At 73.1% G+C, this 56,592-nt stretch carries 50 protein-coding genes, 1 rRNA gene and 2 riboswitches (1 of these 53 only partly in view); of the genes, 21 read left to right on the top strand and 30 right to left on the bottom strand.

Annotation, left to right across the window (positions count from 1 at the left end; translation table 11 throughout):
- Positions 1-324 carry the start of a sensor histidine kinase gene (locus ACIO5D_RS33050; protein ID WP_400651239.1) on the bottom strand. Its footprint begins 417 nt before the window's first position, so the window shows 324 of its 741 coding nt (coding positions 1-324); the start codon lies at positions 322-324; the stop codon falls past the left edge of the window.
- Between the two features lie 334 nt (positions 325-658).
- On the opposite strand from ACIO5D_RS33050, the gene polX reads away from it, so the two are divergent.
- A complete protein-coding gene (polX, locus tag ACIO5D_RS33045) occupies positions 659-2,386 on the top strand; it encodes a DNA polymerase/3'-5' exonuclease PolX (protein ID WP_400651236.1) in 1,728 nt (575 codons plus the stop codon).
- 328 nt (positions 2,387-2,714) lie between these two features.
- Here polX and ACIO5D_RS33040 read toward each other — a convergent pair whose 3' ends face one another.
- From ACIO5D_RS33040 to ACIO5D_RS33030, 3 genes are all read right to left on the bottom strand, one after another.
- A complete protein-coding gene (locus ACIO5D_RS33040) occupies positions 2,715-3,410 on the bottom strand; it encodes a response regulator transcription factor (protein ID WP_363609088.1) in 696 nt (231 codons plus the stop codon).
- Positions 3,411-3,520: 110 nt separating this feature from the next.
- On the bottom strand, positions 3,521-3,967 hold the full coding sequence (locus tag ACIO5D_RS33035) for a hypothetical protein (RefSeq protein ID WP_363609090.1): 447 nt from the start codon (positions 3,965-3,967) through the stop codon (positions 3,521-3,523).
- Between the two features lie 130 nt (positions 3,968-4,097).
- The gene (locus ACIO5D_RS33030; RefSeq protein WP_400651231.1) at positions 4,098-5,318 is read right to left on the bottom strand and encodes a sensor histidine kinase; all 1,221 of its coding nucleotides are present in this window, start codon (positions 5,316-5,318) and stop codon (positions 4,098-4,100) included.
- 212 nt (positions 5,319-5,530) lie between these two features.
- Here ACIO5D_RS33030 and ACIO5D_RS33025 point away from each other — a divergent pair, with 212 nt between their 5' ends.
- Genes ACIO5D_RS33025 through ACIO5D_RS33015 form a run of 3 tightly spaced genes read left to right on the top strand, consistent with a single transcriptional unit; the run spans position 5,531 to position 6,582 of the window.
- Entirely contained in the window at positions 5,531-5,683 is a 153-nt protein-coding gene (locus ACIO5D_RS33025; RefSeq protein WP_400651229.1) for a hypothetical protein, read from the top strand.
- A gap of 30 nt (positions 5,684-5,713) precedes the next feature.
- Complete coding sequence (locus ACIO5D_RS33020) at positions 5,714-5,854, top strand: hypothetical protein (protein WP_363609095.1); 141 nt, start codon at positions 5,714-5,716, stop codon at positions 5,852-5,854.
- Positions 5,851-6,582, top strand: a complete 732-nt coding sequence (locus ACIO5D_RS33015) for a (2Fe-2S)-binding protein (RefSeq protein WP_400651227.1) — start codon at positions 5,851-5,853, stop codon at positions 6,580-6,582. Before ACIO5D_RS33020 ends, ACIO5D_RS33015 begins: the two co-directional genes overlap by 4 nt.
- Positions 6,583-6,704: 122 nt before the next feature.
- Here ACIO5D_RS33015 and ACIO5D_RS33010 read toward each other — a convergent pair whose 3' ends face one another.
- The 4 genes from ACIO5D_RS33010 to ACIO5D_RS32995 all read right to left on the bottom strand — a co-directional run bounded on the left by ACIO5D_RS33010 (position 6,705) and on the right by ACIO5D_RS32995 (position 11,979).
- Positions 6,705-8,285: an alpha-amylase family glycosyl hydrolase gene (locus ACIO5D_RS33010; RefSeq protein ID WP_400651225.1), complete on the bottom strand. Its 1,581-nt coding sequence runs from the start codon at positions 8,283-8,285 to the stop codon at positions 6,705-6,707.
- 78 nt (positions 8,286-8,363) lie between these two features.
- Positions 8,364-9,059, bottom strand: coding sequence for a bifunctional 4-hydroxy-2-oxoglutarate aldolase/2-dehydro-3-deoxy-phosphogluconate aldolase (locus tag ACIO5D_RS33005; RefSeq protein ID WP_400651223.1), 696 nt, complete (start codon positions 9,057-9,059; stop codon positions 8,364-8,366).
- A complete protein-coding gene (locus ACIO5D_RS33000) occupies positions 9,056-10,678 on the bottom strand; it encodes an amidohydrolase family protein (RefSeq protein ID WP_400651221.1) in 1,623 nt (540 codons plus the stop codon). Before ACIO5D_RS33000 ends, ACIO5D_RS33005 begins: the two co-directional genes overlap by 4 nt.
- A complete protein-coding gene (locus tag ACIO5D_RS32995; protein ID WP_400651219.1) occupies positions 10,678-11,979 on the bottom strand; it encodes an alanine racemase in 1,302 nt (433 codons plus the stop codon). Before ACIO5D_RS32995 ends, ACIO5D_RS33000 begins: the two co-directional genes overlap by 1 nt.
- A gap of 129 nt (positions 11,980-12,108) precedes the next feature.
- Here ACIO5D_RS32995 and ACIO5D_RS32990 point away from each other — a divergent pair, with 129 nt between their 5' ends.
- From ACIO5D_RS32990 to ACIO5D_RS32980, 3 genes are read left to right on the top strand one after another with little or no spacing between them, the layout of a single operon-like run.
- A complete protein-coding gene (locus tag ACIO5D_RS32990) occupies positions 12,109-13,245 on the top strand; it encodes a sugar kinase (protein ID WP_363609106.1) in 1,137 nt (378 codons plus the stop codon).
- Positions 13,242-14,012: an IclR family transcriptional regulator gene (locus tag ACIO5D_RS32985; protein ID WP_363609108.1), complete on the top strand. Its 771-nt coding sequence runs from the start codon at positions 13,242-13,244 to the stop codon at positions 14,010-14,012. The genes ACIO5D_RS32990 and ACIO5D_RS32985 overlap by 4 nt, the downstream gene beginning before the upstream one ends.
- A 29-nt stretch (positions 14,013-14,041) precedes the next feature.
- On the top strand, positions 14,042-14,467 hold the full coding sequence (locus ACIO5D_RS32980; protein WP_363609110.1) for a RidA family protein: 426 nt from the start codon (positions 14,042-14,044) through the stop codon (positions 14,465-14,467).
- Positions 14,468-14,540: 73 nt separating this feature from the next.
- On the opposite strand, the gene ACIO5D_RS32975 is transcribed toward ACIO5D_RS32980, so the two are convergent.
- Positions 14,541-15,752 (bottom strand): MFS transporter, encoded by a 1,212-nt coding sequence (locus ACIO5D_RS32975; protein WP_363609112.1) that lies wholly within the window; start codon positions 15,750-15,752, stop codon positions 14,541-14,543.
- 169 nt (positions 15,753-15,921) lie between these two features.
- Here ACIO5D_RS32975 and ACIO5D_RS32970 point away from each other — a divergent pair, with 169 nt between their 5' ends.
- The gene (locus tag ACIO5D_RS32970) at positions 15,922-16,653 is read left to right on the top strand and encodes a DUF2470 domain-containing protein (RefSeq protein ID WP_363609114.1); all 732 of its coding nucleotides are present in this window, start codon (positions 15,922-15,924) and stop codon (positions 16,651-16,653) included.
- 236 nt (positions 16,654-16,889) lie between these two features.
- On the opposite strand, the gene ACIO5D_RS32965 is transcribed toward ACIO5D_RS32970, so the two are convergent.
- Complete coding sequence (locus ACIO5D_RS32965) at positions 16,890-17,858, bottom strand: peptidoglycan DD-metalloendopeptidase family protein (protein ID WP_400756884.1); 969 nt, start codon at positions 17,856-17,858, stop codon at positions 16,890-16,892.
- A 3-nt stretch (positions 17,859-17,861) separates the two neighbouring features.
- Positions 17,862-18,020, bottom strand: a riboswitch (cyclic di-AMP (ydaO/yuaA leader).
- A 395-nt stretch (positions 18,021-18,415) separates the two neighbouring features.
- On the opposite strand from ACIO5D_RS32965, the gene ACIO5D_RS32960 reads away from it, so the two are divergent.
- Positions 18,416-19,876, top strand: coding sequence for an MFS transporter (locus tag ACIO5D_RS32960; RefSeq protein WP_400651860.1), 1,461 nt, complete (start codon positions 18,416-18,418; stop codon positions 19,874-19,876).
- Positions 19,877-19,917: 41 nt separating this feature from the next.
- Here the strand turns inward: ACIO5D_RS32960 and purB are convergent, their stop codons facing one another.
- Complete coding sequence (purB, locus tag ACIO5D_RS32955; RefSeq protein WP_363609119.1) at positions 19,918-21,348, bottom strand: adenylosuccinate lyase; 1,431 nt, start codon at positions 21,346-21,348, stop codon at positions 19,918-19,920.
- Between the two features lie 118 nt (positions 21,349-21,466).
- On the opposite strand from purB, the gene ACIO5D_RS32950 reads away from it, so the two are divergent.
- Entirely contained in the window at positions 21,467-23,707 is a 2,241-nt protein-coding gene (locus ACIO5D_RS32950) for a HelD family protein (protein WP_400799665.1), read from the top strand.
- Between the two features lie 246 nt (positions 23,708-23,953).
- Here the strand turns inward: ACIO5D_RS32950 and ACIO5D_RS32945 are convergent, their stop codons facing one another.
- The 3 genes from ACIO5D_RS32945 to ACIO5D_RS32935 all read right to left on the bottom strand — a co-directional run bounded on the left by ACIO5D_RS32945 (position 23,954) and on the right by ACIO5D_RS32935 (position 25,716).
- Entirely contained in the window at positions 23,954-24,409 is a 456-nt protein-coding gene (locus ACIO5D_RS32945) for a MarR family transcriptional regulator (protein WP_363609123.1), read from the bottom strand.
- Between the two features lie 138 nt (positions 24,410-24,547).
- On the bottom strand, positions 24,548-24,964 hold the full coding sequence (locus tag ACIO5D_RS32940) for a DUF3037 domain-containing protein (RefSeq protein WP_363609125.1): 417 nt from the start codon (positions 24,962-24,964) through the stop codon (positions 24,548-24,550).
- Positions 24,961-25,716, bottom strand: coding sequence for a HipA family kinase (locus ACIO5D_RS32935; protein ID WP_400799704.1), 756 nt, complete (start codon positions 25,714-25,716; stop codon positions 24,961-24,963). Before ACIO5D_RS32935 ends, ACIO5D_RS32940 begins: the two co-directional genes overlap by 4 nt.
- Positions 25,717-25,886: 170 nt before the next feature.
- On the opposite strand from ACIO5D_RS32935, the gene ACIO5D_RS32930 reads away from it, so the two are divergent.
- Complete coding sequence (locus ACIO5D_RS32930) at positions 25,887-27,245, top strand: NAD(P)/FAD-dependent oxidoreductase (protein ID WP_400651199.1); 1,359 nt, start codon at positions 25,887-25,889, stop codon at positions 27,243-27,245.
- A gap of 81 nt (positions 27,246-27,326) precedes the next feature.
- Here the strand turns inward: ACIO5D_RS32930 and ACIO5D_RS32925 are convergent, their stop codons facing one another.
- Positions 27,327-28,664 (bottom strand): aminotransferase class I/II-fold pyridoxal phosphate-dependent enzyme, encoded by a 1,338-nt coding sequence (locus tag ACIO5D_RS32925; RefSeq protein WP_363609128.1) that lies wholly within the window; start codon positions 28,662-28,664, stop codon positions 27,327-27,329.
- 34 nt (positions 28,665-28,698) lie between these two features.
- On the opposite strand from ACIO5D_RS32925, the gene ACIO5D_RS32920 reads away from it, so the two are divergent.
- The 6 genes from ACIO5D_RS32920 (at position 28,699) to ACIO5D_RS32895 (ending at position 34,302) form a co-directional block, all read left to right on the top strand.
- Positions 28,699-29,361, top strand: a complete 663-nt coding sequence (locus ACIO5D_RS32920; RefSeq protein WP_363609130.1) for a pyridoxamine 5'-phosphate oxidase family protein — start codon at positions 28,699-28,701, stop codon at positions 29,359-29,361.
- Between the two features lie 13 nt (positions 29,362-29,374).
- Positions 29,375-29,998, top strand: a complete 624-nt coding sequence (locus ACIO5D_RS32915) for an FMN-binding negative transcriptional regulator (RefSeq protein WP_363609132.1) — start codon at positions 29,375-29,377, stop codon at positions 29,996-29,998.
- Between the two features lie 123 nt (positions 29,999-30,121).
- Positions 30,122-31,534 (top strand): sugar porter family MFS transporter, encoded by a 1,413-nt coding sequence (locus ACIO5D_RS32910; protein ID WP_363609134.1) that lies wholly within the window; start codon positions 30,122-30,124, stop codon positions 31,532-31,534.
- Between the two features lie 58 nt (positions 31,535-31,592).
- A complete protein-coding gene (locus ACIO5D_RS32905; RefSeq protein ID WP_363609136.1) occupies positions 31,593-32,294 on the top strand; it encodes an alpha/beta fold hydrolase in 702 nt (233 codons plus the stop codon).
- 97 nt (positions 32,295-32,391) lie between these two features.
- Positions 32,392-33,672, top strand: coding sequence for an MFS transporter (locus ACIO5D_RS32900; RefSeq protein WP_400799661.1), 1,281 nt, complete (start codon positions 32,392-32,394; stop codon positions 33,670-33,672).
- 96 nt (positions 33,673-33,768) lie between these two features.
- A complete protein-coding gene (locus ACIO5D_RS32895; RefSeq protein WP_363609140.1) occupies positions 33,769-34,302 on the top strand; it encodes an HAD domain-containing protein in 534 nt (177 codons plus the stop codon).
- On the opposite strand, the gene ACIO5D_RS32890 is transcribed toward ACIO5D_RS32895, so the two are convergent.
- Positions 34,280-35,068, bottom strand: a complete 789-nt coding sequence (locus ACIO5D_RS32890) for a CPBP family intramembrane glutamic endopeptidase (RefSeq protein WP_400651191.1) — start codon at positions 35,066-35,068, stop codon at positions 34,280-34,282. The genes ACIO5D_RS32895 and ACIO5D_RS32890 overlap by 23 nt on opposite strands.
- 76 nt (positions 35,069-35,144) lie before the next feature.
- Positions 35,145-36,650, bottom strand: coding sequence for a glutamate--cysteine ligase (locus ACIO5D_RS32885; RefSeq protein ID WP_363609143.1), 1,506 nt, complete (start codon positions 36,648-36,650; stop codon positions 35,145-35,147).
- Between the two features lie 374 nt (positions 36,651-37,024).
- Here ACIO5D_RS32885 and ACIO5D_RS32880 point away from each other — a divergent pair, with 374 nt between their 5' ends.
- Positions 37,025-37,597, top strand: coding sequence for a hypothetical protein (locus ACIO5D_RS32880; RefSeq protein ID WP_363609145.1), 573 nt, complete (start codon positions 37,025-37,027; stop codon positions 37,595-37,597).
- Between the two features lie 349 nt (positions 37,598-37,946).
- Entirely contained in the window at positions 37,947-38,138 is a 192-nt protein-coding gene (locus ACIO5D_RS32875) for a DUF5999 family protein (protein ID WP_363609147.1), read from the top strand.
- A 79-nt stretch (positions 38,139-38,217) separates the two neighbouring features.
- Here ACIO5D_RS32875 and gcvP read toward each other — a convergent pair whose 3' ends face one another.
- Positions 38,218-41,118, bottom strand: coding sequence for an aminomethyl-transferring glycine dehydrogenase (gene gcvP, locus ACIO5D_RS32870; protein ID WP_363609149.1), 2,901 nt, complete (start codon positions 41,116-41,118; stop codon positions 38,218-38,220).
- Positions 41,119-41,356: 238 nt separating this feature from the next.
- Positions 41,357-41,460, bottom strand: a riboswitch (glycine riboswitch).
- A gap of 223 nt (positions 41,461-41,683) precedes the next feature.
- Here gcvP and ACIO5D_RS32865 point away from each other — a divergent pair.
- Positions 41,684-42,913 carry a PRC and DUF2382 domain-containing protein gene (locus ACIO5D_RS32865; RefSeq protein ID WP_400651186.1) on the top strand — a complete coding sequence of 410 codons (1,230 nt, stop codon included), beginning with the start codon at positions 41,684-41,686 and terminating at the stop codon, positions 42,911-42,913.
- Positions 42,914-43,055: 142 nt separating this feature from the next.
- Positions 43,056-44,537: an MFS transporter gene (locus tag ACIO5D_RS32860; RefSeq protein WP_400651184.1), complete on the top strand. Its 1,482-nt coding sequence runs from the start codon at positions 43,056-43,058 to the stop codon at positions 44,535-44,537.
- 142 nt (positions 44,538-44,679) lie between these two features.
- On the opposite strand, the gene ACIO5D_RS32855 is transcribed toward ACIO5D_RS32860, so the two are convergent.
- From ACIO5D_RS32855 to rrf, 12 genes are all read right to left on the bottom strand, one after another.
- The gene (locus ACIO5D_RS32855; RefSeq protein ID WP_400651181.1) at positions 44,680-46,101 is read right to left on the bottom strand and encodes a DNA polymerase IV; all 1,422 of its coding nucleotides are present in this window, start codon (positions 46,099-46,101) and stop codon (positions 44,680-44,682) included.
- 132 nt (positions 46,102-46,233) lie between these two features.
- A complete protein-coding gene (locus tag ACIO5D_RS32850) occupies positions 46,234-46,968 on the bottom strand; it encodes a vancomycin high temperature exclusion protein (protein WP_400799658.1) in 735 nt (244 codons plus the stop codon).
- A 90-nt stretch (positions 46,969-47,058) separates the two neighbouring features.
- Complete coding sequence (locus ACIO5D_RS32845) at positions 47,059-47,718, bottom strand: MerR family transcriptional regulator (protein ID WP_363609157.1); 660 nt, start codon at positions 47,716-47,718, stop codon at positions 47,059-47,061.
- Positions 47,719-47,941: 223 nt separating this feature from the next.
- Complete coding sequence (locus ACIO5D_RS32840) at positions 47,942-48,418, bottom strand: bifunctional nuclease family protein (protein WP_030303568.1); 477 nt, start codon at positions 48,416-48,418, stop codon at positions 47,942-47,944.
- Between the two features lie 75 nt (positions 48,419-48,493).
- Positions 48,494-49,186 (bottom strand): MerR family transcriptional regulator, encoded by a 693-nt coding sequence (locus ACIO5D_RS32835; RefSeq protein WP_363609171.1) that lies wholly within the window; start codon positions 49,184-49,186, stop codon positions 48,494-48,496.
- 182 nt (positions 49,187-49,368) lie between these two features.
- A complete protein-coding gene (locus ACIO5D_RS32830) occupies positions 49,369-50,250 on the bottom strand; it encodes an FHA domain-containing protein (RefSeq protein WP_363609173.1) in 882 nt (293 codons plus the stop codon).
- 214 nt (positions 50,251-50,464) lie between these two features.
- A complete protein-coding gene (locus ACIO5D_RS32825) occupies positions 50,465-51,508 on the bottom strand; it encodes a DUF881 domain-containing protein (RefSeq protein ID WP_363609159.1) in 1,044 nt (347 codons plus the stop codon).
- Between the two features lie 52 nt (positions 51,509-51,560).
- A complete protein-coding gene (locus tag ACIO5D_RS32820; protein ID WP_030062488.1) occupies positions 51,561-51,893 on the bottom strand; it encodes a small basic family protein in 333 nt (110 codons plus the stop codon).
- Positions 51,890-53,008, bottom strand: coding sequence for a DUF881 domain-containing protein (locus ACIO5D_RS32815; RefSeq protein WP_400651170.1), 1,119 nt, complete (start codon positions 53,006-53,008; stop codon positions 51,890-51,892). The genes ACIO5D_RS32820 and ACIO5D_RS32815 overlap by 4 nt, the downstream gene beginning before the upstream one ends.
- Positions 53,009-53,174: 166 nt before the next feature.
- Positions 53,175-55,670 carry a sugar phosphate nucleotidyltransferase gene (locus ACIO5D_RS32810; RefSeq protein ID WP_363609163.1) on the bottom strand — a complete coding sequence of 832 codons (2,496 nt, stop codon included), beginning with the start codon at positions 55,668-55,670 and terminating at the stop codon, positions 53,175-53,177.
- Between the two features lie 124 nt (positions 55,671-55,794).
- Positions 55,795-56,406, bottom strand: coding sequence for a CDP-alcohol phosphatidyltransferase family protein (locus ACIO5D_RS32805; protein ID WP_363609165.1), 612 nt, complete (start codon positions 56,404-56,406; stop codon positions 55,795-55,797).
- A gap of 99 nt (positions 56,407-56,505) precedes the next feature.
- Positions 56,506-56,592, bottom strand: a 5S ribosomal RNA gene (gene rrf, locus ACIO5D_RS32800); the annotation flags it as partial.

Genomic DNA, 56,592 nt, shown 5'->3' with positions numbered 1-56,592 from the left:
ACCGACCGGCACCCGGTTGGCGACCTGGGCCGCCCGACCGCCGCCGCGCAGCACCCGCTGCACCAGCTCGGCCACCTGGACGTGGTGCGCCTGCGCGGGGCAGCCCTCCGGGCGGTCCGTCCAGTGCACCCGGTCCAGTTCGGGCCGGGACAGCACCCGCGGCCCGGCCATCGAGCCCGGGTGGGACCGGCCCGGGCCTTCGTCGGGTTCGCCGACGCCGTCCCCGCCCACGCCGAACCCGCCACCGAAGCCCCCGAACGCGCCGAACCCGCCGAGCGCCCGGGCACCCGACGCGACATAGGCCCAGAGCTTCCCGCGTGCCATCGCTGTACCTCTCGCGCCTCACCGGCGGCCACCGTCAGGTGCGCGGCGGGCCGGAACAGGCCGCCTCACCGGCCCTTCCGCCAAGCCTGCGCCCGCACCGGACGGGTGACAATCCGGCTCCAGGGCGCGAACCAACCACCGCACCCCGCCGAACGGCTGGACCCGTACCCCCCGAGCGGCGGGGCGCGCCCACCCTCCGGCGGAGCGCACCCGACAACACCAGAGCCCCGGCGCACCGGAACACCCCCGCGCCCCCGACCTCCCCGACCTCCCCGACCTCCCCGACCGATCGGCCCACCCGGCCCGATCACCCCGCCCGCCCTAAACTGGCCCTGTGCCCCGGCTCAACGACCAGGTCCAGGAGCTGCTCCAGGAGTACGCCGACCTGATCTCGATCACCGGCGGGGACGCCTTCCGGGCCCGCGCCTACGAGAAGGCCGCCCGCGCGGTCGGCGGATTCCCGGAGGACGTCGCCGGGCTGGACACCAAGGGGCTCCAGCAGATCCCCGGCGTCGGCAAGTCCACCGCCGAAAAGATCGCCGAGTACCTCGCGACCGGCCGGATGGAGTCCCTGGAGAAGCTGCGGGCCATGATCCCGGCCGGCGTCCGCGAGGTGATGGCCGTCCCCAGCGTCGGTCCCAAACGCGCGCTCGCCCTCTACCGCGACCTCGACATCGCCTCCGTCGACCAGCTCGCCGAGGCGATCCGCGCCGAACGGCTGCGCGAGGTGCCCGGGTTCGGCGCGCGCAGCGGCGAGAAGATCCTGCACGGCATCGAACTGCTGCGGCAGTCCGGCGGGCGGACGCTGCTCGACGCGGCCACCGAGCAGGCCGAGCAGATCGTCGCGGCGATCGCGGCCGTGCCGGGCTGCACCCGCTGCGCCTACGCGGGTTCGCTGCGCCGGATGCGCGAGACCGTCGGCGACATCGACGTGCTCGCCACCGCCGAGGACTCCGCACCGCTGATGGCCGCGCTCGCCGGACTCCCGTACGTGACCGAGGTGATCGCGCAGGGCCCGACCAAGACCTCGGTGCGCACCGCCAAGGGCCTCCAGGTCGACCTCCGGGTGGTGCCGGAGGAGGACTGGGGCGCGGCGCTGGTGTACTTCACCGGCTCCAAGGCGCACAACATCAAGCTGCGCACCATGGCCGTCCGGGCCGGGCTGAAGCTCTCGGAGTACGGGCTGTTCGGCGCCGAGAGCGGGAAGAAGGTGGTCTCGGCGACCGAGGAGGAGGTGTACGCGGCGCTCGGTCTGCCCTGGATCGCACCGCCGCTGCGCGAGGACCGCGGCGAGATCGAGGCGGCCCTGCGCGGCGAACTGCCGGACCTGGTCACCCAACGCGACCTCCGCGGCGACCTGCACACCCACACCGACCTCACCGACGGCCTGGCCACCCTGGAGGAGATGATCGACACGGCGGCCGCCCGCGGCTACGCCTACTACGCGGTCACCGACCATGCGCCGGACCTGGTCATGCAGCGGATGACGGACGAGAAGATGCTCGCCCAGCGCGAGCGGCTGCGCGAACTGGCCGGCCGGCACCGGCGAATGCGCCTGCTGCACGGCACGGAGCTGAACATCGGCCCCGACGGGGGTGTGGACTGGCCCGCCGAGTTCCTGGCCGGGTTCGATGTGTGCGTGGCCTCGGTGCACTCGCACTTCGGCGCCGACCGGGCCGCCCAGACCCGCCGCCTGATCCGCGCCTGCGAGAACCCCTACGTGCACGTCATCGGCCATCTCACCACGCGGCGGATCGGCCGGCGCGGGCCGATCGACGTCGATCTGGACGCCGTCTTCGAGGCGGCCGCCCGGACCGGCACCGCGATCGAGATCAACAGTTCGCCGCAGCGGCTCGACCTGCGGGACGAGGACGTGCTGCGGGCGAAACGGCACGGGGTGCGGTTCTCGATCGACAGCGACGCCCACTCCACCCCGCAACTGGCCTACCCGGTGTACGGGATCGGCACCGCCCAACGGGCCTGGCTGACCGCCGAGGACGTGATCAACACCTGGCCCTGGCAGCGGCTGAAGCGGTTCCTGCGCAAGGACGCGCTGCGGTGATGACCGCCCCGGGGCCACGCCTCGCGCCACCGGTCCGGAATATTCCCGAATTGCCCGATTCCGGACCGGAAACCCCTGGTGCCTGGGCCGTAAGAGGCGCATGATGGTAGTGAACCTGCGAGGTAACAGTGGGAGTTTGACCGCAGGAGGCAGTGGCGACAGATCGAGACGGATCAAGGTCTGCCGCTGGTACCTCGGTCGACGATCGAACTAACAGGCCGGAGGACGTAGTCCGGAGGCCACCCCGGCCTCGCAGGTTCACCGGTGCCCGGAACACCGCAGGCCGACGCCGGACACCCCCGGGGCGTCCCGGGGCCTCCGGGACGGTTCAGGGTGCGCGGCCCCCGGCGGCCGGCACCGGGTACCCCATCTCCCAGGCGTGCACGGCGATGCCGACCCGGTTCGGCACGTCGAGCTTGCGCTGGATGCTGGCGACATGCGTCTTGACCGTGCCCGGTGAGATGAACAGCTCGGCGGCGATGTCCGCGTTGGTCCGGCCCGCCGCCACCTGTCCGGCGATCTCCACCTCCCGCTCGGTGAGCGGCACCACCGGTCCGGGCCGCCGCTCGGCACGCCGGGGCGCGGTGACGTGTTCCAGCAGGCGGACGGTGACGGACGGGCTGATCAGACTCTCGCCGCCCGCCGCCGCCCGGACCGCCTCGGCCAGCAACGCCGGGCCGGAACGCTTCAGCAGAAAACCCGACGCGCCGTACCGCAGGGCCGGATAGACGTACTCGTCGAGGTCGAAGGTGGTCAGCACGACCACCCTGACCGGGGTGACGGCACCCGGTCCGGCCAGCCTGCGGGTCAGTTCCAGGCCGTCCATCCGGGGCATCCGGATGTCGACCAGAGCGACGTCGGGGCGCAGCTGCCCGGCGAGTTCGAGCGCGGCGGCGCCGTCGGCGGCCTCACCGACCACCTCGATGTCGGGCTGGGCGTCCAGAATCCGCCGCACGCTCCGGCGGACCGCCTCCTGGTCGTCCGCGATCAACGTGCGGATGGGCTGCGGGTTCGGGCTCGTCACGCCGAGCAGTCTCGCACGCCGACGGCCCCGGCCACACCGGGCCGCGTCGGCACCACGCCCCCGGGCGCACCACCACCCCACCCGGACACCGGAGGCAAGGACGGCCGGTGTCAGGAGGCGTTGCCCCCGAGGTCGGTCGCCCGGCCGTCACGCAGGACGGTCAGACCGCGCGGCACCTCCACCCGGAACCTCACATCGCAGTTGGCGATGCCGTTGCAGCCGGCCCTGAGGTCGAGGGCATCACCGTCCAGGCTCCAACTGGCTTCCTTGGAACCGATGACCCGCGCTTCGAACCAGCGGATCACCCTGACATCCTGACGGTCCGTCGCGACCAGATCGGTGGGGAGGCCGTGGGCACGCACGTCGAGGGTGGTTCCGCCGTAGCTGAAGACCTTCTCCTCAGGGGTGGCGTCCTTCGCCGTCGCGCAGCCGGTGACGGCGGCCGACGAGACGAAGGCGGCCAGGACCAGGGCCAGAACGGTGGCGGGCGCCCGCCCGGAAGACGCCCGGGCAGACATTCGGGGAAACGCCCGGCGGACGGACGGGGTACTGGTCATGAGGTGGATCCTCCGGCAGGAGCGGGTCGGTGACGACTACGAGCCTCGCCGCTGCGCCCGCCGCTGCCATCTGCCGTTCGGCAGATACCCGGCACCCGGCCGACCGCGCGCCCCGCCCGGGCCGGGCCGCCTACCGCACCGGCAGCACACAGACGGTCCGCCAGCCGGACGGCCGGTGCGGGCCCGCCTCCAGGGTGCCGCCGTGCGCCGCGGCGCGTTCGGCCAGGCCCGCCAGCCCGGTGCCGCCGCCCACGCGACGGCGCAGCAGGCCCTTCGGGCCGCGCGCCGCCCCGCCGTCGTTCGTCACCGACACCTCGACCGCCCGGCCGGGACCGGCCGTCACCCGGACGGCCACCTCGGTGGCGCCCGGCGCGTGCCGCCGCACATTGGTCAGCGACTCCAGGACGACGGCGTACACGGTGGCCTCGGCCTCGGCGGAGAGCACTCCGGTGGCATCCGGCGCCAGCTCGACGGTGGCGCGGACCTCGGCACCAGCGGGGCCGGTCGTGGCGAAGCGGCCGACCAGCTCCGGAAGATCGGCCAGCCCGCGGATCCGGGTGGCACCGGACGTCCGGCCGGCCGCCGCCGCGTCGGACTGCGGGTCGCGCAGGGCACCCACCATCTCGTCCATCGAGTCCAGCGCCCGCAGTCCGGCCTCCTCCAGACGGCGCAGCAGTGCGGCCGTCTCCTCCCGGTCCTGGCCGGGCAGCTGGCCGGCCTGTGCCTCCAGGACGATGCCGGTGATCTCGTGGGCGACGAAGTCGTGCAGTCCCCGGGCCACTTCGAGTCGCTGCTCGCGGCGGGCACGAGCCACCGCGCGCTCCCGGCGGGTGTCCAGCACCCGTAGGTAGAGGCCCGCCCCGGCGACGCCGACGGCCGGGAGGAGCGAGAGCAGGAGGGCAACCAGCGAGTCCTGCCATCCACCGTGCGGGGTCCGCAGGGTGAAGCGCAGCGGCACCAGGAGCGTCGCCAGGCCGACCAGGGCCGCCACCGCGCCCACCCATCGGCCCGGCACCCGGCGTATCGCCCGGCCGAGCAGCACCAGAAGGGCGAGCCACTCGAAGGGCAGCCAGAACGCGGGGAGCCGGTAGAGGCCCGAGTAGCCCGCGTCGAGTGCCAGCGAGGCGGCGGCCACGACGACGGCGGCCGCCCCGAGCGTCACCCTCCGGGCCGGCCACCGGACCGTCGCCACCAGCACCGCGAGCGCGGCCATGGCGGCGACGAGCAGGGCCGCCGCGCGGTCACCCGGGCGGGCCGGCACCACCGGGGCCAGCAGCACCAGGACGGCGCCGGCGGCCAGCAACCGGCGAACCGGGGCGACGAAGGCCGGGGGCGGAGGGTCGGTACGCATGCGCCCGAGCCTACGGGGCCGGTCCCGGCGGTACGGCGGGCACGGCCCTCCCGGGGGAGGGCGGAATCTTTCCCGGGCGGAGCGATTCCACTCCCGTGCGGCAGAACTGACGGACCGCAGGACACCGGAGCGGATCCGGCCGCAGCCGGGACGCCGTCGCCACGGGCGTGATCACCCGGGGCGAGGCACCGTGGTTCCCCGGTCGCCGGCTCGTGGGCTCCAAGGTCTCGATCACCGTCCAGGACAACGGCCGCGCCGACCGGCTCGGCCGGCTCCGGGGAGCGTTCGGTCGGCCCGTCCCGGACTTCCGGGGCGCGGTAGCGTTCATCCGCACCAGCAGTGGCAACTTCACCGTGCGGGGCTGACGCCCCGGACCATCCCCGGAGGACGGCCCGATGATCGACGACCGCGCGACTCCCGCCGTCCCCGCCGCCCAGGACCGGGCCGCCCACCTGGTCACCGTCGGCCCGCCCGGACACGTCACCCGCTCCGCGCCACCCGCCGTGTTCACCGGCCCGACGGGCGCCGGCCGGTGACCCCCGTGCTGGACTACCGGCAACTGGCCGCCGTCGGACCGTACTTCGCCCTGGACGTCGCCACCGCCCCCGGGGAGGGCCCGCCCCCGGGCTTCCGGCCGCTGCGCGAGCTGTACGCCGGCGGACCGGACTCGTTGCTGGCGGGGCGGGTGCGCGTGGTGGCGCAGCGACTGGGCACCGCCGAGCCCCGGGTGGCAGCGTCGATCCTGCACCTCGGGCTGGCCGCCCGGTTCTGGTCGGTCGGCCTCGGCTCGGCCCTCCTGCTGGGCGTGGTGCCCGACCTGGACCCGGACCGCGCCCGTGTCCGGGTGCCCGACCAGGGGCCGATCGATCTCTGGAGGCCGTACGCACCCGCGCCGTCCGGACGTGAACCGCTCACCGAGCGGCTCCACCAGTCCGTTGTCCAGGGCCAGTTGACGCCACTGGGAGCGGCCGTCCGGACGGTGGCGCCGATCGCCGGCCGGCTGCTCTGGGGCAACGCCGCGTCCGCGCTGGCGGGCGCGCTGCGGATGCTGGACGCCCACGGGGCACCCGGCCACGGCCGTGCCCTCGTCGCGGAGTTGCTGGACCGCCCGCCGCTGGCCGGCACCGGTGTGCTGCGCGCCCTCGGACCGCGCGACACCGCGTTCCGCCGGAACAGTTGCTGCCTGTACTACCGCGTCGGCCCGGGCGCCGGGGTCTGCGGCGACTGCTGCTTCACCCGCCCGCCTGGGCCCCGGGCCGGGTAGCGGCCCGCCCCTGACCGGCGGCCCCCGCCCGGGCGAGCACACTGCCGCGGCCCGGGCCCCTCGTACAGGGCCGCGCCGGCCAACAGCGTGCCGCCGAGCAACAGCCGGCGCGGGGCCCCCGGTCAGACCAGCTCGAACACCCCGTAGGAGAAGCCCTCGGCCCGCAGCTCCCCGTCCACCATCCGCACCCCTTGGACGTCCAGCGGCCGGAGCGCGCCCGGCCCGAACCGCACCGCCCCCGGCTCGCGCCTCGGATTGACGGCCACCAGGTACCGCCCGGCCCGGGTGTACACCAGCGGGTAGCCGGCATGCCGCACCTCGACCGTGCCGCCGGCGCCGAGGCCGGGGTGGGCGCGGCGCAGCGAGATCAGCCGGCGGACGGTGTGCAGCAGGGAGGTCGGATCGGCCCGCTGGGTGGCGACGTCGGGGCGGTGCGGGTCGGGGTCGACGGGCAGGTAGAGCCGCTCGGGCGGCGCCGTGGAGAAGCCCGCGTTCGGGCCCGGTTCCCACTGCATCGGGGTGCGCGAGCCGGCCCGGTTGTAGTGCGGCCCGAGCACACTGCCCTCGACGTCCGGGAGCCCGGGCAGGTACCGCATGCCGATCTCGTCGCCGTAGTAGACGGCGGGCAGGGTGGGCCAGGTGAGCTGGAAGGCGAAGGCGGGGGCGAGTTGCTCGGCGGTGCGCGGGCCGGTGGCGAGCCGGGAGAAGTCGTGGTTGGCGGTGGGCAGGGCGATATGGCCCGTGCCCCCGGTGAGTTCGGCGGCGGAGCGCCAGGCGTCCAGGAAGGTCTGCGGGGTGCCGCGGCCCTCGGCCTCGAAGTAGCAGGGGCCCTGTGTCCAGCGCTCCTCGGCGGTGCCGGCGCCGTTGTTCCACAGCGAGCGCAGCGGCAGGCCCCGGTCGGGGCCGCCGAACTGGAGGAAGAAGTCGGCGTGGAACCCGGCCGCGACGGCGACGGCCGGGTCGCCCCACTCGGCGAACAGCGCGGCCCCCGGGTGGGCACGGTCGAGCCAGTCGCGCAGTTCGGTCCAGAGTTTGGCGGTCTCGACGAAGCCGGGGTCGTCCTTGACCAGGGAGGAGGCCATGTCCACCCGGAAGCCGGCCAGGCCGAGGCCGAGCCAGTGCGCCATGATCTCCCGCAGGGCGGCGCGGTTGGCGCGCGGCCCGTCGGCGTCCACCGGCTGGCGCCAGGGCTGGTCGGAACGGCTGTGCGCGTAACCGAAGTTGAGCGCGGGCTGACAGTCGAAGAAGTTCGGCCGGTACCAACCGGGCCGACGGCCGGGCGAGGCGACGAAGCCGTCCACCGGGCGGTCGGACCAGATGTAGCGGTGGTCACCCGGGTCCTCGGCGGCGGCCAGGAACCACGGGTGCCGGTCCGAGGTGTGGCCGGCGACCAGGTCGAGCAGGACGCGGATGCCCTTGCGGCGGGCGGCCTCGACCAGCGCGACCAGGTCGTCCGTGGTGCCGTAGCGGGGCGCCGGGGCGAGGTAGTCGCTGATGTCGTACCCGGCGTCACGGAACGGCGAGGCGAAGCAGGGGTTGAGCCAGACGGTGTCGACGCCGAGCCAGGCGAGGTGGTCGAGGTGCCCGGTGATGCCCGCGAAGTCGCCGATGCCGTCGCCGTCGGAGTCGGCGAAGGTCTGCGGGTAGATCTGGTAGAGGACGGCGTCGGCCAGCCAGTCGGGGCCGGGTCGGGTCGAGGTCATGGGGGTGGATCCTCCTGCCGGGTGCCGGGGGCCGGGCTAACGATTGTCGTCCGATCCCGGCCGTCCCGACAGTCCGCGTCAGGCGGCTCGTGTCGCACACGCCTCCGTGAACGCCTTGGCCCGGCGGGTGATCTCGGCCCAGTCCCCGGCCGCGACGACGGCCGGCGGCACGACGTCGGTGCCGGCGCAGACCGCGAGCGCGCCGTGCGCGAGGAAGTCCGCCGCGTTGCCCGCGTTGACGCCGCCGGAGGCGACCAGCGGCACCTCCGGGTAGGGGCCGTGCAGGTCCTTGAAGTAGCCGGGGCCGAAGGCCCTGGCCGGGAAGATCTTGACGGCGGCGGCCCCGAGGTCGACGGCCTGGGCGACCTCGGTAGGGGTGAGCGCGCCGAGCACGACCGGCACTCCGGCGGTATGTGCGGCGTGCGCCACCTCGGGCCGGCAGCCGGGGGTGACCAGGAAGGACGCGCCGGCCTCGACGCCGCGCTCGGCCTGCTCGGCGGTGAGCACAGTACCGACCCCGACCCGCCAGCCCTCGGCCGAGGCCCGGCGCAGATGGTCCGTCACATCCGGTGTGGTGTAGGTGAATTCGGCCCAGGTGATGCCGCCCTCGGCGAGCGCGGCGCAGAGTGCGGCGGCGTCCGGTATCCGGGGGGCGCGGACGACGGCGATCACCGGCTCGGCGGCCAGCGCGGCCCGGGCGGTGGCGAGCACGGACTGCGCCGGAGCGGACCGCGCGGAAAGGGGCTGTGCGGGAAGGGGCTGTGCGGGGCTCATGCGGCTCGGGTCCCTCGGTCGGTTCGGCGCAGGGCGCGGCCCGGGCGGGCGCCCGTGGTGCGGCCCTGCTGGATGACGGCGGTGCCGTTGACGAAGACGTACTCGATGCCCGTGGCGGGCCGGCGGGGCTGGTCGAAGGTGGCGGCGTCCTGGACGTGTTCGGGGTCGAAGAGGACCAGGTCGGCGTGGTGGCCCGGGGCGATCAGGCCGCGCCGGTCCAGCCGGAGCCGGGCGGCGGGGCGGCCGGTCATCCGGGCGATCGTCTCCTCCAGCGTGAGGACGCCCAGCTCCCGGCTGTAGCGGGCGAGGTACCGGGGGAAGGTGCCCCAGGCGCGCGGGTGCGGCCGGGCGCCGACCAGCAGGCCGTCGCTGCCGACGGTGTGCGCGCGGTGGCGCATGATCGTCCGGACGTTCTCCTCGTGGCCGACGTGCTGGAGGATGGTGGTCGCCAACTCGTCCCGGCACAGCAGGTCGAGGAAGACCTCGGTACCGGACCGGCCCTGTTCGGCGGCGAGTTCGGCGACCGTCCGCCCGACCACCGCGGCCAGGCCGGGGGCGCGGACGCCGGAGATCTGGATGGTCTCCCAGTCGGTGACCACCCCGTGGCAGCCGTCGCTGCCCTTCTCCTCCACCTCGTACCGGATCCGCTCGCGGGCGTCCGCCTCGCCGAGCCGGGCCAGGGTGGCCTGCGGGCCGCCCTCGGTGGCCCAACCGGGCAGCAGGGCGGCCAGGGTGGTGGAGCCCGGCAGGTAGGGGTAGCTGTCCAGGGTGAGGTCCACGCCGTCGTCCAGCGCCCGGTCGACGAGGTCCAGCAGTTCACCGGCCCGCCCCTGGTTGACGCCGAAGTTCATGGTGGCGTGGGTCAGGTGCAGCGGGCAGCCGGAGCGGCGGGCGATCTCCACCATCTCGGCGTAGCCCTCCAGCGCCCCGGCCCCGTAGGAGCGCTGGTGCGGCGCGTGGAAGCCGCCGTGCGCCGCGACGACGGTGCACAGCTCGACCAGTTCGGCGGTGTCCGCGTACATCCCCGGGGTGTAGGTGAGGCCGCTGGAGAGGCCGACCGCGCCCTCGCGCAGCCCCTGGGCCAGGAGTTGGCACATCAGGTCGAGTTCGGCCGCCCTCGGTGCCCGGTTCTCCCAGCCCATGGCGAGCATCCGCAGTGAGCCGTGCGGCACCAGGTAGCAGGCGTTGACGGCGACGCCGGCGCGGTCCAGCCGGTCCAGGTAGCCGCCGACGGTGCGCCAGTCCCAGTCGAAGCCCTCGGGGTCGCCGTTCCAGCCGGCGATCTGGCGGCGCAGCGCGGCGAGCGTGCCGTCGTCCACCGGCGCGTAGGACAGGCCGTCCTGGCCGAGCACTTCGCAGGTGACGCCCTGGGTGACCTTGGCGGGGTGCTCGGGTTCGAGCAGCAGGGCCAGGTCGGAGTGGGCGTGCATGTCGATGAAGCCGGGTGCCAGGACGAGCCCGTCGGCGTCCACCTCCCGGACGGCGCCGAGGCCGTGGCCGATCTCGGTGATCAGTCCGTGGCTGATCCGGACGTCCGCGCGGTACCGCTCGGCGCCGGTACCGTCCACGACCGTGGCGCCCTTGAAGACGAGGGCCTGCCCTTCCGCCTGAGGCCTCATCAGAAATACGTCCGCACCAGGCCGGTGACCTTCGGCTCGGGGCTGTCCGCGTCGTCCAGCACCGGGATCATCGTCCACTTGTCGAAGGCGGTGCACGGATGCGAGACCCCGAGCCGCAGGACGGCACCGACGGGGGCGAGGTCGCCCGCGTCGCGCAGGAAGGCGTGCTGGTCGTTCAGCGCGGTGATCCGGGCGGCCGTCCCGGCCAGCCCGGGCCCGCCCCGGACGAGTTGCGGCTCCGGCAGGCCCTCGTCGAACGGCAGGTCGCGCTTGCCGGCGTCGAGCAGGGCCAGTTGCGGCTCGGGGCGGGAGACCACCCGCGCCCAGCCGTGCAGGGCGCTGCGGAACGGCGCCTGGCCGGCGCCCCGCCCGAGCGGCGAGATGCCCCGGTAGAAGCCGTCGTCGTGCGCCACGTACGCGCCCGAGCGCAGCACCACGAGGGCGTCCGGCAGCCCGGCCAGCTCCTCGACCACGAGGTCGAAGTAGGCGCTCCCGCCGGCCGACACGATCGGCTCGGCGCCGCTGGAGCAGGCGGTGGAGAGCCGCCCGTGCAGATCAGCGAGGGCCCGCAGATAGCCGCGGACGGTGGCCAGCCCCTCCTCGCTCGCGTCGTGGGCCAGCGCCCCCTCGTAGCCGCCGACGCCGGCCAGCCGCAGGGTGGGCGCACGCAGTACCGCGGCGGCGATCTCGACGGCCTCCTCGACGCCGCGCGCTCCGGTGCGCCCGCCGGGGCCGCCGAGTTCGACCAGCACCTCGACCGGCCGTTCGGCGCCGGCCGCGCGCAGGGCCTCGTCCATCAGCCGGACGCTCTCGGCGGAGTCCACCCAGGAGACGAAGGCGAACGACGGGTCGGCGGTGAGCTCGGCCGCGAGCCAGCCCAGTCCGGCGGGGTCGAGCAGCGTGTTGGCGAGCAGGATCCGCTGGACGCCGAAGGCCCGGGCCACCCGTACCTGCGGCAGGTTGGCGAGGGTGATGCCGTGACTGCCTGCGGCGAGCTGCGCCTGCCAGAGCGCGGGCGCCATGGTCGTCTTGCCGTGCGGGACGAGGGCCACCCCCGCCTTGGCGCACCACTCGGCCATGGTCCGCACGTTGTGGTCGACCGCGGCGGCGTCCAGGGTGAGCAGCGGGGTGCCGAGGCCGGCGAGGGCGGGCCGGGTGGCGAGGTAGTCGCGGACGCTCAGCCCCCAGGCCTCGGGCGGCAGGGCCTTGAACCGCCAGTCGAGCACCTCGTCGGCAAGGGCCGCCACCTTGCCGGCGTCGATGCCCGGCCCGGTGCCGCTGCTTGCGAAGGTCTGTTCCACGGTCTTCCTCCATCGCCGATGTTGCAACATACGCAACGAGGGTTGCACATGCTGGCATCACGGTTCTAGCATCGGCGCCGGACGAAGGTCAACGGAACGGTCAGCCGCAGGACACGAGGAGCCCAGCAGATGCCACGACAGGACCAGGCCGTGAGCTCGGGCACCCCGCCGCGCCGCACCCCGGCGGTGGAGGCGGTGTGCGTGGGCGAGTCGATGGCCGTCCTGCTGCCCGACCGGCCGGGCCCGCTGGAGTCGGTGGAGAACTTCCACCTCTCGGTCGGCGGCGCGGAGTCCAACGTGGCGGGCGCCCTGGCGGCGCTCGGTGTGCCGAGCGCCTGGATCAGCCGGGTCGGCGACGACGGCTTCGGCCGCCGCCTGACCGGCGAGGTCGCCGCACGCGGGGTGGACGTGTCCGCGGTCGCCGTCGACCCGCACCGCCCGACCGGCCTCTACCTCAAGGAGGTGGGCGGCAGCACCGGCCGCCGCCACGACCTCGGGCCCGGCCGCAGCCGGCTGCACTACCACCGCCGCGGCTCCGCGGCGTCCGCGCTCTCCCCCGCCGTGCTGGACGATCCGGCCGCCGCCCGGCTGCTGGCCGGCGCCCGGCTGCTGCACCTGTCCGGCATCACCGCCGCCCTCTCCGACGACTGCCTGGAGCTGCTCCGCGCCCTGCTGGCCGACCGCCGCCCGGGCCGTCTGGTCAGCTTCGACCTGAACTGGCGCCCGGCCCTGTGGCGCGAGCGCGACCCGGCCGTCCTGCCGCCCCTGCTGGACGCGGCCGACGTGCTGCTGCTCGGCTCCGACGAGGCGGAGGCCGCCTTCGGCACCGGCGACCCGGACGCGCTGCGCCGCCTCTTCCCCTCCCCCGCCACCGTGGTGGTCAAGGACGCCGCCCGAATGGTCACGGCCCTGCACCGGGACGGCACCGCCGTCACCGAGCCGGCCCTCGCCGTCGAGGTGGTCGAGGCCACCGGAGCGGGCGACGCCTTCGCGGCCGGCTATCTGGCCGCCACCGTGCGCGGCCTGGACCAGCGCAGCCGGCTGCGGCTCGGCCACCTCAGCGCGGCCTGCGCGCTCACCGCCCACGGCGACCAGGCCGAGCTGCCGCCCGAGCCGGTGGTCACCGCCCTGCTGACCGCCTCCCCGGGGGACTGGGCCGCGACCCGGGTCTCGGCGGATGGCATCGTGTCCCCGGTACTGCCCGTGGCCGGGGGCGGTGCCCCCGACCCTCGACCGGCCGCGTCCCCGGCCCTTGGAGCACGATGAGCCAGACCGTCACCCGCGCCCTGCGCATCCTCGCCGAGCTCGGTGAGGGCGAGCGCTCCCTCGACCAGCTGGCCGAGGTGCTCGGCGTGCACAAGACCACGGTGCTGCGGCTGCTCCAGAGCCTCGAAGAGGAACGTTTCGTCTACCGGGACCCGGCCTACCGCTACCACCTGGGCGCCGGACTCTTCGCCCTCTCCGGCCTCGCCCTGGAACAGCGCGGGATCCGCCGGATCGCCGCGCCGCACCTGGCCGGGCTGAACGCGGCCACCGGTCAGACCGTCCACCTGGCCGCGTACGAGGGCGGCGAGGTGGTCTACATCGACAAGTACGACTCCCGCCACCCGGTGCGGATGTACTCCCGGATCGGTCTGCGCGCCGCCCTGCACAGCGCCGCCGTCTCCAAAGTGCTGCTCGCCGACCTGCCGGTGCCCGAGCGCCGCCGGGTGGTGGCCGGGATCGACTTCATCCCGCACACCGCGCACACCCTGGCCACCCCCGAGGCCCTGCTCGCCGAGCTGGAGAAGGTCTCCGCCCAGGGCTGGGCGCAGGACCACGCCGAGCACGAGGCCTTCATCAACTGCGTGGCCGCGCCGATCCGGGACGCCAGCGGCCGGGTGGTCGCCGCCGCGTCGATCTCCGTCCCGGACGTCGTGCTCCCCTACGAGCAGGTGCTCGAACTGCTGCCGCAACTGCTCGCCACCACCCGCGCCGTCTCCGCCGACTGCGGCCAGCCGCCGCACGCCGGACCGGCCGCCCCGACCGCCTGACCCACCATCACCAACCGAGGAAGCACCGCATGAGCGACCAGCAGCCCGTCAACGGCAAGACCGAGATCCGCACCGACGGCGCCCCCGCCCCGGCCTGGATGTTCTCCCAGGGCGTCCGCAAGGGCCCGATCCTGCAGGTCTCCGGCCAGGGCCCGCAGGACCCGGCCACCGGCGAGTACCTGTACCACGGCGACGTCAAGGCGCAGACCCGGCGGACGCTGGAGAACGTCAAGGCCATCGTCGAGGCCGGCGGCGCCACCATCGAGGACGTGGTGATGTTCCGCGTCTACCTGACCAAGCGCGCCGACTTCCCGCTGATGAACGAGGTCTACGCCGAGTTCATCGACGAGAACGTCAAGGCCGGCGGGGTGAAGCCCTGCCGCACCACGATCTTCGTCGAGCTGCCGCAGGAGCCGATGCTGGTCGAGATCGACGCGCAGGCCGTGATCGGCTGAGCCGCCCGAGGCGGTACGCGCCGGGGCCCGGACGACCAGTCGGCCGTCCGGGCCCCGGCGCTTTCGTCCGCCGTCACCGGCCGGCGGTGACCGCCTGCTCGGCGGCCGCGCCGCGCGCCACCACCCGGGCGGCGCCCTTGGCCTCGCGCCGCTCCAGGGTGCCGGAGAGCAGGGCGACGCCCAGCGCGGCGACGGTGAGCAGCCCGCCGACCCAGTTCGGCGCGTCGTAGCCGAGCCCGGCGGAGATGACCAGCCCGCCGAGCCAGGCGGAGAGCGCGTTGCCCAGGTTGAACGCGGCGATGTTGGCGGCCGAGGCCAGCGTGGGCGCGCCGGCGGCCTGGTCCATCACCCGCTTCTGCAGCGGCGCGACGGTGGCGAAGCCGAACAGGCCGATCAGCGGGATGGTGATGATCGCGCCGGCCTTGCTGTGCGAGGCGAAGGTGAAGGCGAACAGCAGCACCGCCAGCACCGCCAGGATCACGTACAGGCTGCGCATCAGCGCGCGGTCGGCGAACCAGCCGCCGAGCAGGTTGCCGACGAACAGCCCGATGCCGAACAGGAAGAGCAGCCAGGTGACGCTGGTGTCGGCGAAGCCCGCCATCTCGGTCATCATCGGCGTGATGTAGGTGAACATCGCGAAGATGCCACCCCAGCCGAACACCGTCATGGTCAGCGCGAGCCAGATCTGCGGCCGGCGGAAGACCGCCAGCTCCGGGCCGAGCCGGGCCCCCTCGGCGCGCCGCTGGACGGGCACCAGCGCGGCGATGCCGGCGAACCCGATCACGCCGAGCGCCGCGACCACGTAGAAGGTGGACCGCCAGCCGAAGTGCTGGCCGAGCAGGGTGCCCATCGGCACGCCGAGGACGTTGGCGGCGGTGAGCCCGGTGAACATCAGGGCGATGGCGCCGGCCCGCTTCTGCGGGGCGACCAGATCGGCCGCGACCACCGAGCCGATCCCGAAGAACGCGCCGTGCGCGAAGGCCGCGAGGATCCGGCCGACCATCAGCAGGCCGAAGGCGGGCGCCACGGCGGAGACCAGGTTTCCGGCGATGAACAGGCCCATCAGCATCAGCAGCATCCCCTTGCGGGGGATCCGGGTGCCGAGGACGGTGAGCAGCGGTCCGCCCACCACGACGCCGAGCGCGTAGCCGGAGATGAGCAGGCCCGCGGTGGGGATGGACACCGAGAAGTCGCCGGCGACCTCGGGCAGCAGGCCCATGATCACGAACTCGGTGGTGCCGATGCCGAAGGCGCTGATCGCCAGCGCCAGGAGCGCGAGGGGCATGAGAGTCTGCTTTCCAAGACGATTGCATGTGCAACTACCAGCGCCGACAATACGTCTACCATCCAGATACTTGCAAGCGCCGGATATTGCCCAGGTGAACATACGCCACGCTTGCCAGCACCCCTCGGCGCGATTAGGTTAGGCTCACCTAACTTACTGGAGGTCAGCCATGAGCCCCGTGGACACCACGGCACCCGAGGCGCCGGAGGCGCCCGAACCCACCGCCGCCGAACGGGTCTGCAGTCTGCTCACCGCCACCTCCTCCGTGGTGATCCGCGCCTGCGGCGAGCACCATGAGCTGGACACCCCGATCGCGGTACAGGGCTCCCGGCTGCGCCTCCACGCCCCCCTCGACGCGCCGCTCACCCTCGCCGCCACCCGCGCGCAGGACGGGCTCGCCGTCGTCCTGGACCTCACCGACATCGCCCCGGTCGCCGTCCGCGACCGCGTCCGCGGCCGGCTCTCCCTGGCCGGCCGGCTCCACCTGGCCCACCTCGCCGACGACGGGCTCGGCGTCCACCTGCGCCTGGACGTCGCACACGCCGTCCTCTCCACCCCGTACGGCACCACCGCGCTGACCGGCGCCGACCTCGCCCTCGCCGGGCCCGACCCGCTCGCCCGCTACGAGGCCGGCCTGCTCACCCACCTCGCCGACGACCACCCGGACGCGCTCGCCGTGCTCACCCGCCTGCTCGACCCGGACCTACTCACCGAGCGGCCCGGGATCCGCCCGCTGGCCCTCGACCGGTACGGCCTGGTGCTGCGCCTGGACCACCCGCACGGCCATCGCGACGTCCGTCTGGTCTTCCCCGAACCCGCCCGGGACGCGGACGAGTTCGGCCACCGGGTACACCAGCTGCTGACCGCCGCACACCGCGCGCTGCCCGCCCACCGGATCTGAACCAGGCCACCGGTCAACTGGGCTGACCAGACGTCAACTTCCCTTGGCGTCACGTAAAACGAAAACGGCCGGCCCGGCTCGCGAGAGGATTTCTCGCGAGCCGGGCCGGCCGACTGGGCGTGTCCCGCGCCCAGGGTGCCACTGTCGGTGCGGCGATCACCCGGTCGAGCGGTCACCCGACATGACCATCCCGAGTGGCCGTACGCCCCGCACCCAGCGGTGGTTCTGATGCCCGATCAGATGGCGACGCCGTGCGCCCGCAGGTAGGCGATCGGGTTGACGTCCGTGCCGTACCCCGCACCGGTGCGGATCTCGAAGTGCAGGTGCGGGCCGGTCACGTTGCCGGTCGCGCCCGAAAGGCCGATCTGCTGGCCGGCGGTGACGGTCTGGCCGATCCTGACGCCGATCGAGGACAGGTGCGCGTACTGGGCGTACTTGCCGTCGGCGAGCTTGATCTCGACCTCGTTGCCGTAGGCGCCGCCGTTGCCGGCCTTCACCACGGTGCCGCCCGCGACGGCGCGCAGCGGGGTGCCGGTGGAGACGACGAAGTCGGCGCCGGTGTGGTGGCCGGAGGACCACATCGAGCCGGCCACGCCGTAGGCGGTGCCGAGCTTCGGGCTGGCGACCGGGGAGACGTAGCTGGCGACGCCGGCCACGGTAACCGGGGCCGGGGTGGCGGGCTTGGCGACCTCGATCTTGGTCTGGACCGGGGTCTGCGGGGCGGGCTTGACCGGCTTGGCGGTCTGAACCGGCTTCGGCGCGGCGGCCGGAGCGGCCGGAGCAACCGGGGCGGCCGGCTTGGCGGCCTCGGCCGGAGCGGCGGCCTTGGCGCCGAGCGCGAGCTTCTGGCCCGGGAAGATCAGGTTCGGGTTGGCACCGACGACCGAGCGGTTCTGCTCGTACAGCGCCTGCCAGCCACCCTCGACCTGCTTGGCGTCGGCGATCTTCGACAGGGTGTCCCCGCCGACGACCTGGTAGCTCTGCTCGACCGGCGCGGCGGCCGGGGCGGCCTGCTGCGGGGCGGCGGCCGGGGCGGCGTCGGCGGTCGAGGAGTTGCTCTGCCGGGGCTTCGCGGCCGGCGCGGTGTGGGCCTGGGCGCTGATCGCGGTCACCAGCGGAAGGGCGAAAGCGGCGCCGGTGACGGCGGTGGCGATACCGATGCGGGCGGCGCGGGGCAGGGCGATACGACGAGCCTGTGCGGGCATGGAAGATTTCCTCTCCGACGCCTACGAGGTGAGCTGTCGGGTTCGGGCTGGAGTTGCCCGGCCGCAATGCGGCTTCACCCCAAGCCGGACCGTGAATTCCGGTCCGGCGACTTACCTTTGGGTCCCCCGCTCCTGCCGTACAGAGTTCAGTTCGCACCACCGGGCAGCGGCAGGACTAGGCGTTCCACCCGGTGGCCGCCCGGGCCGTGGCCGGGCGGTCGCTGAACTAAAACCCATCCGTACGGGCTAAGCAATGTCGATCACGTGAAGTCACCACAAAGCCCCGAGGCGTCGTGACACTCCGAATGATCGGCTGCACGGTACGCACACAATCCATTGACCTGGAGCGACCGCCCGGCGACACTCCGCCGATATCCGCGTCAGTACGCACGCGATCACCTACGGAATGCCATTCGCCGACACACCCCCCGGTGACCCTTGTCACGTCGGCCCGCGGGGCGCACGATCGGGCGGTGGCCACCTCCGAGGCCGGCACCCTGCGCCTGGGCACCGCGCAGGGTCGCTGGGTACTACTGGCGACGGTGCTCGGCTCCAGCATGGCGATGCTCGACGGCACCGTGGTGAACGTCGCCCTGCCCCGGATCGGCGCCGATCTGGGCGCCCCCCTCGCCGCCCTGCAATGGACGCTCAACGCCTATCTGCTGACCCTGGCCGGGCTGATCCTGCTCGGCGGCGCGCTCGGCGACCGCTACGGCCGCCGCCGGGTGTTCCTGATCGGCGTGGTCTGGTTCGCCGTCGCCTCGGCGGCCTGCGCCGCCGCGCCCACCATCGGCGTGCTGGTCATCGCCCGCGCCGTGCAGGGCATCGGCGGCGCCCTGCTCACCCCCGGCTCACTGGCGATGCTCCAGGCCGTCTTCCACCCGGACGACCGCTCGGCGGCGGTCGGCCTCTGGTCCGGCCTCGGCGGGGTGTCGGCCGCGGTCGGGCCGTTCCTCGGCGGCTGGCTGGTGGACGGCCCCGGCTGGCGGTGGATCTTCCTGCTGAACGTCCCGCTCGCCGTCCTGGTGGTCGCGGTGGCGGCCCGGCATGTGCCGGAGAGCCGGGACGAGAGTGCGACCGGCCGGTTCGACGTCCTCGGCGCACTGCTCGCCGCCCTGACCCTGGGCGCGATCACCTACGCGCTGACGGCGGCCGGTGGAGGGGTGTCCGCGTCCGTCTGGGTGACCGGCGTGGCCGGCCTGCTGCTGGGGGCGGCCTTCGTCTCGGTGGAGCGCCGCAGCCCGGAGCCGATGCTGCCGCTCGGCCTCTTCTCCTCCCGGCTGTTCACCGCGGTGAACCTGGTCACCCTCTGCGTGTACGCGGCCTTCAGCGGAGTGTTCTTCCTCCTGGTGGTGCAGTTGCAGACGGTCTCCGGGTTCTCCCCGCTGGTCTCCGGGCTGTCCCTGATCCCGGTCACCGTCCTGATGCTGGCCCTGTCGGCACGCGCCGGGCGGCTCGGCAAGCGGATCGGCCCGCGGCTGCCGCTCACCGTGGGTCCGCTGCTCTGCGCGGGCGGTGTGCTGCTGATGCTGCGGATCGGCCCCGGCGCCTCGTACTGGGCGGACGTGCTGCCCGCCGTCACCGTGCTGGGCTGCGGGATGGTGCTGCTGGTCGCGCCGCTGACCGCCACGGTGCTGGCGGCGGTGGAGGTCCGGCACGCGGGCATCGCCAGCGGTGTCAACAACGCCGCCGCCCGGGCCGCCGGCCTGCTCGCGGTCGCCGCCCTGCCCGCCCTGGCCGGTCTCAGCGGCGAGGCCTACCGGGTGCCCGCCTCGGTGGACTCGGCCTTCCACACCGCGATGCTGATCTGCGCCGGGCTGCTGGTCGCCGGCGCGCTGGTGGCCGTCACCACCGTCCGGGGCAATGTGCTGGCCCCCGAGGACCACCGCCCGGTGGCCGAGCCGGACTGCCAGTGGTCCTGCGGCACCAACGCCCCGCCGCTCGACCCGGGCCACGTCGACGCCGGAACGGCCGAGGGCCCCGCCACCGGAACGGCGGCAGGGCCCTCGGCGAACTGACGGCACACCGGCGCAGGCGCGGCGTCAGTGCAGACGGGGCGTCAGAGGATGTCGCCCGGCGCGTACTTGGCGGCCTCCGGGTACGCGGCCGCGACGGCCTCGACCCGGCGGACCACCTCGGCGACCTGGGCGCCGGCCGCACCGGTGAAGGAGAGCCGGTCGGCGAGCAGCGCGTCCAGGGCGGCCCGGTCCAGCGGGATCCGCTCGTCGGCGGCCAGCCGGTCCAGCAGCTCGTTCTCCCGGGCGCCGGCCCGCATCGCCAGCGCGGAGGCGACGGCGTGCTCCTTGATGACCTCGTGCCCGGTCTCCCGGCCGACGCCCGCCCGCACCGCGCCCATCAGCACCTTGGTGGTGGCCAGGAACGGCAGGTAGCGGTCCAGCTCGGCCTCGATCACGGCCGGGAAGGCGCCGAACTCGTCGAGGACGGTCAGGAAGGTCTCCAGCAGGCCGTCGAAGGCGAAGAAGGCGTCCGGCAGCGCGACCCGGCGGACCACCGAGCAGGAGACGTCGCCCTCGTTCCACTGGTCGCCGCCCAGCTCGGCGGTCATCGAGGCGTAGCCGCGCAGGATGACGGCCAGGCCGTTGACGCGCTCGCAGGAGCGGGTGTTCATCTTGTGCGGCATCGCGGAGGAGCCGACCTGGCCCTCCTTGAAGCCCTCGGTGACCAGCTCGTGGCCGGCCATCAGACGGATGGTCTTGGCCAGGCTGGAGGGCGCGGCGGAGAGCTGGACGAGGGCGGTGAGCACCTCGAAGTCCAGCGAGCGCGGGTAGACCTGGCCGACGCTGGTCAGCACGTTCTGGAAGCCGAGGTGGCCGGCCACCCGGCGCTCCAGCTCGGCGAGCTTGTCGGTGTCGCCGCCGAGCAGGTCCAGCATGTCCTGGGCGGTGCCGACCGGGCCCTTGATCCCGCGCAGCGGGTAGCGGGCGATCAGCTCCTCCAGGCGGCTGAAGGCGACCAGCAGCTCGTCGGCGACGGTCGCGAAGCGCTTGCCCAGGGTGGTGGCCTGCGCGGCCACGTTGTGCGAACGGCCGGCCATGACCAGCTCGGCGTGCTGGGCGGAGAGACGGCCGAGGCGGACCAGGACGGCCACCGTGCGGTCCCGCACGTGCTCCAGCGACTGGCGGATCTGCAGCTGCTCGACGTTCTCGGTCAGATCCCGGGAGGTCATCCCCTTGTGGATCTGCTCGTGACCGGCGAGCTCGCTGAACTCCTCGATCCGGGCCTTCACGTCGTGGCGGGTGATCCGCTCACGGGCGGCGATGGAGCCGAGGTCGACCTGGTCGACCACGCGCTCGTAGTCGGCGACGGCGGTGGCGGGCACCTCGACACCGAGGTCCTGCTGGGCCTTCAGGACGGCGAGCCACAGGTGGCGCTCGAGGACCACCTTGTGCTCGGGGGACCACAGCTGGGCCAGGGTCGCCGAGGCGTACCGGGAGGCCAGGACATTGGGGATCTGGGGCTTCGCGCTCACGCTTCGCAAGCCTAACAGCCGAGGTCAGCCGGAACGGCCGCGCATCGGGTAGGCTGGGTCACTTGAGCACGGAAAATTAGAGGCACTACAAACTCCTCACCGCAAGGATACCACATCGATGGACGAATTTCCAGCGGAACCGACAGCCCGCCCGGGAGCACCAGCACATCCGGAACCGGCGGCGAACCCTGCCGTACCCCCGGAGCCGTCGGCGGCCGAGGCGCTCGCCGAGGCCCTGCGCACCGAACAGGCCTGCCTCACCCGGCTGTACGCCCGGCTGGACACCGTCCGGGAGGAGACCCGCCGCACCCTGGACGGCGTCCTCGCCCAGGCCGGCGCCGGCGGTACCCACCAGGCCAGGCTGGAGCGCGAGGTCCGTGCCACCGAGGCCGCCCGCCGGTGCGCCCGGCTGGACGCCGTCGAACGCGGCCTCTGCTTCGGCCGGCTCGACGCACGCGACGGCACCGTTCACCACATCGGCCGCACCGGACTGACCGACGAGGAGTACGAGCCGCTGCTGCTGGACTGGCGCGCCCCCGCCGCCCGCCCCTTCTACACCGCCACCCCGGCCGACCCCGGCACCGTGGTGCGCCGCCGCCATCTGCACACCCGCGACCGCACCGTCACCGGCCTGGACGACGAGGCCCTCGACCTGGCCGGCCTCGGCGAGGAGGGCCGGCGCACCCTGGTCGGCGAGGCCGCCCTGCTGGCCGCGCTGGGCCGCGAGCGCACCGACCGGATGGGCACCGCGGTGGCCACCATCCAGACCGAGCAGGACCGGGTGATCCGCGCCCCGCTCTCCGGCGCCCTGGTCGTCCAGGGCGGCCCCGGCACCGGCAAGACCGTCGCCGCCCTGCACCGCGCCGCCTATCTGCTGTACACGCACCGCGCGGTGCTGGAGCGGCGCGGCGTGCTGGTCGTCGGCCCCAGCCCGGCCTTCCTGCGCTACATCGACCAGGTCCTGCCCGCGCTCGGCGAGACCGAGGTGGTGCTCTGCACCGTCGGCGGGCTCTTCCCCGGTGTCGACGCCACGGCCTCCGACACCCCCGCCACCGCCGTCGCCAAGGGCGGCCCCTGGATGGCCGACGTCCTCCAACGCGCCGTCCGGGCCCACCAGTCGGCGCCCGCCGACGGACTCGACCTCGGCGACGGGCTGCGTCTGTCGCACCGGGTCTGCGCCGAAGCCCGCGCGGCCGCCCGCGGCCTGCGGCTGCCGCACAACCGGGCCCGCGGGTTCTTCCTGCGCACCCTGCTGGACGCCCTCGCCGTCGCCCAGGCGCTCGTCCTCGGCCGCCAGTACGACGAGGAGGAGGCCCGCTACGCCCCGCGCGAGCTGTGGGAGCGGCCGGACGTCCGGGCCGCGCTGGGCGCGCTCTGGCCGAAGCTGACCCCCGAGGGCCTGGTCGAACGGCTGCTCACCGACCGGGCCCTGCTGACCGCCGCCACCCCCGGCCGCTCCCCCGCCGAACGCGCCGCGCTGCTCCGCCCGCCAGGCGGCCCGTGGACGGTCGAGGACGTCCCGCTGCTGGACGAGGCCGCCGAGCTGCTCGGCGAGGACGACGCCCCCGCCCGCGCCCGGGCCCGCGCGGCGGAGCGCGGCCGGGCCGATGAACTCGCCTACGCCCAGGGCGTGTTGACCATCACCGGGCAGACCGGCAACGCCACCCTGGACCCGGCCCTGCTGGCCGATCGGTTCCACGACGACGGCCCGTACCGCTCCACCGCCGAACGGGCGGCCGCCGACCGCACCTGGGCGTACGGACACGTGGTGGTCGACGAAGCGCAGGAGCTGTCCGCGATGGCCTGGCGGGCCGTACTGCGCCGGGTGCCGACCAGCTCGCTGACCGTCGTCGGCGACCTCGCCCAGACCGGTTCGGCGGCCGGCGCCCGGTCCTGGGCCGAGATGCTGGACCCGCATCTGGCCGGCCGCTGGCGCGAGCAGCGGCTGACCGTCAACTACCGCACGCCCGCCGCCATCATGAGGCCGGCCGCGGCCGTCCTGCGCAGCGTCGCCCCCGACCAGCGGCCGCCCGAGTCCGTCCGCGACGACGCCGAGCCGCCGAGCGCCGTCCACGTCCCGGACGCCGACTACACCACCGCCCTGGCCCGGCTGCCCGCCCCGGTCGGCACCCTCGGCGTGATCGCGCCGGACGCCCTGGCCGCCCGCTCGGGGTGGCTGACGGTCGCGGGCTGCAAGGGACTCGAGTTCGACACGGTGGTGGTCGTCGACCCGGCCGCCATCCTCGCCCAGTCCCCGAAGGTCGGCCAGGACCTCTACGTCGCCCTCACCCGGGCCACCCGCCGGCTCACCCTGCTCCACCACGCGCCGCTGCCCGCAGTCCTCGCCGCAGCACTCTGACCCACCCGCTCCAGCGCGCCGGCCGGGCCACCGTTCCCGCGCCGGCGCGCTCGGCCCGGTCCAAGCAGTCCTCGATCAGGGCGTCGCGCAGCGGCCGGTAGACCAGCGGCCGGGTCAGCCGCGCCGGACCGCGGGTACGCATCGCCAGGGTGTGCCGCAGCACCGTCCGCCGCCACCTGCGCGCCGACGGCGCCCTGCCCGGGCACGCCGAGGAGCTGGCCCGGTGCTCCACCGCCCGGCTGCTGGCTACTGCGGGCTGACCGCCCGGCCGCTCAGCACCGGCAGCACCTGGGAGCAGATCGAGTGCAGGGCCACCCGCTGCTCGTCGCTCATCGCCTCGAAGGCCTGGTGGGTACGGGCCATCTCGCCGCGGATCAGGCCCAGGATCGCCCGGCCCTGCTCGGTGATGACGACGATCTTGACCCGCCGGTCACCGGCCGCGGCCTCACGGTGGGCCAGGCCCAGCGACTCCAGCCGGTCGACGATCCCGGTCACGTTCGAGGCGTCGCAGCCGAGCCGCCCGGCCAGCGCCCGCATCGGCACCGGCTCCTGCACCGCCCCCAGTGCCTTGGCCTGCGAGGAGGAGAGGCCATGCCGGGCCGCCGCCGCCGCGAAGTCCTGGAAGTACGCGGCGCCCACGGCGGCCAACACCTCCATCAACTCGGGGTTGGTCGGTACGGTCGTCGTCGCTGTCGAACCCATGGGGTCAGCGTACGACCGAGTGCTTCAGTAACTCAAGCTTTGACCACAGCAAAGGTCCGCCGGCCAACCGCTCACCCGCTCTTCCTCCGCCCCGCGGCACCCGCCTCCCCGCCCGCGGGGCAGCGGCCGGAACGGCGGTCAGAGCACCAACTGGTCGAAGAGCCGCCGCAGTTCCGCCTCCGGATCGGCGGTCAGCCCGGTGTGCACCGGCCCCGGCTGGACGATCGCGCTGCGCGGCGCCGTCAGCCAGCGGAACCGCTGCCCGGGGCTGTCGGCCGCCGCCGGACCGGCCGGCGGGCCGCCCACGCAGACCGCCTCGATCCCGTGCAGCGCGCGGCGCACCCCGGCGACGTCCGCCACCGGGTCGAGCGCCAGCAGCCGGCCCTGGTCGAGGTGGGTCCGGGCGGCCAGGTGCCCGCTCTGCCGGCAGTACAGCAGCACCCCGACGTTGACGCACTCCCCGCGCTCGACCCGGGGCACCGCCCGGATCACCGCGTACTCGTAGTCGTGCAGCTCGGCGACGGCCGGCAGGGCCGGCGGCAGGGGCTCGGTCATGCGGACACCTCCGGCAGCCAGTCGCGCGGACCGGCCAGTCGCTCGGTGAGCTGGGCGCGGTACGCGGCGCGCACCGCCTCGGGCGAGTCGAAGCCGGGTTCGTCCGCCAGCCAGACGTCGGGGATCTGCGCCACCGCATCCCCGATCGCCGCCTCGGCGATCGGGGCGAGCGCCTTGTCGGCCGCCGGCAGATCGGGCTCGGCCCGCAGCAGCGCGTGGTCGGAGGCGTCGTACGGGCGGCGGATCCAGGAGGCCGCGCCCGCCCAGTGGTGATGGAAGATGAGGCTCGCACCGTGGTCGATCAGCCGCAGCCCGCCGGTGGCGACCAGCAGGTTGGGGTTGCGCCAGGAGCGGTCCACATTGCCGATCAGCGCGTCGAACCAGAGCACCTGCCCGGCCAGTCCGGCGTCCACGTCGAAGCAGAGCGGATCGAAGTTGAGCGCGCCGCTGACAAAGGCCATGCCCAGGTTGACTCCGCCGCTGGCCCGCATCTGGTCCTGGATCAGCGGGTCCGGCTCACTGCGGGCGAGCACCGGATCCAGATCGACGGTGACCAGCTCCGGCACCGGAAGGCCCAGCCGGCGGCCGAGTTCACCCGCCAGCACCTCCGCCACCAGCGCCTTGCGGCCCTGCGCCGCGCCGACCCATTTCAGGGCGTACAGCCGTCGGTCGTCCGCCTCGACCAGGCCCGGCATCGAGCCGCCTTCTCGCAGTGGCGTCACATAACGGATCGCCGTCACCTCGGTGAGCACGCCCGACAGCCTATCGGGCATATGCGCGAGGCGGGTAACTCCGGCGCGTCTGCGCCATCCGCGCCTCCCCGGTGGCAGCCCACGCTGCTCCGTGCGAGTGTGGCGGGCAATAGGGCGCGTCTGAGGCCCCGGACCCTGCACTGGACGACCTGCGCTGTAAGGGATGAACGATGGAACGACCTCGGATCCTGATCGTGGGCGGCGGCTTCGCCGGACTGGAGTGCGCTCGCCGCCTCGAACACAAGCTCACGCCCTCGGAGGCGGAGATCTCGCTGGTCACGCCGTTCAGTTATCAGCTCTACCTCCCGCTGCTGCCGCACGTGGCCGCCGGGGTGCTGACTCCGCAGTCGGTCGCGGTCTCGCTGCGCCGCACACTGCGCCGCACCCACATCGTGCCCGGCGGCGCGATCGGGATCGACCCGCGTTCCAAGGTCTGTGTGGTCCGCAAGATCACCGACGAGGTGGTGGCGCAGAAGTACGACTACCTGGTGCTCGCCCCCGGCAGCGTGACCCGCACCTTCGACATCCCGGGCCTGACGGACTACGCGCGCGGGATGAAGACGCTCGCCGAGGCGGCCTACGTCCGCGACCACGTGATCGCTCAACTCGACCTCGCCTCGGCCACCCTGGACCAGAAGGAGCGCGAGTCCCGGCTCCAGTTCGTGGTGGTCGGCGGCGGCTACGCGGGCACCGAGACCGCCGCCTGCCTGCAGCGGCTGACCACCGCGGCCGCCAAACGCTACCCACGGCTGGACGCCCGGCAGATCAAGTGGCATCTGATCGACATCGCGCCCAAGTTGATGCCGGAGCTGGGCGACGCGCTGGGCCTCGCCGCCCTGGAGGTGCTGCGCGAGCGCGGCATCGAGGTCTCGCTGGGCGTCTCGGTGGCCGAAGTCGGCGCCGAATCGGTGAAGTTCACCGACGGCCGGGTGCTGCCCTGCCGCACGCTGATCTGGACGGCGGGCGTCGCGGCCAGCCCGCTGATCGGCACGCTGGACGCCGAGACGGTGCGCGGCCGGATCGCGGTGACGGCGGAGATGCGGGTGCCGCAGTTCCAGGGTGTGTTCGCGCTCGGCGACGCGGCCGCGGTGCCGGACCTCTCCAAGGGCGACGGCGCGGTCTGCCCGCCGACCGCCCAGCACTCCGCCCGCCAGGGCCGGGCGGTCGCGGACAACGTGCTCGCCGCGCTCCACAACCGACCCCTGGAGCCCTACTACCACAAGGACTTGGGCCTGGTGGTGGACCTCGGCGGCAAGGACGCGGTCTCCAAGCCGCTGGGCGTGGAGCTGCACGGGGTGCCGGCCCAGCTGGTGGCGCGCGGCTACCACCTGATGGCGATGCGCACCAATGTCGCCAAGTTCCGGGTCGGCGCCAACTGGCTGCTGAACGCCACCGCCGGAGACGACTTCGTCCGCACCGGCTTCCTGGCCCGCCAGCCCGCCCGGCTGCAGGACTTCGAGTACACCGACGCCTATCTGACGAAGGATCAGGTCAGGGCGCACGCCGAGGCGCTGCTCGCCAAGGGCTGACCGGCGCCGGGGCGGCCGCCGCACAACGGCCGCCCCGGCTCCGACCCCGACTCCCGCTCCGGCTCCGGCTCCGGCTCCGGTTCAGATCAGCCGCGAGCCGACACCGCCCGTCCCCAGCACGGCCGCCAGGTCCTCGGCCAGCCGCCGCGCGTCGGCCGGGTCCAGCTCCGCGATGGTGAGCCTCATCCCCGGCGGGGACTGCATCCGGTAGCGCGCGCCGGGCGCCGCCACCCAGCCGCGCTGCACCAGGGCGACCAGCGCGGACGTCTCGTCCGGCACGGGCACCCAGACGTTCAGCCCGCTGGCGCCGTGCGCCTCGATGCCACGCGCGGCCAACTCCCCCAGCAGCGCGTCCCGGCGCTCCCGATAGGCGGCGGCCACCCGCCCGGCCGGCGCCGCGTCGGTCCGCCACAGTTCCGCGACGGTGCGCTGCAGCAGATGGCTGACCCAGCCGGCCCCGAGCCGCTGCCGGCCCGAGACCCGCCCGATGGTGTCCTCGTCCCCGACCGCGACCGAGAGCCGCAGGTCCGGCCCGTACGCCTTGGCCGCCGAGCGCACCACCGCCCAGCGTTCCGGGCCGGAGCCGACCAGCGGGTGGTACGGCTGGTCGACGATGCCGTGCCCGTGGTCGTCCTCGATCAGCAGCACCCCGGGGTACCCGGCCAGCACCTCGCGCAGCTCTCCGGCCCTGGTGGCGGTGAGCGCGGCCCCGGTCGGGTTCTGCGCGCGGCTGGTGACGATCACCGCGCGGGCGCCGTCCGCCAGCGCCCCGGCGAGCGCGTCGGGCAGCGGGCCGTCGTCGTCCAGCCGGACGGGCGCGGGCTTGAGACCGAGCGCGGGCAGCAGGTCCAGCAGGCTCCCCCAGCCCGGATCCTCGACGGCGACGGCGTCGCCGGGGCGCAGCCGGGTGGCGAGGATGCGCTCGATGGTGTCGAGCGAGCCGGAGGCGACGGCGATCGGCCCGTCGGGGAGGCCGTCGGCCGCGAAGGCGGCGCCGGCGAGGGCGAGCAGCCCGGGGTCGGCGGCCGGGTGCCCGTACTGCACCGGCTCGCGGCGGGCGGCCTCGGCGGCGGCCGCGAGGGCCGGGGTGAGGTCGGGCAGCTGTGCCGGGTCGGGGTTGCCGCCGGACAGGTCGCGGGCGTGCGGGGGCACGGGCACGCGGATCTGGTCGCGCGGGGTGAGCGCGGGCCTGGGGAGGATGCGGCTGCCCTTGCGGCCGGCCGTCTCGATCACCCCGCGGTCGCGGAGCAGCCGGTAGGCGGCGGCGACCGTGTTGGGGTTGACGCCGAGCTCGCCGGCCAGGTCGCGCAGCGGGGGCAGTGGGGTTCCGGGCGCGAGCCGTCCGCTGCTCACGCCCCGCTCGACGTCGGCCGCGATTTCGCTGGCGCGCCGCCCCTTGATCGGATAGTCTCCTAGCACAAAACAGATTATGCACTAGTACATAGAGGTTGTCATGTCTGGCGGCACCCCGGTTTACTCCCGCACCCCGCGCACCACCCCGACCCGCTACAAGGACCGCGCCACCTGGGAGCAGGACGCGATCCACGCCATCCTCGACAGCGCTTACATCTGCCACCTGGGTTTCATCGCCGACGGCGCCCCGGTCGTCCTGCCGACCATCTACGCCCGCGTCGGCGACCGCCTCTACGTCCACGGCTCCACCGGCAGCCGTCCGCTGCGCGGCGCCGCGGGCGACCAGGGCCTGCCGGTCTGCGTCACCGTCACCCTGGTCGACGGCCTGGTGCTGACCAAGTCCGCGTTCAACCACTCGGTCAACTTCCGCTCGGTGGTCGCCCACGGCACCGCCCACCAGGTCACCGACCCGGAGGAGCTGACGACCGCGCTGGACGCGCTGGTCGACCACGCCGTCCCCGGCCGCTCCGCCGAGGTCCGCCCGGCCAACGCCAGGGAGCTCGCCGCCACCGCGGTGATCCGCCTCGACCTGGACGAGGTCTCCGCCAAGACCCGCGCCGACGGCGCCGACGACGACGAGGCCGACCTCGGTCTGCCGCACTGGGCCGGCGTGGTGCCGGTCGCCACGGTGCACGGCACCCCCGAACCGGCCGCGTCCACCACCGTTCCGCTCCCCGCGCACCTGCGCGACCTCTCCCGCTGACGGGGGCCCGACGATGCTGATCAGGTCCTGGGACCGGGGCGACGAGGCCGAGTGGCGCGCCTGGCTCGCCGAGGGCCGCGACTTCGGCCTGCTCGCCGCCAACGGCCCGCCCGGCCAGGGCCCCGTCCTGGTCCCCACCCACTTCCTGCTGGACGCCGAGCGCGGCGAGGTCCTGCTCCACCTCGCCGCGCCCAACCCGCTGCTCGCCGCCGTCCGGGCCGACCCCCAGGTGACCCTCTCGGTGACCGACGACTACGTCTTCGCCCCGGGCCACTGGCGCGGCGAGCCCGGCACGCCGACCAGTTACTACGCCTCCGTCCAGTTCTCCTGCACCGCCGAGCTGGTCGAGGACGCGGCCGGCAAGGCGGAGATCCTCAACCGCCAGCTGGCCCACTTCCAGCCCGAGACCCCGCAGATCCGGGTCACCCCCGGCGACAGCCCGTTCGGCCGGCTCCTCCCGGGCCTGCGCGGGCTGCGGCTGACGGTCCGCGAGGTGCGCGCCAAGTTCAAGTACGACGACAAGAAGCCCGCGGCCGAGCAGCACGCCATCGCCGACCGCCTGGCCGAACGCGGCCGCGGCCTGGACACCGCGGCCCGGGTCCAACTGCTCCGGCGTAACGCCCGGCGGAGCGGGTAGCAGCGCTGACACCACGTCACCCGATCGGCTCGATCTCGGGCGGGATCCACCGACTACTGGTCGGATGTGAGACGAATCCCGCCCATCCGGATGCCGGCGGGCCCGTCCACTCGGGGAGCGCGCATGTCCACACTCGACAGTCATCAGGCGTCCGGCGAGGCGCACCTCGGGCACGTCGTGTTCATCTCCGCCGCCGCCGCGATGGGCGGCTTCCTGTTCGGCTACGACAGTGCGGTGATCAACGGCGCGGTGACGGGCATCCAGCGGCACTTCGGGGTGGGCAACAGCGAGACCGCCTTCGTGGTGGCCATCGCGCTGCTCGGCTCGGCGGCCGGCGCGGTCATCGCGGGCCGGCTCGCCGATCACCTCGGCCGGGTCCGCACCATGCTGCTCGCCGCGACCCTCTTCGCGATCAGCGGTGCCGGCTCGATGTTCCCGCCGAGCATCCAGGTGCTCGCGGCCTGGCGGGTGGTCGGTGGCATCGCGATCGGCATCGCCTCCGTCATCGCGCCCACCTATATCGCCGAGGTCGCCCCGACCGCCTACCGCGGCCGGCTCGCGTCCTTCCAGCAGATGGCGATCGTGCTCGGCATCACCGTCTCCCAGCTCGCCAACTGGGCGCTCAACCAGGCCGCCGGCGGCGAGTCCACCGGCCACCTCGGCGGTATCCAGGCCTGGCAGTGGATGCTCGGTGTGGAGACCGTCCCGGCGCTGGTGTACGGCCTGATGGCGCTGGCCATCCCGGAGTCTCCGCGCTATCTGATCGCCGACCACCGCGAGGAGCAGGCGCGCAAGGTGCTGCTGGAGGTGGAGGGCGCGGGGGTGGACCTGGACGCCCGGGTCGCCGAGATCCGGGCGGTGCTGGAGTCCACCCACAAGCCCCGGCCGAAGGACCTGCTGGGCGGCCGGTTCGGGCTGCTGCCGATCGTCTGGGTCGGCATCGGCGCCTCGGTGTTCCAGCAGTTCGTCGGCATCAACGTGATCTTCTACTACTCGTCCTTCCTCTGGCAGTCCGTCGGCATCAACGAGGCCAACTCACTGCTGATCAGCCTCTCCACCTCGATCATCAACGTCATCGGAACGGTGGTCGCGATGGCGCTGGTGGACCGGATCGGCCGCAAGCCGCTGGCGCTGGCCGGTTCGACGGGCATGGCGATCGCGCTGTCCACCGCCGCCTGGGCGTTCTCCTACCGGCACGGCACCGGCGACACCGCCACGCTGGACAACACCCACGCCACGGTCGCGCTGGTCGCCGCGCACGTCTTCGTGTTCTGCTTCGCGTTCTCCTGGGGCGTGGTGGTCTGGGTCCTGCTCGGCGAGATGTTCCCCAACCGGATCCGGGCGCTCGCCCTGTCGGTCGCCGCCTCGGCCCAGTGGATCGCCAACTGGGCGATCACCGTCACCTTCCCCGACCTCGCCGACTGGAACCTGTCGGCGACGTACGTCGTCTACGCCGCCTTCGCGCTGCTCTCGATCCCCTTCGTGGCCTTCTGCATCAAGGAGACCAAGGGCCGCGCCCTGGAGGAGATGGGCTGACGTACAGGCCCCCGCAGTCGTCGCCGCGCCGCGCGGCCCGTCCCACCGAGAGGAAGCCATGCCTGATCAGGGCGGCTCCCGGCAGAACGTCACCTTCCCGAGCAACGGGCGTCGGGCCCACGGCTATCTGGCCCGTCCGCCGCAGGGCGTCGGCCCCGGCCTGGTGGTGGTGCAGGAGTGGTGGGGGCTCACCTCGCACATCGCGACCATGGCGGACCGCTTCGCCGCCGAGGGCTTCACCGTCCTCGCACCCGACCTGTTCGGCGGTGCCACCACCCACGACAGCGCGGAGGCCGCCCGGCTGAGGCGCGAGCTGCCGGTCGAGCGGGCCGTGGCGGACCTCGGCGGCGCGGTCGACTTCCTGCTCGGGCTCGACGGCGTGGTCGGGGACGCCGTCGGGGTGGTCGGCTTCTGCATGGGCGGCGGCTTCGCCCTGCTGCTCGGCGCCGCGGCGGGCGACCGGGTGGCCGCCGTGGTCCCGTTCTACGGGCTCCCGCCGGACCAGGACTTCGACTACCGGGGCCTGACCGCGCACGTCCTCGGCCACTTCGGCGAGCGGGACCGCTCGATCCCGATGGCGGCCGTGGACGAGGCGGCGATCCGCATCGGCGAGGCGACCGACGTCCGCCCCGAGATCCACTTCTACCCGGCCGGGCACGCCTTCATGAACGACGAGAACCCGCTCGGCGGCTACGACCCGCTCCAGGCCCGGACGGCCTGGCGGCGCACCCTCAGCTTCCTCCACGGCCACCTCGGATAGGGCCTGCCCCGCGCCCCGCCCCGTACCCGCCCCACCACCGCCGGTAAGGCCCGAAAACCCGCTGGACAGCTGACAGTTCGCCCGGCATAGTCTCCAGGTGCCCAGCCAACCCGCACGCCGCCCCCGTTTCCCCTGGGCCGGCCGCAACTACCGCATCCAGACCGCCGCCACCGTGATCAGCGGCCTCGGCAACGCCGGCGCCCCGATCGCCACCGCCTTCGCCGTCATGGACAGCGGTGGCTCCACCACCGAGGTCGGGTATGTCACCGCGGCCCGTCTGGTGCCGGTCGTCCTGCTGCTGATGGTCGGCGGCGCCCTCGCCGACCGGCTGCCGCGCCACCACGTCATGGTCGCGGCCAATCTGTTCAACGCCCTCTCCCAGGCCGTTCTGGCCGCCCTCGTCCTCTCCGGCCACGTCCAGCTCTGGCAGTTGATGCTGCTCTCCGCCGCCGGCGGCGCGGGCCACGCCTTCTACGCCCCGGCCTCCGAGGGCATGATCATGCAGAGCGTGTCGACGGAGCACGCCGGGCGGGCGTTCTCGGTCTTCCGGATGGCCCTCAACTCGGCCCAGATCGGCGGTATGGCGCTCGGCGGCGCCCTGACCGCCGCCGTCGGCCCCGGCTGGGTGCTCGCGCTGGACGCCGGCTGCTTCCTGGTCGCCGCCTGCCTGCGCTTCCTCCTGGAGGCGGAGGCCGCGCCCACCGCCGGCGCCGGGCCCGGCATGCTGCGCGATCTGCGCGAGGGCTGGCAGGAGTTCGCCTCCCGGCGCTGGCTCTGGGTGATCGTCCTCCAGTTCGCCGTCCTGATGGCGTGCATCACCGCGGTGGACGCGGTCTACGGGCCGATCGTCGCCAAGGAGCAGCTCGGCGGCGCCGGCGACTGGGGTCTGGCGCTGGCCGCGCACGGGATCGGCCTGGTCGTGACCGGCCTGGTGATGGTCCGCTGGCAGCCGCGCCGGATCCTGCTCGTCGGCAACTACGGCGTCTTCCTCTTCGGCCTGCCCGCCCTGGCCCTGGCCGTGGCCGCGCCGCTGCCGGTCCTGGTTGCCGTGATGTTCCTGTCCGGCGCCGGGGTCACCGTGTTCGGCGTCAACTGGATGATCGCCCTGCAGCAGGAGATCCCGGCCGAGATGTTCTCCCGGGTCTCCGCCTACGACCAGCTCGGCTCGCTCTCCCTGGCACCGGTCGGAACGGCCCTGGCCGGCCCGGCCGCCGACGCGCTCGGCCTCTCCGGCGCCCTCTGGGCCTGTGCGGTGCTCTGTCTGCTGCTCAGCGCCGTCGTCCTGCTGGAGCCGCAGGTCCGCCAACTCTCCCGGCGCGCCGCCCGGCCCGCCGAAGCCGCCGTGCCGACCGGTACGGAGGCCACCGCCGTCCGCTGAGCGCCCCACCTGACCCGTACGCCCCGCCGGTGGCAACCACCGGCGGGGCGTCCCGCGTCCGACCAGGAAACGACGGAGTCGAACCTGGGGCGCCCGATGCCGAAACCACTGCTCTTCCTGGACGTCGACGGTGTGCTCAACCCGGTCTGTCCCGGCCCGGAGAACGATTTCGACACGCACACCCTGCTCGGCTACAGCGTGCTGCTCTCGGCCCGGCACGGCGAGTGGCTGCGCGAACTGGCCGGCACCTACGAACTCGTCTGGGCGACCACGTGGGAGGAGAAAGCCAACATCCACATCGCCCCGGCGATCGGCCTGCCCCGCCTCCCGGTGGTCCGCTTCGCCGGCTACGTCCCGCAGCCCGGCGACCCGCGGGTGCCGCTGATGGACCTGTTCTCCGCCCACAAGTGGGCACCCCTGCTGCGGTACGCCGCGGGCCGTCCGTTCGCCTGGGTCGACGACGTCATCCCCGGCTGCCTGGTCCGCCGGGCGCTCTGGCGGCGCGACCGCGTCCTGCTGCCGATCGACCCCGGCCAGGGCCTCGAACGCCGGCACGTGGACCGGCTGCTCGCCCGCCCGCCGCGCACCCCGGCCGTCCCGTTCCCGGTCAGCCGGTCGGCAGCCAACTGACGTGCCCGGCCAGCAGCGCGTACCCGACGAAGGCCACCGTGTCGATCAGCGCGTGCGCCACCACCAGCGGCATCACCCGCCCCCACCGCCGGTACAGCAGGCAGAACACCGCGCCCATCACCATGTTGCCGATCAGCCCGCCGACCCCCTGGTACAGGTGGTACGAGCCCCGCAGCACCGAACTCGCCACCAGCGCGGCCGGCCAGGACCAGCCCAGCTGCCCGAGCCGGCGCAGCAGGTAGCCGAGGACGACCACCTCCTCCAGGATCGCGTTCTGCCAGGCGGAGGCGAGCAGCACCGGGATCCGCCACCAGACGTCGGGCAGCCCGGAGGGCGCCACCGTCAGGTTGTAGCCGGCCGCCTGGGAGGCCAGGTAGAGCGCGAGCCCCGAGCCGCCGATCGCGGCGGCGACGGCGGCGCCCCGGCCGAGGTCCTTCAGCTTCTGCCCGAGGTCGAAGCCGAGCACCCGCAGCGCGGCGCCCTCGCGCACCAGCAGATAGCCGACCAGTACGACCGGCATCAGGCCGCGTCCGATGTAGTACAGCTGCCAGGTGAGGTCCAGCCAGGGCCGGCCGGGGGCGCGCGAGCCGTTCAGGGTGGCGACCTGCTGGCCGAGCTTGAGCGGCTCGGTGAGCGAACCCGTGAAGCTGATCAGCGCGGCGATGCCGCTGGCCCCGAGCGAGAGCCCGAGGACGGTCAGCAGCTCCACGCCGAGCAGCCGGCGCGTGGGCGTCGCGGTCTCCGGTGCGGTCGGGACGGTGGTCACGGGGGGCTCCAGCGGGCGGGCGTCGCTCCGGCCGTCGGCCGACCGCCGGAGCGGTCATCCTGCCACAGGGCTGCTCCTAGCCCACCGGCCAGGTGTGCACCGGCTCGCCGCCGCGCATGTGCTCGATGTACCGCCGGGTCATCGCGGCGAGCGCGGCCGACCGGTCCATCCCGAACTGCTCGCGCAGCCGGTGGAAGGTCGCGCTCTGCCAGGAGGCTCCGTTGACGCGGCGCAGGCAGCGCTGCTCGATGATGCCGAGGTAGCGGTCCCGGTCGGCGGGCTCCACGCCCCACTCGTCCAGTCCCTGGTACGCCATCGGCAGCAGTTCGTTGAGCACCAGGTCCACGGCGGAGACGGTGGCCAGCCCGCCGGCCCGCCCGGCCCGGCCGCGCTGCGGCCACTGGAAGACGGCGTCGATGCCGTACCGGGCGGCCTGCTGGAAGTTCTCGTCCGCCCGGTCGAACGGCAGCCTGGTCCAGATCGGCTTCGGCTGTTCGGCCAGCACCCGGACCAGCCCGTAGTAGAAGGCCGCGTTGGCCAGGGTGTCGGCCACCGTCGGGCCGGCCGGCAGCGCCCGGTTCTCCACCCGCAGGTGCGGCACGCCGTCGCTGACGTCGTACACCGGGCGGTTCCAGCGGTAGATGGTGCCGTTGTGCAGGCGCATCTCGGCCAGCCTCGGGATCCCGCCGGAGGAGAGCACCTTGGCCGGGTCCTCGTCGTCGCAGATCGGCAGCAGCGCCGGGAAGTAGCGGAGGTTCTCCTCGAACAGGTCGTAGGCGGAGTCCACCCAGCGCTCGCCGAACCAGGTGATCGGGCGCACGCCCTGTGCCTTGAGCTCCGCCGTACGGGTGTCGCAGGCCTGCTGGAAGAGCACCGGCCTGGTCTCCCGCCACAGCTCCCGTCCGAACAGGAACGGCGAGTTGGCGCCGAGCGCGAGCTGCGGGCCGCAGAACGCCTGGGCGGCGTTCCAGACCGAGGAGAACCGCTCGGGGGTGACCTGCAGATGCAACTGCAGGGAGGTCGCGGCGGCCTCGGCCACCATGGTGATCGACTCCAGCTGGAGACGCTCGACGCCCTCGATGTCCAGGGTGATGTCCTCGCCCCGGGCCGCCACGATCTGGTCGCTGAGCAGGCTGTAGCGCTGGTTGTGGGACATCGCGTCCAGCCCGGTGTGGTCGTGCTCCAGGGTCGGGAGGATGCCCACCATCACGATCCGGGCCCCGGCCTCGGCGGCCCGCCGGTCGGCGTAGCGCAGCCCGGTGTCGATCTCCTCCCGCAGTTCCTCGAAGACGTGCCCGCAGAGCCGGTGCGGGGTGATGTTGACCTCGATGTTGAACTGGCCCAGCTCGGTCTGGAAGTCACTGGAGCCGATGGAGCTCAGCACCTGCGCGTTGCGCATCACCGGAAGACCCTGCTCGTCGGCCAGGTTGAGCTCGATCTCCAGGCCCACCACCGCTCGCGGGCGGTCGAAGCGCTCCTCGCGCAGCATCCGCCCCAGCGCGTCGAGACAGGACTGCAGCTTGCGGCGGTACTGCTGTCGGTCCGACAGGTCCGCCCGCGTCGCCACGACCTTCTCGCCCATGGTCCCCTCCTCCTGAGCCCACCCGGCCGACCGACCGTGCAAGCATCATGCCCGCCTGGAAGATCGATACCCGAGAGCTTCGAATGGCTTGCAATGCAAGGAAACTGATGGACTTTCAGCGCATCTGCCGACTTGCCCGGCGACACCGCCTGTGATAAACAGGTCACCCTGCGCACCTGTTCGAGTAGAATTCGCACTGCACTGCGCTCCGGCCGGTCTGCTACTGCTCCGAAGCCCTCGTCGACTGCAGCAGCCGCGCCGGCACCGCGATCATGCACAACCGGACACGGCCAGGTCCCGTCACCGATGACACACCGCGCCACGCCGGTATGCCGCACTCGCACGCCGATCTCGCACGGAGAGGCGACCTCGCCATGACTCTGCAGACCCCCCAGCCCCCGCCCAGTGCCCTGCGCGCGGTCCTCGCCGCGCTCGACTCGGAGACCGCGCTGCGCCAACCCGCCGCCGCAGCGCTGCTCCACCCGGCCGGCCCACTGCTCCCCGCACACCCGCTCGCGGTCTACGTCCTGGACGGGCCACGCCCCGAACTCCGCGCCGCCCGGCGAACGGGCTGGCGCTTCCTGATCAAGGACGGACCCGAGGTCGCCGCCGCGGCGGAGGTCGTACAGGGCGTGGAGGGCCACGCCTTCTCCCACTTCACCGCCGGGCCGTACCTGGACTCCACCGTCCGGGCCCTGCGCCAGGCCTGGCAGCTCGCCCAGTCCTCCCGGGCCCGGCAGCAGCCCAGACTGCTGACCTTCCCCGGCCAGTACGCGACGGCGCTGTGGCTGCACAGCCCGGACGCCGGCCCGGCCTCGGACCTGCTGATCCCGCTGGCACCGGCCCCGCTCGGGGTCACCGCGCACCGCGCCTATCCGGCCGGCGACCTGCTGGCGGCCCTGGCACGGACACCGCTCGCCGGGTCGCTGCTGCTCGGCTCGCCCTGAGGCCCCCCACGGCACCCCACCGCCCTGCCCGCCCACCCGGGCGGGCCATCGGGCATGGCCTTCCCGGGCCAGCCGGACGATGGCCCGTCCGGGGGTGATTCACCCGCTACGCCACCTGAACGGGTGATCTCTGCCCGGGGGTTGTGGCGCGTGTCACGAAATCGCTGCGCGATCGTCCCCGGATGCCGACACTGGGAACCAGCGTGGAAGGACCCCCTGTCCTACCCACTTGAGCGCCGGCCCACACCTGGCCCGGCGCCGGACAGGATCCGGCTACCGCGGCGGCTCCCGATGGTCATCCGTCGGCCGCACCACGGGGTGGATCGCAGAGCGAAGCGAGGGTACGCGAATGTGCCAGCACCGTCCTGAGTGCCCGTCGGCCGAATCCGAGGACCGCGAGGCGGCCGTACCGGTGGCCTGCCACCCGGAGCAGGGCTGGAGCCTGCTCTGCAACGGCGTCCTGCTCTTCGAGGACACCGGCGAACTGCTGCCTGACGGCCGGGTGATCGCCCCGCGCCGCGCCGTCGCCCACGCCGCGTAGACGGCCGGGGCGACACAGGACGGGGCAGGGCCCCGGCGGAACGTTCCGCCGGGGCCCTGCCTGTGCCGTCCGGGCTACGTCAGGAGCCGTACTCGTCCAGCGGCGGGCAGGAGCAGACCAGGTTGCGGTCGCCGTACGCGCCGTCGATCCGGCTGACCGGCGGCCAGTACTTGTCCGCCGGGTTGACGCCGGCCGGGAAGACCGCCTCCTGCCGCGAGTAGCCGTGCGCCCAGTCGCCGGCCAGGGCGGCTGCGGTGTGCGGGGCGTTGCGCAGCGGGTTGTCCTCGGCCGCCCACGCGCCCGAGCCGACCTTCTCGATCTCGGCCCGGATCTCGATCATCGCGTCGCAGAACCGGTCGATCTCGTGCAGGTCCTCGGACTCGGTCGGCTCGATCATCAGGGTGCCGGCCACCGGGAACGACATCGTCGGCGCGTGGAACCCGTAGTCGATCAGGCGCTTGGCGATGTCGTCCACCGAGACGCCGGTCTCCTTGGTGAGCGGGCGCAGGTCGATGATGCACTCGTGCGCGACCAGGCCGCCGGGGCCGGTGTAGAGCACCGGGAAGTGCGGGGCCAGCCGCTTGGCGATGTAGTTGGCGTTCAGCACCGCGACCTGGGTGGCGTGCTTGAGCCCCTCGCCGCCCATCAGCCGGACGTACGCCCAGGAGATCGGCAGGATGGCGGCCGAGCCCCAGGGCGCGGCCGAGATCGGGCCGACGCCGGTGGCCGGGCCGGCCTCCGCCTGGAGCGGGTGGTTGGGCAGGTACGGCGCGAGGTGCCCGCGCACCGCGACCGGGCCGACGCCGGGGCCGCCGCCGCCGTGCGGGATGCAGAAGGTCTTGTGCAGGTTCAGGTGCGAGACGTCCGCGCCGAACTTGCCCGGCTTGGCGAGGCCGACCAGGGCGTTCAGGTTGGCACCGTCCACGTACACCTGGCCCCCGGCCTCGTGCACGGCCGCGCAGATGTCGGTGATCTGGGTCTCGTACACGCCGTGGGTGGACGGGTAGGTGACCATCAGCACGGCGAGGCTGTCGCGGTGCTTCTCGATCTTGACCTTGAGGTCCTCGACGTCCACGTCGCCGTCGACCAGGGTCTTGACCACGACCACGCGCATGCCGGCCATCACGGCGGAGGCCGCGTTGGTGCCGTGCGCGGAGGACGGGATCAGGCAGACGTCACGCTGGGTGTCGCCGTTGGCGTGGTGGTAGGCGCGGACGGCCAGCAGGCCGGCCAGCTCGCCCTGGGAGCCGGCGTTCGGCTGGATGGAGACGGCGTCGTAGCCGGTCACCTCGACCAGCTGCTGCTCCAGCTGACGGATCAGGGTGAGGAAGCCCTGCGCCTGGTCGATCGGCGCGAAGGGGTGCAGCTGGCCGAACTCGGGCCAGGTCACCGGCTCCATCTCGGTGGTCGCGTTGAGCTTCATGGTGCAGGAGCCCAGCGGGATCATGCCGCGGTCCAGCGCGTAGTCCCGGTCCGACAGGCGGCGCAGGTACCGCAGCAGCGCGGTCTCCGAGCGGTGGCTGTGGAAGACCGGGTGGGTCAGGTACTCGTCCTCGCGCAGCAGCGCGGCGGGCAGCGCGTCGGCGCCCTCCGCGACCTCGACGCCCTCGACGCCGAACGCGGCCCAGACGCCCGCCAGGTGCTCGCGGGTGGTGGTCTCGTCGGTGGAGACCGAGATCCGGTCCTCGCCGTCCTGGTAGACGTTGATGCCGTGCTCGCGGGCGGCCTCGGCGATCGCGGCGGCGCGGCCGGGGACGACGGCGGTGACGGTGTCGAAGAACTCGCCGTGCAGCAGTTCCACGCCGCCGGCCCGCAGGCCCTCGGCGAGGGCGGCGGCGTAGCGGTGGGTGCGCCGGGCGATGTCCGCCAGGCCGTCCGGGCCGTGGTAGACGGCGTACATCGAGGCCATCACGGCGAGCAGCACCTGGGCGGTGCAGATGTTGCTGGTCGCCTTCTCGCGGCGGATGTGCTGCTCACGGGTCTGCAGCGCCAGGCGGTAGGCGCGGTTGCCGTCGGCGTCGACGGAGACGCCGACCAGGCGGCCGGGCAGCGAACGGGCGTACTCGGCGCGCACCGAGAGGTAGCCGGCGTGCGGGCCGCCGAAGCCCATCGGCACCCCGAAGCGCTGCGAGGTGCCGCAGGCGATGTCGGCGCCGAGCGAGCCCGGGGACTTCAGCAGGGTGAGCGCCAGCAGGTCGGCGGCGACGGCGACGATCGCGCCGAGGCCGTGGGCCTGCTCGATGACGGGGGTGAGGTCGCGGACCACACCGGTGGCACCCGGGTACTGGAGCAGCACGCCGAAGACACCGCGCTCGACGATCTCGGCCGGGATGCCCGCGGAGAGGTCGGCGACGACGACCTCGACCCCGGTCGGCACGGCGCGGGTGTTGACCACCGCGAGGGTCTGCGGCAGGGTCTCGGCGTCGACCAGGAAGACACCGCCCTTGACCTTGGTGACGCGGCGGGCCAGCGCCATCGCCTCGGCGGCCGCGGTGCCCTCGTCGAGCAGCGAGGAGCCGGAGGTGGGCAGGCCGGTCAGGTCGGAGACCAGGGTCTGGAAGTTGATCAGCGCCTCCAGGCGGCCCTGCGAGATCTCCGGCTGGTACGGCGTGTAGGCGGTGTACCAGGCCGGGTTCTCCAGGACGTTGCGGAGGATCACCGGCGGGGTGAAGGTCCCGTAGTAGCCCAGGCCGATCATCGGCTGGAGCACCCGGTTGCGGCCGGCCAGCTCGCGCAGCTCCGCGAGCACCTGGGCCTCGCTGCGACCCGCGGGCAGGTCCAGACCGGTGATGGAGCGGATCGCCTCGGGCACGGCGGTGGCGGCGAGCTCGTCCAGCGAGCCGTAGCCGACCTGGGCCAGCATCTTCTCCTGCGCGGCGGCGTCGGGGCCGATGTGGCGGGTCTCGAAGGGGCTGGCCTGCTCAAGCTCGGTGAGGGTCGCGGCGCTGGTGGAGCGTCCGGCGTTCGGCTGGGCGTTCATGGTGGTCGAGGCCTCCTGGTCACGGACCGGCGGGGGTCCGCACGCCGGACGGCTCCGATCGCTGCGGACAGCGGCTCGGCCCGGGCGGACGAACCCGACAGGCCTCCCCCTCTGTCATCGGGACCTGAGAGCTTCACCCGCACGGTGCGCTGTGGGCGCACCGTCGGCTTGCACCGTCGGTGAGGGTGGTGGCCGCCGGCTCCCTCGCCGGCGGTCCTGCCCTGCTTTCCAGAGTGACCTATCCCACACGGTACGGATGCCTGAGAGATTCCGGGGAGGAGTTGCTCCTTCGGCGCCTCGACCAGCGGTTTTCGCGGTCGGGGACTCTCCCGAGCGGGCTCGGCGGTCGCGCCCAGGGTACCAGCGGGAAGCCCTCCGATCACGGGTACGTCAGGTCACTCGGCCACTTCACCCGTGACCCGTACAGCGGAGCACCCGGCCCGGACGGCTGCACCCGGCTCGCGTATGTCTGGTTCATGGCTTTTGGTGTGAAGTGGCGGAGGGAACGGGTGCTCAAACCGCCGGCCTACGGCGTTCCGCAGGAACAGCTGCACGGGAGGAAAGAGTGCAAACCGATATCGATCCCCGGGACCTCATCGGCCACAAGGCGGTGGACCGCAACGGAGACAAGATCGGCACGGTCGACGAGGTGTACCTCGACGACGCCACCGGCCAGCCGGAGTGGGCCGCCGTCCGGACCGGCATCTTCGGCCGGGACGCCTTCGTCCCGCTGACCACCAGCGAGTTCTCCGGCGACGAGCTGCGGGTGCCGTACGACAAGTCCCTGGTGAAGGAGTCACCGGACTTCGGCGTGGGCCAGCACCTCTCACCGGCCCAGGAACTCCAGCTCTACCGCTACTACGGACTCGACACCCCGGCGGACGACCGCTCCGGGCCCGACACCGACCAGCCGGCCGACCTGGACTTCGGCGCCGTCCCCCCGGCGGAGAAGGCCGCCGACGCGGCGGGGGCGGGCGCGGCCGCAGGCGTCGCGTCCACCGCCGCGGCTCCGGCCAAGCACCTCTCCTTCCACTCCGCAGACGCCGCGCCCCCCGCCGGGCCGCTCGCCTTCCACTCCGCCGACACCGCGCCCGCCAAGCACGCCACCACCCCGGCGGTCGACCTCGGCAAGCCGTCCGGACCCGCCCGGGAGACCGCCTCGGGAGCCGGCACCGCCACCGCGCCCGCCGCCGCGCCCCGGCCGCAGACCACGGAGCCCGACACTCCGGCCGTCGACGGCGCCCCAGTCGTCGACGGCGCCCCGGTCGACGCCGCACGGCCGGCCCCGCCCGCGCTCGGCAGCCCGGTGGAGCTCACCTGCCGCGAGGAACGGCTGGAGGTCACCACCGAGTGGCACGTCCTGGGCACCGCGAAGCTGCGCAAGTACGTCATCACCGAGGCGGTGGAGCACCGCGTCCCCGTGGTCCGCGAGCGGGTCCGGGTGGAGCGGACGCCCGTCAGCGAGGCCGAGCGCGCGCTCATCACCAACAAGGAGATCGCCGAGTCCGTCGAGGAGGTCACGCTGCGCGAGGAGCGCCCGGTGGTCCGCAAGTACCTGGCGCCCGTCGAGCGGGTCCGCCTGGTGGTCGAGCGGTACACCACCGAGGAGGTGATCCGCGACGAGCTGCGGCGCGAGCACATCGAGGTGCACGACGCCACCGCGCCCGCCCCGCCCCCCGCGACGGCGTCCGTCCACACGCCCGTACCCCCGGCGGCCCACACTCCGCACCCGGCCACAGCCGCCCGTGCGGTGGACGAACCGGCCCGCGAGGCTCCGGTCCGGCCGCTCATCTGAACCGGACATCAGCAGGACCCCGGGCCGCCGCGGCCCGGGGTCCTCGACTTTGCCAAAGCTTCACCAATCGATATTTGACACACTGAAGTATCCCCCTGCATGGTTACTTCAGTTCATTCACCATGTACAGGAGGAAGCAACCGTGAGTGAGGCACCACAGCCCACCACCACGAAGCCAAGCAGCGCCCGGGTCCTGCCGGCCCTCATCCTGGCGATGCTGTCGTTCAGCGTGGTGCAGACCGCGGTCGTTCCGATCCTGCCCTCGCTGGCCAAGGAGCTCGGCGTCTCGGGCTCCAGCATCACCTGGCTGATGACCGCCAACCTGCTCTCCGCCGCCGTGCTGACCCCCCTGCTGGGGCGCTTCGGCGACCTGCGCGGCCGCAAGCCGATGCTGCTGATCTCGCTGGCCGGCCTGGTGGCGGGGTCCGCACTCGCGGTCACCACCCACTCCTTCACCTGGCTGGTCGTCGCCCGCGTCCTCCAGGGCGCCGGCGGTGGCGTGCTGCCGCTGGCCATCAGCATCGTCCGTGACGAACTGCCCAAGCAGAAGGTCACCGGCGGCGTCGCGGCGATCAGCGCGTCGATGGGCGTCGGCAGCGGCCTCGGCCTGGTCGCCACCGGCCTGCTGCTGGAGCACTGGAGCTACAAGTCGATCTTCTGGATGGGCCTGGTCTTCGGTCTGCTCGCGGTCGCCCTGGTCGCCTTCCGGGTGCCCGCCGACCCGGTCACCGACAAGGACGGCGGCGCCGACCCGCTCGGTGCGATCACCCTGGCCGGCTGGCTCTCCGCCCTGCTGGTCGCGGTCAGCCAGGGCAACCACTGGGGCTGGACCTCCACCAAGACGCTCGGCCTGTTCGCCGTCGCCGCCGTGGTCGCCCTGATCTGGGGCGTCATCGAGGTCAAGGTCAAGCACCCGCTGGTCGACATGACGATGATGTCCCGCCCGGCCGTCGCCTTCACCAACCTGGCCGGCCTGCTGATCGGCTTCGGCATGTACGGCTCGTTCATGGTGATCAGCAACTTCGCCCAGACCCCTGAGAAGCTCGCCCACTACGGCTTCACCGCCACCGTGCTGCACGCCGGCATCATGCTGCTGCCCTCCGCGCTCGGCTCGATGGTCGCCGCCCCGCTCGGCGCCCTGCTGATCGCCCGCCGCGGCCCCCGCCTCCCGCTGGTCCTCGGTGGCGTCCTCGGCGCCGTCGCGATGGCCTACCTGGCCCTGCGGCACAGCCACGAGGCCGACATCTACACCGCCTCGGCGATCTTCGGTCTGGGCATCGGCCTCGCCTTCTCGGCGATGCCCGCCTACATCAACGGCGCCGTCCCGGTCGAGCAGAGCGGCATCGCCAACGGCATGAACGCCGTGCTGCGCACCGTCGGTGGCGCGATCGGCACCGCCGTGATGGCCGCCATCCTGACCGGCGACACCATGAAGCTGCCGATCCCGGTCTCGCTCCCCACCCTGGACGCCTACAAGCACGCGTTCTGGACCGCCGCCGCGGTCTGCGTGGTCGCCGGCGCCGTCCCCTTCCTGATCCGCAGCGTCAAGCCCGCCACCATCGTGGCCCAGGGCTCCGCGGCGAACCACGCCTCCAGCCCCGAGCTGGTGAAGACCGACGCCTGACGAGGCGTCCACCCCCGCGCTCAGGGACAGGGCGCGGGGGACCGGACCCCGAACGGTCGACGAGGGCATCGCGGCCGTCCGAGGCCCGGCACGGCACGCGGCCCCACCCGGATCCCCCGCCGGGTGGGGCCGCTTCGTATGTTCAGCCGTCCCCTGCCGAGCCTTCGGCCCGACCCGCCTCCCCGTCGTCGGGAGCCCCCTCGTCCCCGCGCAGCGGCAGCGGCCGGGCCGGCTCCAACGCCGGATCGTCCACCGCGAAGGTCCGCACCCGGCCCCGCCCGCTCCACGGCGTCTCGAACCGGACGGTCACCCGGCCGACGCCACTGCCCTGGACCCAGCCCGGCCCGAACCCGGCATGGCGGACGTCCTGCCCGGGCATCCAGTGCCGCACCCCGGCCGCCACCGGCTCGGGCTCCGCACCGGTCGTCTCGTCCTCGTCCGCCTCCCGCTCCGCAGACTCCTCCCGGACGGCCTGCGCGAACAGGTCCTCCTGGGTGTAGTCGGCCAGCTGCGAGACCCCGACACCGAGCAGCCGCACCCCGCCGGTGATGTCCACCTGGCCGGCCAGTCGGCGGGCCGTCTCGGTGATCACCGTCTCGTCGTCCGTCGGGCCGCGCAGCGTCTCCGAGCGGGTCAGCGTGGAGAAGTCGAACCGGCGGACCTTCAGCACCACCGTCCGGCCCGAACGCCCGGCCGCCCGCAACCGGCGCACGCACCGCGCCGCCAGCACCTCCACCTCGCGCAGCACCCGCTCCCGGTCAGCCAGGTCCACCTCGAAGGTGTCCTCCACCGAGACGGACTTGGCGTCCTGGTCGGCCACCACCGGCCGGTCGTCCAGCCCTGTCGACATCTGGAACACACCGGCGCCGTGGGCCCTGCCGAGCAACTGCACCAGCTCGGCCTCCCCCGCCTCCGCGAGATCGGCCACGGTGTTCAGACCGGCCCGGCGCAGCACCTGCTCGGTGGCCGGCCCGACACCGGGCAGGGCCCGCACCGGCATCGGCCCGAGCACCGCGCGCTCCTGGCCGGGCTCGATCAGCACCAGCCCGTCCGGCTTGGCCTGCTCGGAGGCGATCTTCGCCATCAGTTTGGACCCGGCCGCCCCGACCGAGGCGGTCAGCCCGGTGCGCCGGTGGATGTCCGCGCGCAGGTCCTCCGCCAGCGCGAGCACCAGCCGCTCCCCCGTCGCGTGGTCCGCCGCCGCCAGCGCCGGTCCGTACGGGCCGGCCTCCAGGTCGACGAACGCCTCGTCCAGGCTGAGCGGCTGCACCAGCGGCGACAGCTCGCGCAGCAGGCCCATCACTATCTCGCTCACCTGCCGGTAGGCCTCGAACCGCCCGGACAGGAACGCCGCGTTGGGGCAGAGCCGGCGCGCCTGGGCCATCGGCATCGCCGAATGCACCCCGAACTTCCGCGCCTCGTACGAAGCGGTGGAGACGACGCCACGCCCGCCCAGCCCACCGACGATCACCGGCTTTCCACGCAGGCTCGGCTTGGCCGCCTGCTCCACCGCCGCGAAGAAGGCGTCCATGTCGAGGTGGATGATGCTCGGCAGTGACCGCACTCGCCGATCATGCCGCACGGGTCCGACAGTCCGTACGAACCCGGCCGCCGCCCGTCACCCGTCGGCCGTCACCAACCGCCGGGGAGCCTGCCAACCTGGACCGATGCCACGCTGGATCGACGCCGCCCGGGGTCAGCGCTGCCCCGCGACCGACCCCGCGTCGGCCAGTGCCTGCGGAATGCCCTGTTCCGCAGGGCCGAGGAACACCGGATCCGGCCGCAGCCAGGCGTTCAGCGCCGCTTTTCCCGCTCCCGGGATCTCCCGCAGCCCGCCGTACAGCCAGGTGGCGTCGTGCAGCTCCGGTACCCCGACCGCGTAGGAGTCGATGCCCGCCGCCTCGCAGAGCGCCAGCGCCCGCCGGACGTGGAAGTCCTGGCTGACCAGCACCGCCCGGTCAACCCCGAAGATCCGGTGCGCCCGGGTGCAGGAGTCCCAGGTCTCGAAGCCCGCGTAGTCGCCCACCACCCGCACCTGGGGCACCCCGTGCTCGACCAGGTACTGCCGCATCGCGTCGGTCTCGTCGTAGCTGTCCCGCCCGTTGTCACCGGTGACCAGGATCGCCTGGACCTTCTGCAGCCGGTACAGGTCGACCGCCGCGTCCAGTCGGTGGGCCAGATACGGCGACGGCTTGCCGTCGAAGAGCCCCGCGCCGAAGACCACCGCCACCGGTGCCGTGGGCGCGCTCTCCACCGTGCCCACCCGGTCCCCCGCCGACATCCACAGCCAGGCGCTCGGCGCCAGGGCCAACGAACAGCAGCTGGTGGCGAGTTGGAAGATCCTGCGCTGGGTGCGCCGCCGCCGCAGCCGGACGCCGAGCCGCAACGCCCGCCGCCTCAGCAGACCAGGTATGCCGGAGCCGGACCGCACATGCCCTCCCGTGATCGGTTCACCAGGCACGACGAGGCCGCGGGCCCGGACGGTTCCCCGTCCGGGCCCGCGGCCTCGTCAGCTCCCGCGTCAGCCCGCGCGGTTGCGGCGCTGCGCCAGCTCGTCCGCCGGGTCCTGTCCGATCACGGTCTCACCGGTGTCCGTACGCTCGGCGTGCAGCCGCCCGAGGGACCGCTCCAGCTCCTGCCAGACCGCACCGACCGCGATGCCGAAGACACCCTGACCGCCCTTGAGCAGATCGACCACCTGCTGCGGCGTGGTGCACTCGTACACCGTCGCGCCGTCGCACATCAGCGTCAGCCCGGCCAGCCCGGTGACCTCCGGGGACTGCAGATGGGCGACCGCCACCCGGATGTTCTGCAGCGAGACACCCGCGTCCAGCAGCCTCTTCACGATCTTCAGCAGCAGGATGTCGCGGAAGCTGTACAGCCGCTGGCTGCTCGCCGGATACACCGACCGGACGCTCGGCTCCAGCAGCCCCGTCCGGGCCCAGTAGTCCAGCTGGCGGTAGGTGATCCCGGCCGCGGCACAGGCCGTCGGGCCCCGGTAGCCGATCAGCTCGGAGGTCGGCGCGAGGCGCTCGATGGCCGGCTGGCCCGGCTGTACGGCGGGGAACCGGCCCACCCGGGGCAGCTCCGGCCGGTGCAGGTCAGCCACGCTGCGAGCGGTGCGCGACATGTGCACGGCGCACAGGCCTCCCACGGCCGCTTCATCGCCGGTGCTGATCATGCCTACCTCCGTCCACTCGTCCTGCGGGCAACCCAGGCTGCGGGCGAGAGACACCCTGACAACCACTCCTGACGGTAGGCAGTCCCCTATGGCCCGTCAACGATCGCCACGCCGAGCGGGATAAACCGCGTCACTCGGGAGAGTGGTTTTTCGTGCCCCTAGTGTGGGTAAGTAGTCGCCTTTTGGCAAAATGACCGAACGCCCGCCCCGCCAGGTCTCCGCATTACTGCGGACCGCTGCCGCCGAAGTCCTCGGGCGACACCTGATCGAGGAACTCGCGGAACTTCTCGACCTCGTCCTCCTGCTCGTCCGGGATCGCGATGCCCGCCTCCGCGAGCACCTCCTCGCTCCCGTAGATCGGCGTGCCGGTCCGCAGCGCCAGCGCTATCGCGTCGGACGGCCGGGCGCTCACCTCCACCCCGCCGGCGAAGACCAGTTCGGCGTAGAACACGCCCTCCCGCAGATCGGTGATCCGCACCTCGGTGAGCTGCTGGCCGAGCGCCTCCAGGACGTCCTTGAAGAGGTCGTGCGTCAGCGGGCGCACAGGCGTCATGCCCTGCTGGGCGAAGGCGATCGCGGTCGCCTCGCCGGGGCCGATCCAGATCGGCAGGTACCGATCGCCCCCGACCTCCCGCAGCAGCACGATCGGCTGGTTGGAAGGCATCTCCACCCGGACACCCACGACGTCGAGCTCATTCACACAGGCAACCCTATGGCCCTCGACCCGGATATGAAAGCGCAGAGTCGACGGCGCTGGTCAGCGCGGTGGGGCAGGCTACGAGCGGATTCGCAGGCCGGCCTGGACCATGGCCGCGTGGAGCCGCACGGAGAGCGTGGCCAGCTCCCTGGCGGTGGCCTCGGCGTGGGCCCTGGTCTGTGGGTTCCGGTGCCGCCGCAGCGGCGCCACGACCTGCTCGACCAGCGCGATCTCGCGGTCCGCGGCGGCCTTCATGGCCCGCAGGTGGCGCGGTTCCAGGCCGTACCGGCCCAGCTCCGCGACCAGCCGGGCCACCTGCAGCGCCTCGCCGTCGTAGCCGCCGTCCGGACCGGGTGCGACCAGCCCGTACGACTCCCACTCGGCCAGTTCGCCCTCGCCCGCCTCGGCGGCGGCCAGCAGCTCGGCCCGGCCGAGCCGGACCCCGGTCGAGGCCTCGGCGGCCGCCACCAGCTCGCGGTCCGCCTCCTCCATCGGCCCGGGCCTGGCGTCGGCAGGGGGCAGCGCGGGCGGGTTCTCGCCGCGCTCGATCGCGTCCAGGTGCTCGCGGATCACCCGTAGCGGCAGATAGTGGTCGCGCTGCATCCGCAGCACGTACGCCAGCCGCTCGACGTCGGCCGGACTGAACTTGCGATACCCCGAGGGTGTGCGCTGCGGCTCGACCAGGCCCTCCGCCTCCAGGAACCTGATCTTGGAAATGGTGACCTCGGGGAAGTCGTCCCGCAGGAAGGCCAGCACCGCTCCGATGCTCAGCAGCTCGTCGCCGGCGCGCCGTCGGCCACCCCCGGCCACCCGGTCCGAGTGGATCGGGCGCCTGGGGGCCGCGACCACCCCGCGCACGGTCTGGTCCGCTTGCGAACCGGACGACGCGGGGTTGGCCGCCCCGAGAGATGAAGGGGTGTTCGCACTCACTCGGGCTCCTGCCAACGTTGGGGTCAGTACCCCCGGTTATGGCCGGCGAAGAACACCAGCCGGTACTTCCCGATCTGCACCTCGTCGCCGTTGTTCAGCGACACCTCGTCGATCCGCTCCCGGTTGACGTAGGTGCCGTTGAGGCTGCCCACGTCGGCGACGCTGAAGCCGGCCGGGGTGCGGCGGAACTCCACGTGCCGCCGCGAGACCGTGACGTCGTCGAGGAAGATGTCACCCTGCGGGTGACGTCCGGCCGTGGTGATGTCCGAGTCCAGCAGGAACCGGCTGCCCGAGTTCGGGCCGCGCTGGACGATCAGCAGGGCCGAGCCCGGCGGAAGCGCGTCGATCGCCGACAGCACCTCCGCCGACAGGGCCGGCGTGGCGCCGGTGCCGGTGGTGGTGTTGGGGTCGTACGACTCCAGGCCGGAGATCGAGATGGTCGACGTGGTCTCCGCCGCCCCCTCGGGCAGCGCGCCACCGCGCAGCGCCATACCGCAGTTGGAACAGAAGCGGGCCGCAGCCGGGTTCTGGTTGCCACACCTGGGGCACGGAATGGGGCCAGCCATGTTCACAGCCTCCTGGCGCGGCACACCCGACGGGTTGTGCCCGGCATACGGGTCCGGGGCAAACCCTCCACCAGAGGTTGAGGGTCCTGACGGGAAACCTATGCGCGGGGCGCCGGAGGGGTCAACCGACGCGCCGTAGCCCGCGGAATTTCCCGCGTACTGGGCGCCGGCACCGTCCCGGAACAACGGCCGCTCGGCGTAGTCCGCCCCCTCTGGGGCGGAGCGCATGCCCGGCACGGCGGGCTCTTCGTCGGCGCGGCGGTGACGCGCGGTGGGCGCCTCGACGGCGGCCGCGTCACGGCCCTTGTTGCGACCGAACAACTTCGAGAAGAAACTCACGGGCGAATCCCCTTGCGTGTGACAGACCCGCCCGCGGGGCAGGGTGAGAACCTCGGACAGGCTGCGGGCCCGGTCATGGATCGGGCCGGCTGGAGTGGTACTCCGACGGGTGGTGTTCCGGCGTGTGCTGGTGTGGACCAGTCTCGCCCACGCGACGGCGGCCTCCCGCACCGGGGGCCGCCCGCGGGTGACGGACCGTTCGACAGGTGCCCCGTCACTTCGGAGCCGGCTTGGCGTACTGCGGTGTCTTCAGATCGACGAGAGCGTCGACGACCACCTTCTGCTGCTGGGAGATGGTCGCCCGCGCCTGATGGCTCTCCAGGGTACGGACCACACCCCCCGGGATGTTCAGCGCGGGTGTGAGGTCCTGCGGGTTCCCCACGACGGTGAACCGATAGGGCTGCGAGACCTTCTTGCCGTCGATCTGCACGCCGCCGCCGGACACGTCGGTGAAGTAGGTGTTGACCACCACACGCACATCGTTGATCTGAATCGCCTCCGCCCCCGCCGCTCGGAGTTCCTGCAGGGTGTCCAGCAGCATATCTGCCTTCACCTGCCCTTGGGGATCATCGACCGTCAGTACGATGCCCGGACCAGTGGCTTTGACGGTCCCGGCAAGCACGCCGAGCTCCGTCACCTTCTTCCTGGTCTGTTCCTGGGCCTCCTTGGCCTGGTTGGAACTGTTCTCCAACTTGGCCAGGGACTGCTCGAGCTCCGCCTTCTCCTGCTGGAGACGCTGCTGGCGGCTGTCCAGTTCGTCGAGGATACGAACAAGATCCTCCTGGCGTGCGCCACGCAGCTGGCTGTGGTGGTCGTTCGTCGAACGCACCTGGATCGCCAGCGCCAGACCGAGCGAGAACAGCAGCACCGCCACGACCAGCTGGCCGCGCGACAGGCGCGGCGGCCAGAGCGCCGCCTTCAGGCGCCGCCGACCCGCACCGCGGTCGTCGGCGTCCGGTTCCGCCCCGGGTTCGGCCGGCTCCTCCGCCGCTCGTACCCGCTCCGCCTCGGGCGCCGTCCCGGCGGCCGGTTCCGGCCCGGGCACCGCCACCGGCTGCGGCGCAGGCGCGGCGGGCTCGGCCGCCGCCTCGACCTCAGCCTTGGCCTCAGGCTTCGCCGGCCGCCCCTCGGCCTCCTGCTCGGCCTGGCCGCCGTTCCCCTGGTCGGACGACCCAGACCCCGCGACGGGCCCTTCCGGAATCCGCTCCGGCGCCTTGCCCGCCGCCTTCTCAGGCCCCTCGCCGCTGCCCTCGCGCACGCCGTTTCCTGCCCTTTCGTCCATGTTCCCGTCCGCCGGCCCGCGGTCCGGCTCAGGCACGGAAGACATGGCGCCTGATCGCAGCGGCGTTCGAGAAGATGCGGATACCGAGGACGACGACCACGCCGGTGGACAGCTGCGAGCCGACGCCCAGCTGGTCCCCGAGGAAGACGATCAGCGCCGCGACCACCACGTTCGACAGGAACGAGACGATGAACACCTTGTCGTTGAAGATCCCGTCCAGCATGGCCCGGACGCCACCGAAGACGGCGTCCAGCGCCGCCACCACCGCGATCGGAAGATACGGCACGACGGCGTCGGGCACCTCGGGCTGGACGAAGAGCCCGACGACCACCCCGATCACGAGACCCAGTACGGCAATCACGGTCTAGCTGCTCCTGTCCCTGCGGAGGAGGGCGGCCCGCTTGTGGCCGCCGTGGGCGTGTGGGCTGTCGCGGTCCTGGCGGAGGTGGTCGGCGTGCGCCTGCCCGAGGGCTGCCCGCTGGGCGTGGCCTTCGACGAGGCCCCGGCGGAGGGGCTCTCCGAGCCACTGGCGGACGGTGGCACACCGGCGGAGGCCGAGGAGCCGGGGGCGGCCGACGGGCTCGCCGTCGGCGCCGGCTCGGGCGTGGCCGGCTGGGCGGTCCGCAGTGTGACGCCGACCGCCGCCGGCAGGGTCAGCTTCTTCTGCGCCGAGATCGTCGACTTGATGCCGTACTTCTCCTGGAGCAGCCGCAGGTACTGGCCCGCCATATTGCCCTCGAAGGCGGTGACCAGCTTCGGACCGTCCCCGAGCGCCTGCACGTTGTACGGCGGGACCAGCGGCCGGTTGTCGACCAGCACCGCCTCGCCGGCCGCCCGGATCGCCGAGAGCGCGGTGAGCCGCTGCCCGTTGATCGACACCGCCTCCGCACCGGACTCCCAGAGGCCGTTCACCACCAGTTGAAGATCTCGGTCCCGGAGGCGGCCGCTGTTGGAGAAGCCCTGCCCGGCGCGCGGATCGACGTTCCCGCCCGCGCCGGTGCCGCTCGCGTCCTCCAGCACCAGTTTCACGCCCGGCCCGGCGACCTCCCCGAGCCCGACGGTGCCCGCCAGGTCGGCCGGATCCGTGTCCCCCGAGTCCAGCGCCTGCTGCTGCGCATTGTCGGCCTTCCGCCGCAGGTCCTGGACCTGCTGCTGGAGGTGGTCCACCGAGCCGTTGCTGTCGTTGATCCGCTGGATCAGCGCGTCGCGTTCCTTGGCCAGCGTCGGCTCGGCCTTGTGCGCGTTGACCGCGCCCACCGTCACCACGGCCCCGACCAGGGCCAGCCCGGCACCCAGCGTGAGCAGGCCCCGGGCCGTGCCCGGTATCCGGCTGTCGCGGTCACCGCCCTGCGCCGCGGCCGCCTCGGCATAGCCCTCGTCCAGACTGTGGTCCATCACATTGGTCAGCAGGGACATCGAGGCGTCCGGACGGTTGTACCGTCCGTTACGGGCACCCGGTGTCGGCGTCGCTGGCATGCGGACCATCGTCCCATGTCGGCGGAGGACCCCGCGCACACCCCCTGACCTGCACACACGCCATAAGCGACGGATCATGACCAAGAGTGCGAAAACGGACAGCGGGGCGGTACGGGACATCCCGTACCGCCCCGCTGTCCTGACCGCGGTTCTCAGGCCCCGGCCGTCACCGCCCGGCCCCGTCGACCACTGCGGCCCACTCGTCCAGCAGCGCCTCGGTCGCCGCGTCGTCCGGGCCCTCCGCCCAGAGGTGGGTGATCGCCTCGGCCGGGTCCGGCAGCACCAGCGTCCAGCGCCCGTCGGCCTCGACCACCCGCACACCGTCGGTGGTGTCGAGCCGCCGGCTACCGGCCGCCTCCACGACCGAGCGCATGACCATGCCCTTCGCCGCCCACGGCGTGGCGATGTCCCGGCGCCGGATGTGCGCCTGCGGGATCCGCGCGTCGATCTGGCTCAGCGTGAGCTGGGTCCGGGCCACCAGGCCGACCAGGCGGACGAACGCCGCCGCACCGTCCAGTACGCCGCTGAACTCCGGCACGACGAAGCCGCCGCGCCCGTCCCCGCCGAACACCGTGCCGTCGGCCGCGGCCGCCTTGGCGAGGTCGTCCGGCGAAGTCGTCGTCCAGCAGACCTGGGTGCCGTGGTACGCGGCCACCTGCTCGGCGATCCTGGTGGTCGTCACCGGGAGCGCCACCTGGCCACTGCGGCGCTCGGCCGCGACCAGGTCGAGCAGCACGAGCAGGGCCCGGTCGTCGTCGATCACCCGGCCCAGCTCGTCCACGAACGCCACCCGCTCGCCCACCGGGTCGAAGCGCACGCCGAAAGCCGCCCGGGACGACGCCACCAGCTCGCCCAGCCTGGCCAGCCCGGCCCTGCGCTCCTCCGCGTCCTCGGTGGGCCTGGACTCGTCCAGCCCGCTGGAGACGGTGAGCGCCTCCACCCCGAGCCGGCCGAGGATGCTCGGCAGAACGAGTGCGGCACTGCCGTGCGCGGTGTCCACGACCACCTTCAGTCCGGCCTCGCGAACGCCCGTGGTGTCCACCGTCCGCAGCAGATTACCCGCGTAGGAGTCGAAGACGCTGGACGGGAAGGTCAGATCACCGATCTCCCCGGGGAACGCGCGCCGGTACTCCTGGCGTGCGTACACCCGGTCGAGCTTGCGCTGCCCGGCCTGGGAGAGGTCGGCCCCGCGTTCGTCGAAGAAGAGGATGTCGAGCGAGTCCGGCACCCCCGGCGTGGTCCGCAGGAAGATCCCGCCCGCACTCCCGCGCGCGGTGTGCTGCCGGGCTACTGGCATCGGCACGTTCTCGAGGTCACGGACGTCGATCGCGCTCGTCTGCAACGCAGAGATCATCGCCCGTTTGAGTGCACGCGCACCACGCGAGTGGTCACGCGCAATGGTGACGGTGGCCCCCTTCTTCAGGGTCGTCGCGTACGCGCCGGCCAGCCGGACGGCCAGCTCGGGCGTGATCTCGACGTTCAGGATGCCCGAGACACCGCGCACCCCGAACAGGTGCTCCTGGCCGCGGGATTCCCAGATCACCGAGGTGTTGACGACCGCACCGGCCTCGATGGTCTTGAACGGGTACACCCGGACATTGGCCGTGATGATCGACTCCTCGCCGACCAGGCACTCGTCCCCGATCACCGCGCCGTCCTCGATCCGGGCGGCCCGCATCACATCGGTGTTCTTGCCGACCACACAGCCGCGCAGGTTGCTCTGCGGTCCGATGTAGACGTTGTCGTGGATGACCGCCCGGTGCAGGAAGGCGCCGCGCTTGACGACCACGTTGCTGCCCAGCACCGTGTGCTCGCGGATCTCCACCCCGGCTTCGACCTTGGCGTAGTCACCGATGTAGAGCGGCCCGCGCAGGACCGCCTCCGGGTCCACCTCCGCGCCTTCGGCGACCCAGACACCCGGCGAGATCTCGAACCCGTCGAGCTCGACGTCGACCTTGCCCTCCAGGACGTCCGCCTGGGCCTTGCCGTAGCTCTCGTGGGTACCCACGTCCTCCCAGTAGCCCTCGGCGACATAGCCGTAGACCGGCTTGCCCTCCTTGAGCAACTGCGGGAACACATCACTCGACCAGTCGACGGACTCCCCCGCGGCGACGTAGTCGAAGACCTCGGGCTCCATGACATAGATACCGGTGTTCACCGTGTCGGAGAAGACCTGACCCCAGGTCGGCTTCTCCAGGAACCGCTCGACCCGCCCCTCGTCGTCGGTGATCGTGATACCGAACTCCAGTGGATTCGGCACCCGGGTCAGACAGACCGTGACCAGTGCGTTCTTGCTGCGGTGAAACTCGATCAATTCCGTGAGGTTGAAGTCGGTCAACGCGTCACCGGAGATCACCAGAAAGGAGTCGTCCTTCAGCGCGTCCTCGGCGTTCTTGACACTCCCCGCAGTGCCGAGCGGCGTCTCCTCGTTGGCATATGTCAGATGCATTCCAAGCTCTTCGCCGTCACCGAAGTAGTTCTTGACCAGTGAGGCCAGGAACTGCACGGTGACGACGGTGTCGGAGAGGCCGTGCCGCTTCAGCAGCCGAAGCACATGCTCCATGATCGGCCTGTTGGCCACGGGAAGCAGCGGCTTCGGCATGCTGGAGGTCATCGGGCGGAGCCGGGTGCCTTCGCCCCCTGCCATTACAACGGCTTTCATTACGGGTGCGTCCTCCTTCGGGGTGGTGGACCTGCAGGTCCATCAAACCGTTCCAGAGGTTCTTCTACCCGGAAGATATCGTCCGACGCACCGTGTCGCCGTGGCACTTCTCTCAGATCACGTCTCAGCCTGTGGACGCGGCGCCGGCCCGGATGATCCGCCGCGCCTGAACGGCGTAAAGAATACCGGCCCACCAGTACAACGTGGTCCCCCACCAGATGAAGGCCCAGCTCACGGCCTCGGCCAGCCGCGAGATCCAGCTGTCGCCGACGCCGAGCAGGAGAAGCGGAAACGCGTACATCAGATTGAATGTCGCGGCCTTCCCCAGAAAACTCACCTGAAGCGGCCCATAACCATGCCGGTTCAGAATGGGCAGAAGCGCCAGGATAAACAGTTCACGCGCGAGCAGGATGCCCGTGACCCACCACGGCAGGATCTCACGCCAGGTCAGGCCGACCAGAGTGGAGAGGACATAGAGCCGGTCCGCCAGCGGGTCGAGCAGCTGGCCGACCCGACTGATCTGCCCCCACCTACGGGCGAGCTTGCCGTCCAGGTAGTCGCTGATGCCACTCAGCATCAGGATCAGCAGCGCCCAGCCGTCGTTGTTCGGCCCGTCGAACACCGGCCAGAGGATCAGCCAGAGAAAGAGCGGAACACCGACCAGCCGGCCCATGCTCAGCAGGTTGGGGATGGTGAGGACGCGATCGGTCTGGACCCGCGTCTCCTGGACCTCCACCCGGGAGCCTCCTGTACCGTGTGACGACTTTTGCACATTGACCTTACAACAGAGAAGCCCCCGCCCGGTTCACCCGGCGGGGGCTTCTCTCGAATGATTGTTCGGCGGCGTCCTACTCTCCCACAGGGTCCCCCCTGCAGTACCATCGGCGCTGTGAGGCTTAGCTTCCGGGTTCGGAATGTAACC

Origin of the sequence: Kitasatospora sp. NPDC087315, assembly GCF_044744345.1 — a bacterium.
Lineage (GTDB): Bacteria > Actinomycetota > Actinomycetes > Streptomycetales > Streptomycetaceae > Kitasatospora.
Note: the sequence above shows the minus strand (reverse complement) of the source record. Positions and strands in the feature narration are given on the sequence as shown.

Coding starts and splice junctions, on each gene's coding strand:
- ACIO5D_RS33035 (WP_363609090.1), bottom strand. CDS start 3,967: ATGACCAGTACCCCGTCCGTCCGCCGGGCGTTTCCCCGAATGTCTGCC.
- ACIO5D_RS33030 (WP_400651231.1), bottom strand. CDS start 5,318: ATGCGTACCGACCCTCCGCCCCCGGCCTTCGTCGCCCCGGTTCGCCGG.
- ACIO5D_RS33020 (WP_363609095.1), top strand. CDS start 5,714: ATGATCGACGACCGCGCGACTCCCGCCGTCCCCGCCGCCCAGGACCGG.
- ACIO5D_RS33010 (WP_400651225.1), bottom strand. CDS start 8,285: ATGACCTCGACCCGACCCGGCCCCGACTGGCTGGCCGACGCCGTCCTC.
- ACIO5D_RS33005 (WP_400651223.1), bottom strand. CDS start 9,059: ATGAGCCCCGCACAGCCCCTTCCCGCACAGCCCCTTTCCGCGCGGTCC.
- ACIO5D_RS33000 (WP_400651221.1), bottom strand. CDS start 10,678: ATGAGGCCTCAGGCGGAAGGGCAGGCCCTCGTCTTCAAGGGCGCCACG.
- ACIO5D_RS32990 (WP_363609106.1), top strand. CDS start 12,109: ATGCCACGACAGGACCAGGCCGTGAGCTCGGGCACCCCGCCGCGCCGC.
- ACIO5D_RS32985 (WP_363609108.1), top strand. CDS start 13,242: ATGAGCCAGACCGTCACCCGCGCCCTGCGCATCCTCGCCGAGCTCGGT.
- ACIO5D_RS32980 (WP_363609110.1), top strand. CDS start 14,042: ATGAGCGACCAGCAGCCCGTCAACGGCAAGACCGAGATCCGCACCGAC.
- ACIO5D_RS32975 (WP_363609112.1), bottom strand. CDS start 15,752: ATGCCCCTCGCGCTCCTGGCGCTGGCGATCAGCGCCTTCGGCATCGGC.
- ACIO5D_RS32970 (WP_363609114.1), top strand. CDS start 15,922: ATGAGCCCCGTGGACACCACGGCACCCGAGGCGCCGGAGGCGCCCGAA.
- ACIO5D_RS32965 (WP_400756884.1), bottom strand. CDS start 17,858: ATGCCCGCACAGGCTCGTCGTATCGCCCTGCCCCGCGCCGCCCGCATC.
- ACIO5D_RS32960 (WP_400651860.1), top strand. CDS start 18,416: ATGGCGATGCTCGACGGCACCGTGGTGAACGTCGCCCTGCCCCGGATC.
- ACIO5D_RS32950 (WP_400799665.1), top strand. CDS start 21,467: ATGGACGAATTTCCAGCGGAACCGACAGCCCGCCCGGGAGCACCAGCA.
- ACIO5D_RS32945 (WP_363609123.1), bottom strand. CDS start 24,409: ATGGGTTCGACAGCGACGACGACCGTACCGACCAACCCCGAGTTGATG.
- ACIO5D_RS32940 (WP_363609125.1), bottom strand. CDS start 24,964: ATGACCGAGCCCCTGCCGCCGGCCCTGCCGGCCGTCGCCGAGCTGCAC.
- ACIO5D_RS32930 (WP_400651199.1), top strand. CDS start 25,887: ATGGAACGACCTCGGATCCTGATCGTGGGCGGCGGCTTCGCCGGACTG.
- ACIO5D_RS32920 (WP_363609130.1), top strand. CDS start 28,699: ATGTCTGGCGGCACCCCGGTTTACTCCCGCACCCCGCGCACCACCCCG.
- ACIO5D_RS32915 (WP_363609132.1), top strand. CDS start 29,375: ATGCTGATCAGGTCCTGGGACCGGGGCGACGAGGCCGAGTGGCGCGCC.
- ACIO5D_RS32910 (WP_363609134.1), top strand. CDS start 30,122: ATGTCCACACTCGACAGTCATCAGGCGTCCGGCGAGGCGCACCTCGGG.
- ACIO5D_RS32905 (WP_363609136.1), top strand. CDS start 31,593: ATGCCTGATCAGGGCGGCTCCCGGCAGAACGTCACCTTCCCGAGCAAC.
- ACIO5D_RS32895 (WP_363609140.1), top strand. CDS start 33,769: ATGCCGAAACCACTGCTCTTCCTGGACGTCGACGGTGTGCTCAACCCG.
- ACIO5D_RS32885 (WP_363609143.1), bottom strand. CDS start 36,650: ATGGGCGAGAAGGTCGTGGCGACGCGGGCGGACCTGTCGGACCGACAG.
- ACIO5D_RS32880 (WP_363609145.1), top strand. CDS start 37,025: ATGACTCTGCAGACCCCCCAGCCCCCGCCCAGTGCCCTGCGCGCGGTC.
- ACIO5D_RS32875 (WP_363609147.1), top strand. CDS start 37,947: ATGTGCCAGCACCGTCCTGAGTGCCCGTCGGCCGAATCCGAGGACCGC.
- gcvP (WP_363609149.1), bottom strand. CDS start 41,118: ATGAACGCCCAGCCGAACGCCGGACGCTCCACCAGCGCCGCGACCCTC.
- ACIO5D_RS32845 (WP_363609157.1), bottom strand. CDS start 47,718: ATGATCAGCACCGGCGATGAAGCGGCCGTGGGAGGCCTGTGCGCCGTG.
- ACIO5D_RS32815 (WP_400651170.1), bottom strand. CDS start 53,008: ATGCCAGCGACGCCGACACCGGGTGCCCGTAACGGACGGTACAACCGT.
- ACIO5D_RS32810 (WP_363609163.1), bottom strand. CDS start 55,670: ATGAAAGCCGTTGTAATGGCAGGGGGCGAAGGCACCCGGCTCCGCCCG.